We start from the raw sequence: 54,908 nt of genomic DNA on the forward strand, positions 1-54,908 counted from the left end.
GTCTTCGGTGGGCCGTACTCCTTCGGCGCATCGCACCACCGTAAGCCATTGCGATTGATGAAGATTATCCCACTCAACACCCGCCGATCATCAACCCTCGGCTTGCCATGGCTCTTCGGAAAGAACGGTCGCAGCCGCGCCATCTGTTCGTCGGTCAGCCAAAATAGATTGCTCATGATACCCCCTGAAAGTTTGGGGATTTGAATCATGCGACCAATGCGATCTCAAGCCGATTAATGGGTCCTGAGCCTAATCGCTGCGGACCACGCGGCGCGCGGGTCACCCGTGCGCGCGCGGTCATGTGGAGAGTGCGAGCGATGCCGATGACGAGCGCCGAGACGCAGGGAGCGGAGGGCCGCGCCCCCGCGGCCGACACGCGCGGGGACATGATCAACCTCTACGAGATCGTGCTCGCGCTCAGGGCGAACCTGCGCCTCGTCGCCGGCGTGGGGCTCCTCGCCTTCGTGGCGAGCCTCGCCTACGTGTTCGTGGCGACGCCGCTCTACCAGGGCCAGTCGCAGATCCTGCTCGAGAGCCGCGACAACGCCTTCACCCGTCCCGTCGAGCAGACGGGCGGCGATCCCACGGCACAGATCATCGACGAGCAGGCGGTGGCGAGCCAGGTGGCGGTGATCCGCTCGCGGGAGGTCGCGGCCGAGGCCGCGCGCCGGCTCGGCCTCGTCGGCAATCCCGAGTTCGACCCGCAGATGCGGCCCATGAACCCGCTCGCGCGGCTCGCCTCGCTCGCCGGGCTCGGCGGGGGCGGCGACGCGGCCGACGAGGACGCCGCGATCGACCGCGTGCTCGACGCCTATTACGACCGCCTCCTGGTCTACGCCGTCGGCCGCTCGCGGGTGATCGCGATCGAGTTCCAGGCGAGCGATCCGGAGCTCGCGGCGCGGGGCGCGAACGTCATCGCCGAGGTTTACCTCGAGACGCTCGAGGCCGCGAAGATCGACGCCGCGCGCATGGCCTCGACCTGGCTGTCGCAGAACATCGACCGGCTGCGCGAGCGCGTGCGCGAGGCGGAGGCCCGGGTCGAGGCCTTCCGTTCGGGCACCGGCCTCCTCGTCGGCGGCGACAACGCGACGCTCACCTCGCAGCAGCTCGGCGACCTCTCGACCCAGCTCGGCACCGCCCGCTCGACCCTCGCGGACGCGCAGGCGCGCGCCAGCCTCATCCGCGAGCTGATCGAGGCCGGCCGGGCCTTCGAGATCCCCGACGTCGCGGCCGACGAGCTGATCCGCAGCCTCATCGAGCAGCGCGTGGCGCTGCGCGCGCAGATCGCGGCCGAGAGCCGCACGCTGCTCGACCGGCACCCGCGCATCCTGGCGCTGCAGGCGCAGCTCGCCGATCTCGACGGCCAGATCCGCGGCGCCGCGGAGCGCATCGTGCGGACGCTCGAGAACGAGGCGCGCCTCGCCTCCGCCAGGGTCGAGACGCTCACCGCGGCGCTCGACCAGCAGATGCAGGTCGCCTCTCGCGCCAACGAGAACGGCGTGCAGCTGCGCGCCCTCGACCGCGAGGCCCGCGCCGAGCGCGAGCAGCTCGAGGTCTTCCTCGCCCGCTACCGCGACGCGCTCGCCCGCGATTCGGAGGAGGCGGCGCTGCCGGACGCGCGCATCGTCTCGCGCGCGGCGGAGCCGCAATCGCCGATCTGGCCGCGCAAGGGGCCGGTCGTGTTCCTGTTCACCGTCGTCGCGCTCACGCTGGTCGCGGGCGCGGTGGTGATGAAGGCGATCGTGTTCGACGTGTTCCGCCCCGCGCCCGCCGCGGCGCGGCGCGCCTCCGAGCCCGGGTTCGCCGCGCCCGTCGCCGCGACGGCGCTCGCCGGTCCCGCGCATGCGCCTGTTTCTCCCGAGCCGGGGCCTCCCGAGCCGCCCGCGCCGCGCGGCGGTGGAGGCGGCGGGCGCGAGCGGCCGGTGGCGCCCGCGCGGGAGGACGCGGAAGGCTTCGACATCGCGGCGCTCGCTGCCCGGCTCGGGCGCGTCGCCACCGCCGAGGGCAGCCGCCGCATCCTCGTCACGGCGCTCGACGCCGGCGGGCTCCCGGCGATCCTCGCGGAGCGGCTCGGCGAGACGCTCGGCTCCGGAGCACCCGCGCTCCTCGTCGAGGTCGCCGCGCCGCCGTCGTCCGAGGGCGCGCCGGCGACGAAGCCCGGCTTCTCCGATCTCGTGGCGGGCGAGGCGTCCTTCTTCGAGGCGATCGATCGCCTGGGCGCCGGGCGGCCGCACCGCGTCGGCGCAGGCACGGGCGTCGTCGATCCGCTCGCACCGGAGGAGGAGGAGGGGCTCGAGATCGCGCTCACCGCCTTCGACGAGACCTACGGCGCGACGCTCCTCGTCCTGCCCGACGCGCACGCGCCGGGCGCGCTCGCCACGCTCGCGCAGCGCGCCGACGCCGTCGTCATCGCGGCGCGGACGGGTCCTGAGGATGCGCGGCTCGTGACGCTCTACGAGGCGGCGAAGGAGGCCGGCGCGCCGGAGGTGGTCGTCGCGCTCGCGCCCGTCGAAGACGAGATCACCCGCGCCGCGTGAGGCGCCGCGCGGCCGCCAGCGCGGCCATGACCCGCGGCGAGCCCTTGGCCCACCGCTTGAGCCGGCCCGTCACCCGCGCCTGGACGGCCCAGGCGCGGCCGACGAGCGTGACGGGCACGGTCAGCTCCAGCATCTCCTCGATGCGGTCGCAGAAATGGCCCTTGTAGCGGGCCTCCCCGACGCCGAGGTCGAAGCTCTCGTATCCTTGCACCCGCAATTCCTCGACGACGGCGAGCATCAGGATGTCGCCGGGGGTCGCGCGGGCGATCTCGGGCGCCTCGTCGAAGGCGGTGAACATGCCGCTCGCGCGCACACCGTCGCAGGCCGCGCCGAACGTCGCCACGATGCGATCGCCGACGCCGAGGCGCCAGAGCGAGATCGCCGGGCCGCCCTCGCTCTCCGGGTCGCAGGCCGCGTGCAGGAAGGCGCGGGTCGCGGGGTCGGCGAACGGGTCCGGGAGGCCCTGCGCGCGCATGCGGCGTGCCTTGAAGGCGAGGAAGGCGTCGAGCGTGCGCTCCGCCTCCGCGCGGGTCGTCGCGCGCGAGACGGTCACGGCGCCCAGCGCGGCGAGGCCGCGCTCCTTCTTGCGCAGCTTCTTGCGCGTCTCCCCGCTCAGGGGCGCGGCGGGGCCGTCGGGGTCGCGGTCGGCGAAGGCGCTCCAGTAGGCGTCGCTCGCGGCGCGGCGCGCGCCCGGCAGGGCGAGGGGGTTCGGCTCGCCGGCCCAGGTCCGCGGCAGGTTGAGGAAGGCGAAGGCGTCGACGTCCAGCGCCCGCCCGATCGCGGCGAGGTGCCCGCGCACGGCGTCGGGCGCGAGGTGGGCGCGCGCCTGCGGGCAGACGAGCGGCAGGTGGAAGTTCGCGTGCTTTCCGCCCAGCGGCGCGGCGATCGTGACCGGCCCGTGCCGGCACAGGGCGAGCGGCAGCACGAGGATCGGATGTCCCGTCCGCGCCTCGTGCAGGACCGCGACGCGCACCCGCGCGCCTGGCGCGAGCGCGTGGCGCGCGAAGGCGTGCTGCCAGGCGAAGGCCTGGTAGGGCGAGGCCCGCCCGTTCGCCGCGAGCCGCTCCCAGTCCGCGCGCGCCGCCGCGAGCCCGTCGTGGACGACGAGCGTCGCCTCGGGCGCGCCGGCTCTCGCCGTCGTTTCGAGCTCGTCGAGCGCGGCGTATTTCGTGGCTGACGTCACGCGGATCTCGCCCTTCGGCCTCGGATGCACCGATCGATAACGTCGCGACTGTATACAGGGGGCGTTAAGCGCGACCTAAAAAGGGTCCGAGCACCAGTCGAAGGGGTCCTGGCCGATGCTCAAGCGGGCGATCATCTCCGCCGGTCTCTACGGCAGCGACCTCGTCCGGGCGCACGCCTGGGCGCGGTTCGCGCGCGGGCGGGGCGTGATCCTCACCTTCCACCATGTCCGCCCGCCCGCGGACGAGGGCTTCGCGCCCAACCGGCTGCTCGAGATCGCGCCCGCCTTCCTCGAGACCGTGCTCGACACGCTCGACGCGCTCGGCTTCGACATCGTGCCCCTCGACGCGGTTCCCGCGCTTCTCGCCGGGCCGGAGCCCGAGCGGCCCTTCGCGGTGCTCACCTTCGACGACGGCTACCGCGACAACCGCGACTACGCCGCTCCGATCCTCGCCGCCCGCGGGGCGCCTTGGACGCTGTTCGTCACCCGCGACTTCGCGCTGGGGCGCGGCCGCTTCTGGTGGCGCGAGCTGGAGGAGGCGGTGCGCCGGTCGCCGCGCATCCGCCACGACGGGCTCGACCTGCCCGCGCGGACCGATGCCGAGAAGGCGCGCGCCTTCGACACGCTCTACTGGCGCCTGCGCGCCGGGCCGGAGGATGCCCTGCGCTCCGCCACGCACCGCCTCGCGGAAGAGGCCGGTGTCGACGTGGCCGCGCTCGCGACCGGGGCCTGCCTCGCGCTCGACGAGATCGCCGCTCTCGCCCGCGACCCGCTGGTGACGCTCGGCGCCCACACGCTCACCCACCCGATGCTCGCCAAGCACGACGTCGAGACGGCGCGCCGCGAGATCGTCGAGAGCCGCGCCGTGCTCGCCGACGCGACGGGGCGGGAGATCCGCCACCTCGCCTACCCGGTCGGCGACCCGGGCTCCGCCGGCCCGCGCGAGTTCGCCCTCGCCCGCGAGGCGGGCTTCGAGACGGCGGTGACGACGCGCCCGGGCCACCTCTTCGCCGAGCACGCCGGGCACCTGCACGCGCTGCCGCGGGTCTCCGTCAACGGCCTCCACCAGAGCGCCGGCGCGCTGCGCGCCCTCCTGTCGGGCCTGCCGCTGCTGGCGTGGAACAGGGGCCGGCGCGTCGTCGCGCCATGAACGCAAAGGGCGGGTGACAGCGCCCGCAGGGAGCGCTAGAGACCATTTCCCGCCACCGGAGGTCTGCGTCGTGAACCGCATCTGCGTCTTCTGCGGCTCGAACCCGGGGAACGACCCGGCCTATCGCGCCGCCGCGGTCTCGCTCGGCGAGACGCTCGCCGCGCGCGGCGTCGGCCTCGTCTACGGCGGTGCGTCGGTCGGGCTGATGGCGGTCGTGGCGGACACCGTGCTCGCCCGCGGCGGGGAGGTCGTCGGCGTCATTCCGCAGATGCTCGTCGACAAGGAGATCGCGCATAGCGGCCTCACGGCCCTGCACGTCGTCGAGAGCATGCACGCGCGCAAGCGCAGGATGGCGGACCTCTCCGACGGCTTCGTCGCGCTGCCCGGAGGCGTCGGCACGCTCGAGGAGCTGTTCGAGATCTGGACCTGGGCGCAACTCGGCAGCCACGCCAAGCCGGTGGGCCTGCTCGACGTCGCGGGCTTCTACGATCTGCTCGGGCGCTTCCTCGACCACGTGGTCGCCGAGGGCTTCATGCGCGCGGCGCACCGGGACATGCTGCTGCGCGCCGAGGAGCCCGGCGCGCTGCTCGACGCCTTCGCGGCCTGGACGCCGCCCATCGTGCACAAGTGGGTCGAGCGCGCGCAGACCTGACGAGGGCGCGTCCGACGCTCAGCCGCGGAAGTCGCTCTCCTCGAGGAACGCCGCCTCCTCCGGCGTGGTCTCGCGGCCGAGGATGGCGTTGCGATGGGGAAAGCGGCCGAAGCGGGCGACGATGTCGCGGTGGTGTCGCGCCCACTTCACCCCGTCCGCGTCTCCGGACTCCTCGCTGAGCGCCACCGCGCGCTCCTGCAGGGCGAGGTCCTCCGCGTGCTGGAAGGGGAGGAAGTAGAAGCGGCACATCGGCGGCGCGACGGCCTTGTGGTGCCCGCGCTCGATCGCGCGCTCGGCGACGAGCACCGCCAGCGCGTCGGTCCGGTACACGTCCTTGGTGCCGCGGAACATGTTGCGCGGGAACTGGTCGAGCAGGATCAGGAGCGCGAGCGAGCCCTCCGGCAGGAGCTCCCACTCGTCGAGCCGGCCCGACGCCGCAGCCTGGTGCGTCGCGCCGAAGCGCGCGCGGATCTCGGCGTCGAAGGCCTCGTCCTTCGCGAACCACCTCGGCGGCCCCGCGGCCTCCCAGAAGGCGACGATCTCGCCGTACCCCACCGTCTCGCTCATGCCCGCTCTCCCGATCTCGCGATTGCGCCCGGCCGCGTCGACCGATAACACGCCCCTGGCGACACGTCGCGCGCGGCCGCGGGCATCGGCCGCGGGGTGAATTTCGCCGTGCGCTCCCTTGCGTACGGCGTCATCCCCGCTACAAGCGAGCCCGAGCGCGCAGCGATGTTGCGCGACGCGGCCGGCGGGCGCAACGAAACGCGAGCGGGCGGGGCGAGCCCCGATCGAGAGGAAGAAGGGGGCGCGCCCCCGCGTGAGAAGGGAAACGAGACCATGCGCGTCTATTACGATCGCGACGCCGACATCAACCTGATCAAGGGCAAGAAGGTCGCCGTCATCGGCTACGGCAGCCAGGGCCATGCCCATGCGCTGAACATGAAGGATTCGGGCGTCTCCGAGGTCGCGATCGGCCTGCGCGAGGGCTCCTCCTCCGCCCGCAAGGCCGAGGCCGCGGGCCTCAAGGTCATGAGCGTCGCGGACGCCGCGCGCTGGGCCGACGTCGTCATGATGCTCACGCCCGACGAGCTCCAGGCGGACATCTACGCCGAGCACCTCGACGCCAACATGAAGCAGGGCGCCGCCCTGATGTTCGCCCACGGGCTCAACGTCCACTTCAACCTGATCACCCCGCGCGCCGACCTCGACGTGCTGATGGTCGCGCCGAAGGGCCCGGGCCACACCGTGCGCTCCGAGTACGTCCGCGGCGGCGGCGTGCCCTGCCTCCTCGCCATCGCGCAGGACGCGTCGGGCAACGCCCACGATCTCGGCCTCTCCTACGCCTCCGCCGTCGGCGGCGGGCGCGCCGGCATCATCGAGACGACCTTCCAGGAGGAGTGCGAGACCGACCTGTTCGGCGAGCAGGTCGTGCTCTGCGGCGGCCTCGTCGAGCTGATCCGCGCCGGCTTCGAGACGCTGACCGAGGCGGGCTACTCCCCGGAGATGGCCTATTTCGAGTGCCTGCACGAGGTGAAGCTGATCGTCGACCTCATGTACGAGGGCGGCATCGCCAACATGAACTACTCGATCTCCAACACGGCCGAGTACGGCGAGTACGTCACCGGCCCGCGCATCATCACCCCCGAGACCAAGGCGGAGATGAAGCGCGTCCTCGACGACATCCAGACCGGCAAGTTCACCCGCGACTGGATGCTCGAGAACAAGGTCGGCCAGACCTCCTTCAAGGCGATCCGCGCCCGCAACGCCTCCCACCCGATCGAGGAAGTCGGCGCGCGCCTGCGCGAGATGATGCCCTGGATCAAGGAGAAGGCGCTCGTCGACAAGGCGAAGAACTAAGGCGAAGAGCCGAGCGCGGCTCCCCGTCGGCGGCCTTCCGGGTCGCCACGGGCCGGCAACGAGAGGCCCCCGTCGTCCGCGAGGACGGCGGGGGCCTCTCGCGTTCGGGGGGAGGAGCGGCGTCCCTCGAGGCCTCTCGCGGGCTCGGGCCGATGCCGTGCCCACGGTCGCGGGCCTCGTCGGCGAGAGCGTCGCCGCCCGACGAACGGCTGCCATGCAGCCCGCGGGGCGTGCACGCCCCGCGGGCTCGTCGTATCATGGCGGTCCATCGACTTGCCGGAGCGTGCCATGAACATCCTGTCGATCCAGTCCCACGTCGCCTACGGCCACGTCGGCAACGCCTCGGCCGTGTTCCCGATGCAGCGGCTCGGCTGCGAGGTCTGGCCGATCCACACGGTGCAGTTCTCGAACCACACCGGCTACGGCGCCTGGAAGGGCCGCGTCTTCGACGGGCCGGCGATCGAGGAGCTCGTCGACGGCATCGCCGAGCGCGGCGTGCTGCCGACCTGCGACGGGGTGCTGTCGGGCTACATGGGCTCGGCCGACATCGGCACGGCCATCCTCTCGGCGGTCGCCCGCGTGCGCGCGGCGAACCCGGACGCGCTGTATTGCTGCGACCCCGTCATCGGCGACGTCGGCCGCGGCGTCTTCGTGCGCCCGGGCATCCCCGAGTTCATGCGCGACCACGCGGTGCCCGCCGCCGACGTGGTCACCCCCAACCAGTTCGAGCTCGACGTCCTCGCGGGCCGCGAGACGCGCACGCTCGCCGACGCGAAGGCGGCGATCGCCGCGGTGCAGGCCCGTGGACCGCGCGTCGTGCTCGTCACCTCGCTGCACGTCGACGACACGCCGGACGGCTGCATCGACATGCTGGCGGGGGAGGGCGGGCGCTTCTGGCGGCTGCGCACGCCGATGCTGTCGGTCTCCGTGAACGGCGCGGGCGACGCGATCGCGGCCCTGTTCTTCGTGCACTGGGCACGCTCGGGCTCCGCCGAGACGGCGCTGGCCCAGGCGGGGGCGTCGGTGTTCGGTCTGCTGAAGCGCACCCAGGACGCGGGCTCGCGGGAGATCCTGACGGTCGCGGCGCAGGACGAGTTCGTGAACCCGACGCGCCGCTTCCCCGTCGAGCCGGCGTGACGCGGCCATGCGGCTGCGCATCGCCACGTTCAACGTCGAGAACCTCGTCTCGCGCAACGCCTACGGCCCGAAGGCGCGGCCGCAGACGGGGCCGGCGCTGTCGCTGTTCGACTTCGCCGACCCGCTGATGCGCGACCACATCCAGGCGGCCACCGCGGTCGCGCTCGAGGACGACGAGCGCCAGGCCACCGCGCTCGCCATCGCCGAGACCCGCGCCGACATCCTGTGCCTGCAGGAGGTGGACGGGCTGGGCGTGCTCGCACCCTTCGTGGCGAACTACGTGCACGCGGTCTCCGACATCCGCTACGGCCACATGCGGCTCGAGCCCGGCAACGACCCGCGCGGCATCGACGTCGCCTTCTGCGCCCGCAAGGACCTGGTCTCGGACACGAAGCAGGTGACGGCGCGTTCCTGGAAGGACGCCACCTTCGCCGATCTCGACGTCCACGACCCGGCGCTGGAGGCGATGGGCATTGAGCGGGGATCGAAGGTCTTCAATCGCGACTGCCTGGAGGTCTCCCTGGAGCTCGAAGGGAGGTCGCTGACGCTCTTCGTCTGCCATCTGAAATCGACCGGCTGGGGACCGCGGGACGCGGGCTCCGTGTTGCGTCGCGCCGAGGCGCGGGCGATCCGCGCCATCGTCGAGCGGCGCTTCGACGCGGGCTGGCGCGAGGCGCCGTGGATCGTCGCGGGCGACCTCAACGCCTCCCCGCAGGCGGTCCTGCCGGGAGGCGAGATCGTCGACGTCGCCGACACCGGCATCGAGCCGCTCGGCGAGGATTTCGCTGTCGATCCGGCGCGGGCGCTGCCCGAGGGGGAGCGCTGGACGTACTTCCATCGCGAGACGTCGGACGGGCGCGTCGCCGCCGAGCGGCACGTCCAGCTCGACGTCGTCCTGCTCTCCCCGGGGCTCGCGGCGGCGAACCCCGGAGCGCGGGTCGAGATCCTGCGCCGCGGGCTGCCCTATCGCGTCCCGCTCGATCCCGCCCATCCCGATCGCTCGATCGGCCATCTCGCGACCCGCGCCGACCGTTATCCGCGCATCGGCTGGGAGCGGCCGCGGGCGAGCGACCATTGCCCGGTCGTCGTCGAGATCGACTTGCCTCCCGCCGCCGCCTGATCCACGACGTCACCGCACGCTCACCCGACGCCCTGCGCAAGAGGTATCGCATGTCCCGCCGCTACGCCGTCCTCGACGTCTTCACCGACACCGCTCTCGAGGGCAATCCCCTCGCCGTCGTGCTCGACGCCGAGGGCCTCGACGAGGGCGCGATGCAGCGCATCGCCCGCGAGTTCAACCTCTCCGAGACGGTGTTCGTCCTGCCGCCGCAGGACGCCCGCCATCGGGCGCGGCTGCGCATCTTCACGCCCGCCCGCGAGCTGCCCTTCGCCGGCCACCCCACCGTTGGCTCGGCGGTGCTGCTCGCGCTCGAGCACGGAGACGGCGGCGCCGACGCGCAGGCCTTCGGGCTCGAGGAGCGGGTCGGCATCGTGCCGTGCGTCGCGGAGATCGACGACCCGCGCAGCGGGCGCGCGCGCTTCCGCCTGCCGAAGCTGCCGATGCCGGTGGGCGAGCACGACCCGAACCCGGCGGACTGCGCCATGGCGCTCGGCCTCGACCCCGACGACATCGGCTTCGACCGCCACGCGCCGAGCCGCCACGACGCCGGCAACGCCTTCACCTTCGTGCCGCTGCGCTCCCTCGATGCGCTCGCGCGGGTCGCGCCGGGGCCGACGTTCCCGGCGGTGTTCGGCCAGGACTCGCACGGGGCGGTCTACGCCTATGCCCGCCAGCCAGCGGGGCCGGGCCTCGCCTTCCGCGCGCGCATGCTCGCGCTCGGGCTCGGCGACGGCGTGCGGGAGGACCCCGCGACCGGCTCCGCCGCCGCCGCCTTCGCCGGCGCGCTGATGCAGCACGAGCCGATGGGCGACGGCACGCACGACATCACGATCGAGCAGGGTTTCGAGATGGGCCGCCCGAGCCTCGTCGCGCTCCAGCTCGTCGTGGAGAGCGGCGCGCTCGCCTCGGGCGAGATCGGCGGCGGCGCCGTGGTGATCGCCCGCGGCGAGCTGTTCGCATGACGGGCGCGCCCGCCGGCATCGCCGTCGCCGAGGTCGCGCGCGTCGAGGCGCGCTACGATCCCGGGGCGCGCTGGGAGCGGGCGGAGGCCGAGCGCGATGCGATCGAGGCGTACTGGGCGTCGCGGATCGCCGCGCAGCCGCGCCTGTTCAACGGCCGCGTGCTGATGGCGCGCGACGTCGCGATCGACGGCGACGTCCTGCGCGGCACCTGGTTTCCCGTCGACTACGCCACGCTGCTCTGGGCCAAGGCCAGCGGCTTCGCGCACGAGGAGGTGCTGAACGCCTTCGCGCTCGCGGCGCTGCGCGGGCGCTGCGGCGGCTTTCTCGTCGGCGAGATGGGCGGTCACACCGCCAATGCCGGGCGCCTCTACTTCCCCGGCGGCACGCCGGACATGGACGACATCCGCGCCGACGGCAGCGTCGATCTCGCCGGCTCGGCCCTGCGCGAGCTCGAGGAGGAGACCGGCATCGCGCCCGCGCGCGTCCGCGCCGACGGCTGGATGGTCGTGCGCGACGGCGGAACGATGGCGCTCCTGCGCCGGATGGAGGCGCGCGAGGACGCCGATGCGCTCGCCGCCGACGTCCGTGCGTGGCTCGCCGCCGATCCCGACCCCGAGCTCGCCGACGTGCGGGTGGTGCGCGGGCCGGGCGAGCTCGACCCGGCGCGCACCCCGCGCTTCATGGAGGTGTTTCTCGCGCGCGCCGTCGCCGCTCAGGCCGGATAGCCGTAGCGCGTCTTGACGGCGCGCAGCTGGGCGCGCGCCGCGGCGTCGTTCCCGGCCCGGCAGGTCTCGGCGGGGCCGGCGAGGTCGCGCGTGGCGTCGCGGTAGACGCTCGCCCCGACGAACCCCGTCTCGTTGTCCCGGTCGAGCAGCGCACGGAAGGAGCGGATCTCCTGCGCGCAGGCCGACGACCCGGGCAGGTCCAGGCTCGCCGCCCGCGCCGGAGGGCCGCCGGCGGTCGTGGGCGCGCCGGTCTGGGTGCAGGCGGCGAGGCCGATCGCGGCCACGCAGAGGGCGAGGACACGCAGCGGGCGGCGGATGGGTGCGGTCGGGTCTGGCACGGCGGCGGCTCTCCGGTCTGGGGGGCGAATCGGGCGACAGCCTAGCCGATCAGGATGCGGCCCGCGATCCACCTGCGCCAGCGCCCCGGCAGCCGCTGGAACAGCGCCTTCGCCGCGAGGCGCGCGCGCGGCAGGATCGCGAGCGCCGCGGCGCCGAGGACGCCGCGGGGGAGAACGTGGTCGCGCTCCTCGATCCGCCGCGCGCTCCATTGCAGCTTGTACTCGTCGGCCGGAGCGAGCAGGTCGTAGCGCGCGACCCCCGCCGCGCGGGCCTCCGCCAGCGTGCGGGCGATCAGGAGGTGGCCCGGTCCGTAGGATGCGAAAGCGGGATCGGCCGCGCCGAGATAGGAGACGAGCGTCGCGCCGCAGCGGAAGCCCGCCTCGATCGCGATCGGCGCGCCGTCGAGCGTGAGCGCGTAGACGCGCGCCGCCGGATCGCCGCCGGGACCCACGAGCGCGAGCAGGGTGTCCTCCATGCGCGGATCGGCGAAGCCGCGGCTCGCGCGCCCGCTCTCGGTGAGCCAGCTGCGCTTCCAGCCGAGCGCGACGGCGGTCAGGGCCCGTGCCGCCTCGCCGGGCTCGTGCGCGACGAAGCCGACGGCGCCCGCGGCGGCGAGCTTTGCGCCGCGCCGGCGCATGTTCTTGCGCAGGTTGCGACTCTCCGGCTCGGGCGGCGCCTGCCCGTCGAGCGCGACGAGAGGCGCTTCCCGCGCCGGGCCGCTGGCGCTGCGCGAGAGGTCGAGCAGGCGATGCACCGCCGCGTCCTCGCGCACGCGTTCGAGCCGCAGGCCCCGCACGTCGCGCCAGCGGCGCAGCTCCGCCCGCAGCGCCGCGCCGAGCGCCGCCGCGTCCGCCCAGGGATCGAGCAGCACGTCGCCGGTCTGGGCGAGCGGCGCGCCGGCGAGCTCTGCGACGGCCCCGAAGGGCGTGCGGTCGACGACGAAGGGCGCGATCGCGCGCGCGGTGCCCGCCCCGTCCCGCAGCACGAGGATGCGCAGCCGGCAGCCGGCGCTCGCGAAGCGGGCGGCCCAGACGCGCACGAAGGCGTGCGACTGGAACGGGCCGGCGCCGGCCCGCGCCCACAGCGCCTCCCACTCCGGCCGGAGGGCCTCGAGGTCCGCGACCGTCTCGACGGTCTGCGCCAGCACCGCCGCCGGGACCGGCGCCCCGGCGGCGGCGGTGACGGTGGTGACGGCGAGGGCGCCACCGAGCATGTGCGCTCCGGCCGCCATGGTCACTTGGCGATCTGGTAGGCGGGGATGTCGCGGTAGCCGAGCGCCGCCTGCGGGTCGACCCGGAAGTCGACCGTGTAGCTGCGCACGCCGCCCTTCGTCTTCGGCCGCCCGTACTTGTGCAGGGCGGCGAGCCCCATCTTGCCGTAGAGCGAGACGCCGCGGGCGTCGCGGCCCAGCGAGGCCACGCCGAGGTTCCGGCGCAGGAGGCGGTTGGCGTAGTGGACCGCGTAGCTGTTGCGGATCTCCCGCGTCCAGTGCTCCGTCGTCAGCGAGAGGTTGACGACGTCGTGGTTCTCGATGCGATGCGGCGCGTTCAGCGGCCAGGTGAGCATCTCGCCCGGCTTCAGGTCGATGATGGTGGCGTGCTCGTCGAACCAGGGCTCGTAGTGCACGTCCTCCTGCTGCTCGCCGAGGATGATCCGCTCCATCGTCTCGGGCTGCAGGAACGGGGGCGTGTTCGGGTAGACGTAGACCCGCTTCGTGCCGCGCAGCTGCCACAGCGACTGGCCGGGTACGTCGCAATGATAATAGACCCGCGCCTTGGGCGAGGAGATCAGGAAGGTGATCTGCCGCTTGAAGGTCTCGAGGCCGGGCACCCGGCCCTCGATCTCGGCGAAGATCCGGTCGAGCAGCTCGCCGTAGGCGGGGTCGATCTCCGGCAGCTTCTGCACGTGCACCCACAGGTGCCCGCGCTTCACCGCGTCGAGCACGTCGCGGCCCGAGAGGCCGTGGATGTCGCCGTCGCGCCAGGCGCGGGCGTCGTGGCCCGTCCGCGACATGGTGCAGACGTGGTAGAGGTGGCGCGGCGCCTTCTCGATCAGGCGCGCCAGCGCGTCGTCGCCGAACAGGTCGGACTGCGCCAGCGAATGGCGCAGGTGCAGCACCTCGCGGCCGAAGCCGCGGGTCGTCTCGTCGGTCCAGTCGGTGAAGATCGGGGCGTGTTCCATGGCGATACGGTCCGGATTGTTTCGGCACGAGCCGTCGGCTCTCGAGGCGCACGGAGCAGGAATCGAGCGAGGGTGGACCGGATCGGGAGGATTCGACTCGAATTCGTCCCGCCAGGGTTAACGCCGCGGTGAGCCTCGCGGGCTTGCCCCGGAGAGCGCACGGCTGTAAAAGGGGAACACCCGTCGGCCAGGTGTCGCGGATCGGACTTGGCGCGGACTTGGCGCGGATCGAACGAGGAGAGAGCCTTGGCCCCGGCCGGCTCCCACAGCTGCAGCACCATCGCCGCGCCGGCTCCCGGCGCGCGTCTGCTCGCGGCTCCCCTCGCACGTCCTCTCGCCCTCGGCCTCCTGCTCCTTATCGGCCCCTGAGGGCCGTCCGGGCGCGCGCCTGGGCCTTCAGGGGAGATCGAGACCCGAGCCGGCGCCCCTCACGAGGGCGCCGAGAGCATGTTCCCCCAGGAACCGGCACGATCCCGATAGGAAGCAGACGACCATGTCCACCGACCAGAACCGCGTCCTGATCTTCGACACCACCCTGCGCGACGGCGAGCAGTGCCCCGGCGCCACCATGACCCTCGAGGAGAAGCTCGAGATCGCCGAGCTGCTCGACGAGATGGGCGTCGACATCATCGAGGCGGGCTTTCCCATCGCGTCGATCGGCGATTTCGAGGCCGTGTCCGAGATCTCGCGCCGGGTGAAGCGGGCCGTCGTCGCCGGCCTGTCGCGCGCCGCCCCCAAGGACATCGAGCGCGCCGGCGAGGCGGTGCGCCACGCGGTGCGCCCGCGCATCCACACCTTCATCTCCACCTCGCCCGTCCACATGAAGTACAAGCTCCAGAAGGAGCCGGACGCGGTGCTGGCGCTGGTCGTCGATCAGGTCACGCGCGCCCGCAACCTCGTCGACGACGTGGAGTGGTCGGCCGAGGACGGCACGCGCACGGAGATGGACTTCCTGTGCCGCTGCGTCGAGGCGGCGATCAAGGCCGGGGCGACGACCATCAACATCCCCGACACGGTCGGCTACACCACGCCCGAGGAGTACCGCACCCTGTTCGAGACCGTACGCAGCCGCGTGCCGAACTCGGACCAGGCGATCTTCTCGGTGCATTGCCACAACGATCTCGGCATGGCGGTGGCGAACTCGCTTGCCGGCGTGAACGGCGGCGCACGGCAGATCGAGTGCACGATCAACGGCATCGGCGAGCGCGCGGGCAACGCGGCGCTGGAGGAGATCGTCATGGCGATCCGCACCCGTGCCGACGCCTTCCCCTACGAGACGGGCATCGACGCGACGATGCTGACCCGCGCCTCGAAGGTGGTGGCCACCGCGACCTCGTTCCCGGTTCAGTACAACAAGGCCATCGTCGGCCGTAATGCCTTCGCCCACGAGAGCGGCATCCACCAGGACGGGATGCTCAAGCACACCCAGACCTACGAGATCATGACGCCCGAGAGCGTGGGCGTCACCAAGACCTCGCTCGTCATGGGCAAGCATTCCGGGCGCAACGCCTTCCGCTCGAAGCTGGCGGAGCTCGGCTACAAGCTCTCCGACAACGAGCTGCAGGACGCCTTCGACCGCTTCAAGGCGCTCGCCGACCGCAAGAAGCACGTCTACGACGAGGACATCGAGGCGCTGGTCGACGAGCGGCTGGCGACGGCGCACGACCGCATCAAGCTCGTGTCGCTCTCGGTCATCGCCGGTACGCGCGGCCCGCAGCGCGCGACGATGAAGCTCGAGATCGAGGGCCGCGTCGTCACCGAGGAGGCCGACGGCAACGGGCCCGTGGACGCCGTCTTCAATGCGATCCACGCGCTCCAGCCCCACGAGGCGACGCTCGAGCTCTACCAGGTCCACGCGGTGACCGAGGGCACGGACGCGCAGGCCGAGGTGTCGGTGCGGCTCAATTCCGGCGGCCGCACGGTCACCGGCCGCGGCGCAGACCCGGACACGCTGGTCGCCTCCGCCAAGGCCTACCTCGCTGCCCTCAACAAGATCGTCGCGCGCGGCGAGGGTCTGCACGCCCAGCACGCGGCCGAGTGAGCTCGATCGCGCCGCCCGCCGCCGCGACAGGTGACGGGCGGCGCGTTCCGCGCTAGGCGGGAGGCCGAGACGAATCCTCGGAGCCTTCCGTCCATGGACACGCCGCAGATCACCTTCGACGACTTCCTGAAGGTCGACGTCCGCGTCGGCCGGATCGTCGCGGCGGAGCCGTTCCCCGAGGCGCGCAAGCCCGCCTACAAGCTCACGATCGACTTCGGGCCGGAGATCGGCACGCGCCGCTCCTCGGCGCAGATCACGCGCAACTACGCCCTCGAGGAGCTGGAGGGCCGGCTCGTGCTGGCGGTGGTGAACTTTCCGCCGCGCCAGATCGGCAAGTTCATGTCGCAGGTGCTGACGCTCGGCGTGCCGGACGCCGACGGCGAGGTCGTGCTGATCGAGCCCTCGCAGGACGTGCCGATCGGCGGCCGGCTCTACTGAGCGAGAGCCGCCCGGCCGGGGCCGGCGGCGAGCCGCTCCACGGCGGCGACGATGCGCGGCCACTCGGTGAGCGCCGCCGCCGGCAGGCGGACCTGCACATCGAGACCGCCGCGGCGGATCTCTGCGAGGCAGGGCAGGCGCACGCCCGCGGCGGCCGCGCCGTCGAGGCAGCGTGCGGCGAAGGCGCGACCCTGCGGCGGCGCCAGATGCAGCGTCTCGCCCTCGTAGGGCGAGCCACGGGCGAAGACGCGGCGGATCAGCCCGTCGCGGGTCGCCTCGGCGCCCGGCTCCAGGAACCTGTTGTAGAGCTGCGCCGGCCGTTCCGACGGCGGCGGGGCGTCGTCGGCGGGCACGAGGGTGATGCCGATCCTCGGGCCGGCGGCCGGGCTCGGCTCCGCCCCGAGCAGCGCGCGCAGCGGCGCCTCGATCGCGACCCGCTCGGTCGCGCCCGGCGTGCGCGGCTCGATCAGCCAGTCGCGCGGCAGGACGAGCGGACGATCCGCGAGCTCGAGCGCGACCATGGCGCCGGGGGAGGGGGCGTCCTGCGCGATCAGCGTGCGCGACCAGATCGCGAGTGCGAGCAGGCCCGCGCACAGGCCGAGCGCGAGGCAGGCCGCCGGCAGGCCGATGCCGCGCCAGCGGACGGGGGCGAGGGCGGGGGCTGCGGCGGCGGGTGCTGCGGGACGCATCTCGGCTCTCCTGCGGCGGGCACGACGTTAACCCTTTTCGCCATTCGTGCTTAACGAGGAGTAAAGGCTCGGGCAGGATCGCTGCGCCGGCTCGGGAGGGGCCGCGCGCCGGAGGAGCCCATGGGCCTCGATGTGAGCCTCGATCCTTGGACGGTGTCCAGCCTGAACGCGCTCGTGGTGGGCTTCGCGTTCGCGGGCCTGCTGGCGAGCGCCTTCGAGCTCGTCACGCACCGCCGGGCCAGCTTCTCGCTGCTCGAGCGCGGCGGGGTCGTGGCGCTCGCGAGCCTGCCCATGCTCGCCTTCTCCGCGCCCTTCATCATCCTGCGCAACACGCTGCGCGGTCGCCGCTTCGAGCGCCGGCCGATCCCCTTCGTGATGATCGCCACCTGCATCGCCGGATTCTGGAGCCTCGCCGCCGGTCGCGTGCTGCTGGGCGGCATCGGCTACGTCGTCGGCTGAGCGCTCGTCAGGACACCTTCGCGCGCATCTTCAGGAACCGCATCGCCCTCTCGGACGTGTCGGCCGGCAGCGTCGCGTAGCCCGTGACGTCCGCGTCGATGTTGGCCTCGAGCAGGCCGAGCCGCTGCGTCCGCAGCTCGAGCACCTTGCGGAAGGCCTCCGCGCCGAGGCCGAGCGCCTTGCAGGCGACCGCGATGCCCGACGTCTCCGGCTGCAGCAGCGCGCGCAGGGCCTGGGCGTTGGGGATTTCGGAGAAGGTCGAGATCACCTGCGCGAGGTCGAAGGCCCGGTCGTCGCGGGCGAGGATCGAGACGACGTCGTCGATCGTGCGCCGCCCGTCCTTGAGGTCGGCGATCAGCAGCTTGAGCTCCAGCCGGCGCTCGCGTGCCTCGCGCACGACGCGCTTGGGCGCCTCGCCGGAGATGATCTCCACCTGATGGCCGGCGTCGGGCTTCTGCGCCACCTGCGCGGCGATCTGGAGGACGCGACGCGCCTGCGAGACGGGCAGGTTCTCGCGCCGGCTCTCGAGGTTCTGGCGCACGGCGGCGTCGCGCCCGCCGCGCTGGACGAGCTTCTCGAAGCCGCGGTCGGAGAAGGCGGCGCCCTCGTTGCCGGAGACGGTGCGCAGCACCTGCTTGTCGCCGCGATCGACCAGGATCTCGGTGACGTTCTCGGACAGCGTCGCGCGCTCGGCGATGGCGTGGAGATGGGCCTGCGAATGCGTCACCGCGATCGCCGCGAGGTCGGCGTCGGTGAGGACGGGGGAGAGCTTGAGCACGAGCCGCGCGACGTCGGCGTCGGGATCGGCGGCGAGCGTCGTGGCGACCGCGCGCGGGAGCTGCGGCTCCGCGGCGACACGGTCCGCGTAGTCCTTGCGGTCGGGGGTGTCCATCTTCTCGAGCGAGCGGTTGGCGATGTCGGAGAAGTGCTCCTGCGCCCCTTCGCTCGGCGCCGAATCGTGCAGGAAGAGATCCGTGACCGCGTTGAGGAGTCGCCGCCGCCCCTCCGATGACGCATCCGTCGATAGGCGCGCCAGCTCGTCCAGCATCGTCGTGTACTCCCCCGGGGTGTCCTCGGAGTTCCGTCCTAGACGATCTTCTCGAATCTCCGGTTAACTCGGCCGTGGGAAGGCGCGCGGTCAGAGGCCGAGGTGACGCGCCACCTCCTCGGCGGCCGCCGTGGGCGAGGTCTCGCCGGCTCCGACGGCTCGCTCGAGCCGCGCCAGAAGGTTGCGCGTCTGCGAATCGCCCGTGAGACGGGCGCGCAGGCGCTCGTCGACGAGCGCCCACATCCACTTCACGTCCTGCCGCCGGCGCCGCTCGGCGAGAAGGCCCTTCGCCTCGTGGCGGGCGCGATGGTCGAGGATTCGCGCCCACAGGTCGTCGAGCCCCGCGCCGGACAGGCCCGAGCAGGTGACGACGGGGGGCGTCCACACGGCCGAGGCCGGGGCGAGGATGGAGAGCGCCGTGCGGTATTCCGCCGCTGCCCGGCGGGCACGCGTCGCGTTGTCCTCCTCGGCCTTGTTGACGGCGATCATGTCGGCAATCTCGAGCACACCCTTCTTGATGCCCTGGAGCTCGTCGCCGGCGCCCGGCAGCATCAGCACGAGGAAGAAGTCGGTGAGGTCCGCCACCGCCGTCTCGGATTGGCCGACGCCCACCGTCTCGACCAGGACCACGTCGAAGCCCGCGGCCTCGCACAGGAGCATTGTCTCACGCGTGCGTGCGGCCACGCCGCCGAGCGTGCCCGAGGAGGGGGAGGGGCGCACGAAGGCGTTCGGATCGACGGCGAGCCGCGCCATGCGCGTCTTGTCGCCGAGGATCGAGCCCCCGGTGCGCGAGGAGCTCGGGTCGACCGCGAGCACCGCCAGCCGATGGCCGCGCGCGGTCAGCATCGTGCCGAGCGCGTCGATCAGGGTCGACTTGCCGACGCCGGGTACGCCGGTGATTCCCACCCGCACGGCGCCGCCGGTGCGGGGCAGCAACGAATCGAGCAGGGTCGCGGCGGCGGCGCGGCGGTCGGCGCGCTTCGATTCGACGAGCGTGATCGACCGGGCGAGCGCCGCGCGGTCCCCGGCCAGGAGCTTGGCCTCCAGGCGCGCGATGTCGAGAGCGGGCTTGTCCGCGGCAGCCATGGCGCGCGTCTCCTTCGCCGCCGAACGCGGCACTGCCGCCCGAGTTAGCGCGTCGGGGGCCGGAGCGCGAGACCCGTACAGGCCGTCCTCGTGGATGAACGCCTCGCGCGCGGCATGCGCGAAACCCTTTCGGTATTCGTTCGTATTATTCACGCGTGCCGACGTCTTACTCGACTGTCTCGTCTTGCATATTGGTACTGTTTGGTTTATTCGTTATTCTATTCTCGATGCACGAAGAGCATTGTAGTGCGATGACCAACGACAAGCTGTTCAGTCCGCTCGGGATCGCCGTCCCGGGCTACGCGGGGAGCCCGCGGCTGCCCGGCGAGCAGCCGTTGGATGCCGAGGTCCGGCAGGTGCTCTCGCCCCGGCAGCCGCCGCAGGCGCTCTCGCCGCAGGGGGCCGAGCCGCCGCGCCGGGCGCCGCTCGTCGCCGATGTGCCGGTGCAGCAGGTCTTCGCGCCGCCGCAGAACGTCCCGCCGGCGACCATCGCCGCCGGCTACGGGGCCTGGTCCGCGCGCAACGCGGACGACATCACCGCGCAGTACCTCTGCAACTTCCCGCAGGAGGCTTGAGCATGGCGGCCCGCGCCCCCAGCCGCGAGATCTTCGCGCGCCTGCTCTACGTGCTCGAGGTCGGCTCCGAGGACCAGCGCAACGCCGCGAATGCGCGGCTCGCGCTCCTGCGCGACGCATTCAACACGGATAGGCGCTTCCCCTCCTCGCGCCCGGTCATGGCCGCGGTGGAGACCGAATGCTGGACCTGGTGGCACGAGATCTCGACCGAGCCCGCCGCCCACCCGCAGCGGGCGCCTGCGCTGGCCTGACCGGCCCCGCGACGGCCGCACCCTCGCCACGATCGCGGCGCAGTGAGCGCGCGTGTCCCCGCGTACCCATCGGCCGCCGCACCATGACCTCCCCGACGACTGCTCCCGAACGGCGTGCCTCGCGGCCGCAGCGCCTCGCGACGCGGATCGCCGCGCTGGGCCTCGCGCTCGCGCTCGGCGCCTGCAACCTGGCCGGCGCGTCGGCTCCGAACGCGACGGGGGCCGGGTCGCAGACCCTGCTCGTGGCGACGACGCGTGCACCCGCCGCCGACCCGGGCAAGGCGCCGTTCTTCGCGGCCGAGCGCGGGGCGGGGCTCGCCTTCGCCCAGGCCACGCTCGCGCCGCCGAGCGAGGGCGTGCTCGCCACGCTCTCGCCCTTCGACGCGCGCTGGGGCGTCGTCGGCGTCGGGCCCGTCGTGAGCGCCGAGCCGGCCGAGGCCTTCGCCCGCGCGGCGGTGGGGCGCGACGTGCTCCTCTACGTCCACGGCTATCGCGAGACCTTCGAGACGGCGGCCTCCGGCGCCGCGGAGCTCGCCGCGGGCATCGGCTTTCGCGGCGCGAGCGGGCTGTTCACCTGGCCGTCCGGCGGCGCGACGTTCGACTACGGCTACGACCGCGAGAGCGCGCTGTGGTCGCGAGACGCGCTGGAGGAGCTGATCCTCACGCTCGCGCGCAGCGGGAGCGGCGGGCGGGTGCACATCGTCGCCCATTCCATGGGCTCGCTGCTGACGCTCGAGACGCTGCGCTTCGTGCGCGACAGCGGGGGCGATGCCGCCATGGCGCGGATCGGCGCCGTGGTGCTGGCCTCGCCGGACGTCGACATCGACCTGTTCGCCCAGGGCGTGGAGCGGCTCGGGGTGGACGCGCAGCGGATCACCGTCATCTCCGCGCAGAACGACCGCGCGCTCGCGCTCTCGCGCCGCCTCGCCGGCGGCGTCGTGCGGGCGGGCGCGGCGGATCGCGAGCGGCTCGTGGGGCTCGGCGTGCGCGTGGCGGACGCCTCGGAGTTCGGCTCGGGTGTCCTCAACCACGACCTCTTCCTGCGCGATCCGGACGTGCGCGCCGTCGTCGCGCGCGCCATCGAGCGGTCGCGCTGAGCGCGGCCGCTGCCGCGTCTCAGCCGCCCGCGCGCAGCGCGTCGAGGAAGCGGCGTCCGGCCCGGCCGGTGGGCTCCTGCCCGAGCCGCGACTGCATCTCCTTGATCGCCTCGCGGGTTTTCGAGCCGATGATGCCGTCGACATCGCCGATGGCGTAGCCTCGGCGCAGCAGCTGGACCTGCACCTCGCGCCGCTCCTCGCGCGACAGCGGCGGATCGTTCGTCGGCCAGGGCGTCTGGATTCCCGGCCGGCCGGCGAGCCGGTCCGACAGGAGCGCGATGGCGAGCGCGTAGGACTCCGCCTGGTTGTAGGAGTAGATCGCGTCGAAGTTCCGGAACACGACCCAGGCCGGCCCGTTCGTGCCCGCCGGCGCGAGGATCGCCGCCTGGCCCGGCCCCGTCAGCGCGCCGCCGTCGACGCGCCGCACGCCCATGCCGGCGAAATCCGAGAGCGCCCGCTTGTTGCGCCGTCCGGTGCGGCTCTCGGGGAAGCCGGCGGGCAGCCGCACCTCGTAGCCCCAGGGCTCACCGGACTGCCAGTTCGAGCGGGCGAGATAGTTCGCCGTCGAGCCGAGCGCGTCCACCGTCGAGCCGACGATGTCGCGCCGCCCGTCGCCGTCGAAGTCGACCGCGATGCGCTGGTAGGTCGAGGGGATGAACTGCGTCTGCCCGAAGGCGCCGGCCCACGAGCCGGTGAGCTGCTCGACGGGGATCTCGCCGCGCTCCAGGATCTTCAGCGTGGCGAACAGCTCGCCGCGGAAGAAGCTCTGGCGCCGGCCGAAGCAGGAGAGGGTGGAGAGCGACTGCAGCAGCGGGCGCTTGCCCATGTTGCGGCCGTAGTTCGACTCGACGCCCCAGATCGCCGCGATCACGTGGCGATCGACGCCCCAGCGCTCCTGGGCGGCCGCGAGCGCGTTGGGGTATTGCGCCATGGCGCGCCTGCCGTCCTCGACGCGCTCCTCGTCGACGAGGCCGGCGACGTAGTCCCAGATCGGCGTGCGGAACTCCGGCTGGCGGTCGAGCAGCTCGAGCAGGCTCATGTCCGGCTGGACGCCCGCGAGCGCGCGATCGAAGGTCGCGCCGGAGACGCCCTCGCGGGCGGCCTTTCCGCGCAGATCCGCGACGCAGGAGGCGTAGCTCGCCTGTGCCGGGGCGGGGACGGACAGCGCCGCTCCGGCGGCGGCTGCGAGGGCGAGGCACGCGCGCAGCGTGCGCGGGAGGGCGCGGGAGACGGCGCGGGGGAGGGGATATCGCTTGGTCATGGCGCGAGCATGCTCGGCGATCGTGGTAAACAGATGAATAATACGGGGCGAATGGGCGCTGCGATTCGGGTGCGCGGCACGCTTGCGGTTCGCCGTGCCTGCGAGCGGCTCTCCGGCGCCTCGGCCTGCGCCGGGGCGCACGGGAGGCGGCGGTGCCCCGGCACTCTCGGCGCGGGCCTCGCCATGCGGTCCCCGAGGGCGTCGTGCATGCGCGACGCGCGGTCGAACCCCATCCATCCCGTCGCGTTCGCCCCTCTCCCAACGAGGAGGCGAGCATGCCCGACCGGACCACCGACGACGACACCGCACGCCACGCCGCGGCGCAGGCGATGGAGCGGGACGCGACGACGCCCGTCGACGACGCCGCGCGCCCGCGGCTCACGCCGCAGAACCGCGCCGATCCCGCCGCGGCCGGCGAGGACGCCACCGATCCGTCGGGCGTCGGCGCGAAGCGGGGACAGGCGGACGAGGCCGAGGGCGGGCGGTCGCCGGCGCCCGGCGCCAGCGACCTCGACGCAGTCGGCGAGGCCCTCGAGCGCCCCTCCCGCGAGGGCGGCGAGATGCATTTCGGCGCGAGGCCCGAGGAGGCCGGCCGCGAGGGCTCGGCCGATGCCGCGGTGGAGCGCGCGGCGGCGGGGTGGTCCGGCGAGCGGAAGCAGTAGATTCAGAGACACGCGAGGGGTACACGGGCGTCGGCGGCGCATCCGATGCCGCCGCACGAGGATTACCGATGCTGCTTCGCCGCTACGATCCCGCCCGCGACGCCGACGCCTGCCTCTCGATCTGGCGGGACGCGTCGCGCGCAGGGCACCCCTTCCTCGAGGAGGCGGCGCTCGAGGCCGACGCGGTGCTCGTGCGCGACGTCTACCTGCCGAAGGCCGAGATCGTCGTCGCGGAGGAGGACGGGCGGGTCGTCGGCTTCGTGGCGCTTCTCGACGCCTTCATCGGCGGCCTGTTCGTCGATCCCACGCGGCACGGGGGCGGTGTCGGTCGGGCGCTCGTGCTGGACGCCGCCTCGCGCAAGGGCGCGCTCGACGTCGAGGTCTACGAGGCGAACGCGGGTGCGCTGGCATTCTACGTGCGGCTCGGCTTCGTCGAGACGGGGCGGCGGGAGACGGACGACCAGGGGCGTGCGCATCCCGTCGTGCGGCTGCGGCGCGCGAGCTGACGCCTCACAGCCGCCGCGCGAGCCACCCGGCGAAGCTCTCCGCGAGAGCGACGGCGCGACGCCGCTCGAAGTCTGCCGACTGCCAGGGGCCGGACTGGCCGGGCGGAAGCGCGACGCGCAGCGGCTCGCGGGCGAGCACGCGGCCGCCGTCGCTCAGGGTCGCGGTGCCGGCGAGCTCGTCGGCGGCGAGCGAGCCCGCGCCCGGGATGCCGAAGCCCAGCGGCCCGTCGTCGGTCTCGCCCGAGCCGTAGCCCCGCAGCTCGAAGCGATCGAGCACGACGGTCAGCCGCGATCCGCCCGCGCCGAGCCGGCCGGCGAAGCGATCCTCCAGCGCGCGCTGCAGGCTGGCCTCGAGCAGGTCGGCGTAGTTGCCCACGCCCTTCGCCCGCAGCGGCGACGCGTCGACCCGGATCTCGCCGATCAGCACGGCGGGCTGAGCGGTGGCCGGGCCGGCGAGCACAGCGAAGGCCACGACGAGCGCCACGAGGGCATGGAGCACGACCTTCGGCAGCGCGGCGAGATGCGGGCGGGCGGTCATGACGTCTTCCTCCTGGTGTCGCCGGGCGCATGCGGGGCACGCGCGCGGCGTTCGTCGGGAGGCTCAACCCCGCACCGGGCGCGGGGTTCGGTGGCGCCGCGAAGGCGCCACCGCGATCAGCGGAACTCGACGCTCATCACCTCGTAGGACTTGCCGCCGCCGGGCGTATGGACCTCGACGGTGTCGCCCACGGTCTTGCCGATCAGGGCGCGGGCGATCGGCGAGCCGATCGACACCCGGCCGGAATGGACGTCCGCTTCCGGCTCGCCGACGATCTGGTAGGTCTTCTCCTCCTCGGTGTCCTCGTCGATGAGCTTCACGGTCGCGCCGAACTTGACGCGATCGCCGTTGAGCTTCGACGGCTCGATCACCTCGGCGCGGGAGATCAGGCTCTCGAGCTCGAGGATGCGGCCCTCGTTGTGGGACTGCGCTTCCTTGGCCGCGTGATACTCCGCGTTCTCGGAGAGGTCGCCGAGCGCGCGCGCCTCGGCGATCGCCTGGATGATCCGCTGGCGCTCGACCTGCTGACGCTGCTTGAGCTCCTCCTCGAGCTTCCTGTAGCCCGGGGCCGTGATCGGGACCTTGTCCATGTCTTGTCTCACCGACGCGAAAAAGCCAGAGCGCGGAGCGGCCTGGCCGGGCGCTCCGCGCTGAGGCGGTTGGGGATGGGGCGGGATCCGCGCGCCGGGTGTCCGGGCGCGGGGTGCGCTTCAGGCGAAATAGTCCTGCAGCGCCCGCACTTCGAGATCGCCGCCGAGATAGGCCTCGATGCCCGCCGCGGCCGCGATCGCTCCTGCGAGAGTGGTGTAGTACGGCACCTTATGCAAGAGGGCCGCCCGGCGCAGCGACCGGGAATCGGAGAGCGCCCCCGCGCCCGCGCTCGTGTTGAACACGAGGTGGACGTCGCCGTTCTTGATCGAATCGACGATGTGCGGGCGACCTTCCAGCACCTTGTTGACGCGCTTGGCCTGCACGCCCTCGGCGGCGAGGAAGCGCTGCGTCCCGGTGGTCGCGAGAATCGTGAAGCCGTGGCCGGCGAGCATGCGCACGGCCGGCAGGATTCCCGGCTTGTCCTCGTCGCGCACGGAGACGAAGACGGTGCCCGCCCTCGGCAGCATCGTGCCCGAGCCGAACTGGCTCTTCAGGAAGGCGATGCCGAAGGAGTGGTCGAGGCCGATGACCTCGCCGGTCGAGCGCATCTCCGGCCCGAGCAGCACGTCGACGCCGGGGAAGCGGGCGAAGGGGAAGACCGCCTCCTTCACCGCGATGTGCTCGCGCGGCGCCGCGCGCTCGCCGAGCCCGAAGCCGGCCAGCGGCTCGCCCGCCATGATGCGCGAGGCGATCTTGGCGATGGGCTCGCCGATCACCTTGGCGACGAAGGGCACCGTGCGCGAGGCACGCGGGTTGACCTCGAGAACGTAGATCGTGCCGTCCTTGATGGCGTACTGCACGTTCATCAGCCCGCCGACGTCCAGCGCGAGCGCGAGCGCCCTCGTCTGCCGCTCGAGCTCGGCCACGGTCTCGTCGGAGAGGGTGCGCGGCGGCAGCGAGCAGGCCGAATCGCCCGAGTGGATGCCCGCCTCCTCGATGTGCTCCATGATGCCGGCGATGAAGACGTCCTTGCCGTCGCAGACGGCGTCGACGTCGATCTCGGTCGCGTCGGTGAGGTAGCGGTCGAACAGGAGCGGGTTCTTGCCCAGCACCGTGTTGATCTGCCCCGTCTTGTCGTTGGGGTAGCGCGCCTTGACGTCGGAGGGAATCAGCGAGGGCAGGGTGCCGAGCAGGTAGTCCTCGAACTGCGCCTCGTCGCGGATGATCGCCATCGCGCGCCCGCCGAGCACGTAGGAGGGGCGCACCACGAAGGGCAGGCCGAGATCCTGGACGATCAGCCGGGACTGCTCGACGGAGTAGGCGATGCCGTTCTTGGGCTGCTTCAGGCCGAGCTTGTCGAGCAGGCGCTTGAAGCGGTCGCGGTCCTCGGCGAGGTCGATCATGTCGGGCGAGGTGCCGAGGATCGGCACGTCGGCCTCCTCGAGCGCGCGGGCGAGCTTGAGCGGCGTCTGGCCGCCGAACTGCACGATCACGCCGTGGAGCCGCCCGGCCCCGCGCTCCGTCTCGAGGATCTCGAGCACGTCCTCGGCGGTGAGCGGCTCGAAATAGAGCCGATCGGACGTGTCGTAGTCCGTCGAGACGGTCTCCGGGTTGCAGTTGATCATGATCGTCTCGTACCCGGCGTCGCCGAGCGCGAAGCAGGCGTGGCAGCAGCAATAGTCGAACTCGATGCCCTGCCCGATGCGGTTGGGCCCGCCGCCGAGAATGACGACCTTGGTCCGGTCGCTCGGCTGCGCCTCGTCGACCGGCGCGGCCCCGAAGGGCGCCTCGTAGGTCGAGTACATGTAGGCGGTGGGGGAGGCGAACTCGGCCGCGCAGGTGTCGATGCGCTTGAAGACCGGGCGCACGCCGAGCGCCCGGCGCCGCGCCGTCACCTCGCCCTCCTCGAGGTTCGCGAGGACCGCGAGGCGCGCGTCCGAGAAGCCCATCGCCTTGAGCCGGCGCAGCGCGCCGGGCGTCGTCGGCAGGCCGAGCGTGCGGACCTTCGCCTCGGTCTCGACGATGTCCTCGAGGTGCTCGAGGAACCACGGGTCGATCATGCACGAGGCGTGGACGTCCTCGATCGACGTGCCGAGCCGCAGCGCCTGGGCGACCTTGAGCAGGCGGTCGGGCGTGGGCGTGCCGAGCGCGGCCTTGATGGCGTTCTCGTCGTCGCCCTTGCCGATACCCTCGATCTCGATCTCGTCGAGGCCGGTGAGCCCGGTCTCGAGCGAGCGCAGCGCCTTCTGCAGGCTCTCGGGGAAGGAGCGGCCGATCGCCATCGCCTCGCCGACCGACTTCATCGCGGTGGTGAGCGTCGGCTCGGCGCCCGGGAACTTCTCGAAGGCGAAGCGCGGGATCTTGGTGACGACGTAGTCGATCGTCGGCTCGAAGGAGGCCGGCGTCGCGCCGCCGGTGATGTCGTTGGCGATCTCGTCGAGCGTGTAGCCCACCGCGAGCTTCGCCGCGACCTTGGCGATCGGGAAGCCCGTCGCCTTCGAGGCCAGCGCCGAGGAGCGCGAGACGCGCGGGTTCATCTCGATCACGACCATGCGCCCGTTCGCCGGGTTGATGGCGAACTGGACGTTCGACCCGCCGGTCTCGACGCCGATCTCGCGGAGCACCGCGATCGAGGCGTCGCGCATGATCTGGTATTCCTTGTCGGTGAGCGTCAGCGCCGGTGCGACCGTGATCGAATCGCCCGTGTGCACGCCCATCGGATCGATGTTCTCGATCGAGCAGATGATGATGCAGTTGTCCGCCCGATCGCGGACCACCTCCATCTCGTACTCCTTCCAGCCGAGCACGCTCTCCTCGATCAGCACCTCGCCGGTCGGCGAGGCGTCGAGCCCGCGCTCGACGATGTCGAGGAACTCCTCGCGGTTGTAGGCGATGCCGCCGCCGGTGCCGCCGAGCGTGAAGGACGGGCGGATGATGGCGGGGAGCCCGATCTCGGCCAGCGCCATCAGCGCCTCGCCGAGCGCGTACTCGATCGTGCGCTTGCGCCGCTCGATGTCGGCTGCGGCCCAGCCGCGCTCGAACTCGGCGACGAGGCGGGCCTTCTCGTCCGCAGCGATGTCCATCGCCTCGATGCGGGCAAGCTCGGCGCGGTGCTGGTCCTTGTACTTCTTCTTGAGCGCGGAGGCATTGGCGAGCCGCGAGGCGGGCGTCTCGAGCCCGATCTTCGCCATCGCCTCGCGGAAGAGCTGGCGGTCCTCGGCCTTGTCGATCGCCTCCGCCTTGGCCCCGATCATCTCCACGCCGAACTTGTCGAGCACGCCCATCTGCTGGAGCGAGAGCGCGCAGTTGAGCGCGGTCTGGCCGCCCATGGTCGGGAGCAGCGCATCGGGGCGCTCCTTCTCGATGATCCTGGCGACGATCTCGGGCGTGATCGGCTCGACGTAGGTGCGGTCCGCCAGCTCCGGATCGGTCATGATCGTCGCCGGGTTGGAGTTCACCAGGACGATCCGGTAGCCCTCCTCCTTGAGCGCCTTGACCGCCTGCGTGCCCGAATAGTCGAACTCGCAGGCTTGGCCGATGATGATCGGCCCCGCGCCGATGATGAGGATCGAGGAGATATCGGTGCGTTTGGGCATGACGGTCTCGTGCTCGAAAGGGCCGCCCGCACATCATGAAAAGAGGCCCGCGCGCGAACGCGTGAGCCTCGTGCCGAGCGGCCCGGCCGCGCGGAGCGGCCAGGATCGCGATGTGTGGGGTCTATAGACCAAGCACCTCCCGGTGGGAAGGGTCGCCGAGCCGGCGAAGCAGGGGCGTTGCAGCAGCGATGCCGGAACCGCTGCGTCGCGCGTCGCATTGGCAGGCGCGCCGCGAGGCTCTACGTTTCGCTATTGCACCGCGGGAAAGAGGGAGATGCGAGCCGATGCCGTACACGCGCTGGACCATCGTCACGGGAGCCTCGAGCGGAATCGGCGCGGAGATCGCGCGCCAGTTCTCGTCGATCGGGCACAACCTCGTCCTCGTGGCGCGCCGGCGCGAGAAGCTCGAGGCGCTCGCCGCCGAGCTGACCCGCGCGGACCGCGGCGCTGTCGAGGTGATCGAGCTCGACCTCGCGCGGCCCGAGGCCCCGGGAGAGCTGCACGCGGCGGTGGCCGAGAAGGGGCTCGTCGTCCACACGCTCGTCAACAATGCGGGCTTCGGCCTGCGCGGCGACTTCGTCGACCTCGGGCTCGAGGAGCAGATGGCGATGATCGATCTCAACGTGTCGTCGCTGACGCGGCTCTCGCGGCTGTTCCTGCCGGACCTGATCAAGCGCGGGCAGGGCGGGATCCTCAACGTCTCCTCGCTCGCGGCCTTCCAGGCGGGGCCGCACATGGCGGTGTACTACGCGACCAAGGCCTACGTGCTCTCGCTGTCGGAGGCGCTGCACGAGGAAGCCAAGCCCTTCGGCGTGACGGTCACGGCGCTGTGCCCCGGCGCGACCGAGAGCGAATTCGGCGCGCGCGCCGGCATGGAGGGCTCGCGGATGTTCCGCAGCGGGCGGATGAACGCCGCGAAGGTGGCGCGAATCGGCGTCGAGGCCTACCGCGCCGGCCATGCGGTCTCGACGCCCGGGGCGCGCAACAAGCTCGTGATGGAGCTCAACCGTTTCCTGCCCCGCGTGATCATGCGCCGCGCCGCGGGGGCGATGCAGGCGTGAGCGTCACGCCGACGCTCGGGCCGCGTCTCAGACCACCTGCAGCGTGATCGCCCCGAGCCCGGCGATGGCGGCCCGCATCGTCTCCCCGCGGGAGACCGGGCCGACGCCGTCGGGCGTGCCGGTGAAGATCACGTCGCCGGCGAACAGCTCGTTGTAGCGCGACAGGTAGGCGATCTGCTCGGCCACCGACCAGATCATGTCGGCGAGGTCGCCGGTCTGGCGCGCCACGCCGTCCACCTCGAGCCGGATCTCGCCCTTCGCGAGATGGCCGACCTGCGAGACCGGGTGGATCGGGCCGATCGGGCCGGAGAAGTCCGCGCCCTTCGCGAGCGCCCACGGGCGGCGCAGGCCCTTCGCCTCGTCCTGCAGGTCGCGCCGGGTCATGTCGAGGCCGACGGCGTAGCCGAAGACGAGATCGAGCGCCTCCTCGATCGTGACGTCGCGCCCGCCGCGGGACAGGGCGCAGACGAGCTCGACCTCGAAATGGTAGTTCTGGGTCATCTGCGGGTAGGCGTGCTCGGCGATCGCGTCCGCCGGAACGGGCTGGAGCGCGTCCGCCGGCTTCATGAAGAAGAAGGGCGGCTCGCGGTCCGGGTCGTGGCCCATCTCGCGGGCGTGGGCGGCGTAGTTGCGCCCGACGCAATAGACCCGGCGTACGGGAAAGAGCGCGCGCGTGCCGGCGACGGGAATCGCCGGCGTCTCGGGGGCGGGAAAGACGAAGGTCATCGGCGAGCCTCTCGCGTGCCGCGGGTCGGGATGTCTCGCGGCGATCTGTAGCGGACCGCCGCGTGCCGCGCCATGCCCGCGGGCGCACGTCTCACATGAGCCCGAGCCCCACGAGCGCCACGACGACGTAGCGCGCGCCTTTCGCCACGACGACGAGCGGCAGGAACACGACGAGCGGGGTGCGCATCACCCCCGCGACCACGGTGAGCGGATCCCCGACGATGGGCGTCCACGACAGGAGCAGCGAGGCGACCCCCCAGCGCCGGTAGAGCGCCTCGGTGCGCGCGTAGCGCTCGGGCGAGACGGGGAAGCGCGGGTGGTCGCGGAAGCGCAGGAGGAAGCGGCCGATCCCCCAGTTCACCAGCGAGCCGGCGACGTTGGCGACGGTCGCGACGGTCACGGCGAGCCATGCCGCCGCCTCGCCGAGCGCGAGCACGCCCACGAGCGCGGCCTCGGACGTTCCCGGCAGAAGCGTCGCCGAGGTGAAGGCGGAGAGCGCGAGTGCCGCGAGCACGGCGATGTCGCCCAAGGTGGTACGGTCCTCTCTCGTGAGGCGCCGTCCGAACCACGGATCGGCCGCTGCCGCAAGCCGGATCGACGCGCGGCGCCCGCTCTTGCGCGAATCCCTCCGATAATCTACGTATTCCGCCCCGACGGGCGGTAATTCATTGTCCGGGATGACGAAATCTCGATCGTCGCGTTGATCCGGGCGTGGATCGGTCGCGTACATCGAAGCGACGCGGCGTCATGGATGTCTCGGCCGCTCGAGGTGAATGCAGTGACTCCCACCGGGCAGACGCACGAACAACCGCTCGACACGCTCCTCGCCGGCTACGCGCGCGGTATGCTGAGCGCGCCGCTGCACACGCTCGTGGCGACGCATCTGGCCATCCGTCCCGAGAGCCGACGCTTCGTCTCCCTGCTCGAGACGGCGAGCGCGAGCGAGATCGAGCGGCTCGAGCCGGCCCCGCTGGCGGACCGGGACGCGCGGCTCGCCGCGATCTTCGCCGCGGGGGAGGAGCCGATCCGCGCGTGCGCGCCGCGCGAGGCGGGGGACGTCTATATGGGGGACGACGTCGTGCCCTATCCGCTCGCGCGCTTCCTCGGCGCGAGCCTCGCCGCCACGCCCTGGCGCACGCTGCTGCCCGGCGTGAAGGAATACCGCGTCACCGACAACGAGGACGGCGAGGCGACGCTCTACTGGATTCGCGGCGGCCGCAAGATCCCGTCGCACACCCACGAGGGCTCGGAATACACGCTGGTGCTGAAGGGCGCGTTCTCCGACATCCACGGCCACTACCGGCGCGGCGACATCGCCATCGCCGACATGGACGTCGACCACCAGCCGATGGCCGACGCCGGCCAGGACTGCTTCTGCTTCGCCGTCACCGACGCGCCGCTGAAGCTGACGGGGCCGATCGGCCGCATCGTCCAGAAGATCTTCCGGCATTGAGTTCGTCTTCATCGCGGTAGCGGGTCGACGTCGAGCCAGGAACCCCGCCCCTGATCCGCTGCGCGGATCGTCCCCGCCCCGAGGGGGCGGGAGAAGGTGCGGGTCCTCGCTCCTCCCCCATCGGGGGAGGTGGATCGGCGCGAAGCCGACGAGACGGAGCGGGTGCGCCGCAGGCGCGCCGGCTAAGCCGAAACTGGACGCGTCGAGCCGGGTGGCCCCGCCCCTGATCCGCTCCGCGGATCGTCCCCGCCCCGACGGGGCGGGAGGGATCCCCGCGCGGGATCGTCCGCGCGGGGAGTCGAGGTGTCACTCGACCAGCAGGCCGGGGGCGTGCAGGAGGACGAGCTCGTTGTCGTCCTGGACCTGCGGCCCGCGGGCGGCCGAGTAGGGGAAGTTGTTGTCGTTGCCGACCACGATGTGCTCGGCGTCGACCACGTCCACGTCCTCGATCGTCACGAACGGGAAGCCGAACACGCCCTCGACGGTGCCCTGCAGCGCGACGCCCTCGGGGTCGGCGATGTCGAGCAGGTCGATCCACGCGACCTTCTCGACCGCCTCGCCCGGCGCGCCGAAGTCGATGCGGTAGACGCGCTTGAAGCGCGCGGGCGTGCCGTAGCAGTCGGCGTGCGGGGCGCCCTCCGGGCAGATGTCGGGGCCGGTGCCCTCGCCGCCGTCGCGCTCGATCACGAGCGCGGAATCCGCGTCGATCATGTTGAAGTCGCCGATCGCATGGGAGGCGTCCTCGAGCGGGTAGAACCAGGAGCGGCCGGTCCATTCCCCCGTCCGGGTGGAGAGCTCGAGGATGCGCAGCGCGGTGCGCCCGTCGACCTGCTCCCAGGCATTCGCCTCCGCATCCCACACCGGGCCTTCGAGCAGCGGGTAGAGCACCGAGCCGTCGGGGGCGATCGCCATGCCCTCGTAGCCGCGCGAGCGGCGCACGACGAACTGCGCCGCGCCGTCCGGCGTCGCCGGCACGAGGACGTTCGGGTGGTCGGGCGAGCGCGCGACGGCGCCGTCGATCTCGGTCTCGATCACCTGCTCGACGGCGCCGGAGCGATCCAGCTTCAGGACGTAGGGCCCGAACTCGTCGCCGATCCAGAAGCCGTCCGCCACCGGCTGGATCGACTCGATGTCGAAGTCCGACCCGGTGAGGTAGCGGCTCTCCGTCGCCTCGTTGGCGATGCGGAAGGGGACGGCGCGGTTCGGGTCGGCGAGGAAGACCGTCTCGACGACCTCGATCGCGCCGGTCTCGAAGTCCGGGCGCAGGTGGTGGAGCATCAGCATGGCGTCGGGGGAGTTCGCCTTCGAGCCGAAGCCGTTGTCGGACAGCGCCCAATAGGTGCCGTCGCCCATCGAACTGATGCCCGAGAGGCCCTGCAGCGGCTGGCCCTCGATGGGAAGCGCGTAGCCGGTCGGGCGCGGCGCGCTCGACGGATGCGCGAAGGAGGTGCCGGCGATGGCGCCGAGCGTCTCGGTGCGGGCGTTGCCCGGGCCGGCGAACTTGCCGGAGACCCGCAGGTCCGCCGGCGCATCGGCGGGTGCCGCGACGACGGTGTCGGCCGGCAGGATCGCCTGGCCGACGAGCGTCGCCTCGACGCGCTCGGCGGCGCGCGCGCCGGCGGCCGTCAGGGCGAGGAGGGAAGCGGAGAGGGAGAGCGCGAGAAGAGCACGCATGGCTGGGCTCCGTGTCGTTGAGGAAACCCCCGCGCGGGCGCGGATGCGCCGCGGCGGGGTGCCTCTCGTTACGGAGCCCGCATGTCGGCCGCGTTGCGGTGCGGCGACGGTTCGATGACGGCGGCTGCCTCGTCGTTCGACGGCCCCACCGCCCGCGCCGAGGCGCGGACTCCTCCCCTCCGGGGAGGAAGCGTGGGCGCGGATGTCGGGTCCCGCCTCACGCCACCGAGAGCCCACCCCTCACGCCGCGCTCTTCTTCTCCTGCGCCACCGGGGGCAGCGCGTTCATCACGCGCGAGGCGGGGAGGGTGACGATCACCTCGGTGCCCTCGCGGGGCTTGGAGCGCAGCTGGAAGCCGCCGCCGTGGAGGTCGACGAGGCCCTTGACGATGGGGAGCCCCAGGCCCGAGCCCTGCTCCGCGGTCTTGATCGCCCAGGTGCCGCGGCCGAACGAGGACATCACGACCGGGATCTCCTCCTCCGGGATCCCGGGCCCGGTGTCCTTGATCGAGACGTATTGCCCGCCCGAGGAGGTCCAGCCCACCTTGATGACGATCTCGCCGCCCTGCGGCGTGAACTTGATCGCGTTCGAGAGCACGTTGAGCACGACCTGCCGGATGGCCCGCTCGTCCGCCCAGATCCGCGGCAGCGATTCGTCGACGAAGCTGCGGATCGTCTGGCCCTTCGCCTTGGCGCGCAGGTTCATCATGTGGGCGCAGTCGTCGATGACGTGGGCGAGCGCGATCGCCTCCTCGTTGAGCTCGTAGCGCCCGGCCTCGATGCGCGAGAGGTCGAGGATCTCGTTGATCAGGTTGAGGAGGTGCTGGCCCGACGCGTGGATGTCGGAGGAATACTCCTTGTAGGAGTCCGACGCGTGCGGACCGAACACCTCGCCCTTCATCACCTCCGAGAAGCCGAGGATGGCGTTGAGCGGGGTGCGCAGCTCGTGGGACATGGTGGCGAGGAAGCGCGACTTGGCGAGGTTCGCCTCCTCCGCGCGCCGGCGCGCCTCGTCGGAATTGGCCTTGGCCTGCTCGAGCTCCACGAAGAGCGCGTCCTTCTCCGCCCGCGACAGCAGCGTCGCGACCGCGCTGGCGTAGAGGTGGCGGGCCAGCAGCACGAAGAACACCTGCGCGGAGACGATCATCACCGCCAGCGTCAGCGCCTGCGGCGCCGCCGCTCCGAGCGTCGCGAGGCCGACCACCAGCAGCAGCGGCGCGAGACCGGCGTAGACCGCGGCGGGAATCGTCGCGGAGAGCGTGGCGATGACGGCCGTGACCATCACCGCGCAGAACAGCACGAAGATCCGCATGTCCTCGGAGGGGACCTGCGCGAGCAGCTGGATGAGGTAGGACCAGGCGGCGCCGTGGAGCATCTCGCCGCAGGCGAAGACGCGCCGCCAGACGCCCAGCGTGCGCTCGTCGTCCTCGCTCGCGCGCAGATGGTTGCGGGCGAGCACGTTCATGATCGTCATGGCGAGCAGCGTCAGCGCCAGCCAGATCAGAACGGCATGCATCGGCAGCCAGGTCGTGGCCGCGCCCGCGATGGCGGCGGCGAGCACGTAGAGCGGGATCGCCGCGCCGACGCGATACTGCGCGAACAGCCGCACGAGCTCGGTCTCGAAGGCGCGCTCCAGGCCCGACGACGAGGTGAGCTTCTCGCGCGCGGCGCGCACGTCCTGCGCGACGCGCCGGCGGTGCTTGACCTCGCCGGCGACGCTCTCCGCCTCGCGCCTGTCGTTCTGCCCCGCGATGTCCGCCATGGTCTCCGAACGCGCACCCACGGGCCGCGCGATCGATTCGCGCGCCCAATTGCGCCCAACCTGCCACCGAATCGTTAATAGCGGCCTCATGGGCCGGGTGCGGTTCGCTCCGATTCGGGACCATCCGGCGCGTCGAGCGGCAGGGCGCCGCGGCGGGCGGCGTCGAGGAGCGCGACGCGGATCGCCGAGGAGAGGTTCGCCTCCCCGCGCGCCGCGTCGATCTCGCCGACGAGGCGCTGCACGGAGACGCCGCGCGCCGCCGCGAGGTCGACGAGCGCCTCCCAGAACGGCGCCTCGAGCGAGACGCTGGTGCGGTGGCCGGCGATCGAGAGCGAGCGCTTCTCGACCGGGCCGGGCGGCGCCGTCACGGGGCCGCGTCCGGCGGGGGTTCGCCGCCGTCGCGCGCATCGGCGTCGCGACGATGGCCCTCGAGCCGTCGGCGCTCCTGCTCGTCGCGCGTGGCCTCGGCGGTACGCTGCGCCTTCGTGCGCCCGAACAGCACCCGGTTCTCCGCGGCGGTCGCCTGTGCCGTCTCGCGCGCCTTGGCCTTGCGCGCCCGGCGCAGGTTGACGATCTCGGCGCTCATCCCGCCGCTCCCCCGAGGCTCGGCCCGACCATCGTCTCGGGGCGCACCAGCGCGTCGAACTCGGCCTCCGTCACGGTGCCCGAGGCGAGCGCCTCCTCGCGCAGGGTGGTGCCGTTCGCGTGCGCGGCCTTGGCGATCTTCGCCGCGGCATCGTAGCCGATCTTCGGCGCGAGCGCCGTCACCAGCATGAGCGAGCGCTCCAGCAGGTCCGCGATGCGCTCGCGCCGCGGCTCGATGCCCACCACGCACTTGTCGGTGAAGGAGATCGCCGCGTCGGAGAGGAGGCGCACGCTCTGCAGGAAGGCGTTGGCGATCACCGGCTTGAAGACGTTGAGCTCGAGATGCCCCTGCGTGCCGGCGAGCGCGATCGTCGCGTTGTTGCCGGTCACCTGGGCGCAGACCATGGTCAGCGCCTCCGCCTGCGTCGGGTTGACCTTGCCCGGCATGATCGACGAGCCCGGCTCGTTCTCGGGGAGAGCGATCTCGCCGAGGCCGGAACGCGGGCCGGAGCCGAGCAGGCGCACGTCGTTGGCGATCTTGAACAGGGCCGCCGCCATGGCGGTCAAGGCGCCGTGGGCGAAGACGAGGCTGTCGTGGCAGGCGAGCGCCTCGAACTTGTTCGCCGCCGAGAGGAAGGGCAGGCCCGTCAGGTCGGCGATCGTCATGGCGAAGCGCTCGGCGAACTCGGGATGGGCGTTGAGCCCCGTCCCCACCGCCGTGCCGCCCTGGGCGAGGTCGAGGAGCGAGGGCAGCGTCGCCTCGATCCGCGCGATCCCGAGCTGCACCTGCGCCGCCCAGCCGCCGAACTCCTGGCCCAGCGTCACGGGCGTGGCGTCCTGCATGTGCGTGCGCCCGATCTTCACCACCTCGGCGAAGTCGTCCGCCTTGGCGGCGAGCGCGTCGTGGAGGTGCTGCAGCGCCGGGATCAGCCGGTTCGTGATCTCGAGCACGGCGGCGACGTGCATCGCGGTCGGGAACGTGTCGTTCGACGACTGCCCGCGGTTGACGTGGTCGTTCGGGTGGACCGGGTGCTTGCCGCCGCGCGGGTGCCCCAGCGCCTCGTTGGCGCGGTTGGCGATCACCTCGTTGGCGTTCATGTTCGACTGCGTGCCGGATCCGGTCTGCCAGACGACGAGCGGGAACTCGTCGTCGAGCTTGCCCTGGGCGACGTCCGCGGCGGCGTCGGCGACGGCGTCGGCGATCTCGGGGGACAGCTCGCCGAGCTCCTTGTTCGCCATGGCGGCCGCCTGCTTGACGAGGCCGAGCGCGCGCACCAGCGGGGCGGGCATGCGCTCCTCGCCGATGCGGAAGTTCTCGAGCGAGCGCTGCGTCTGCGCGCCCCAATAGCGGATTGCGGGCACGGAGATCGGCCCGAACGTGTCGGTCTCCGTGCGCGTGTCGGGGGTCGCCCCCGCGTCCTCTCGACCCATCCCAGACGACATGGCGCGGTCTCCTCTCGGCCGATCGAAGCACCACATGTAACCCGGAGAGGGCCCGCCCGGCACCCCCTACGAGCCGCCGAGCCGCCCACGGAGAGCGCATGGACGAGCCGATCCTCGCGAGAGCCCGCTTCCGCCCGCCGGCGCCGACGCCCGGGCGCGCGCCCCCCGACCTGTTCGCCTTCCTGCGCCAGGCCCGCGACAACCCGCTCGCGACCTGGACGAGGGACCATTTCGAGAAGCCCGTCGTCTACGGCAAGGGCGTGCTCGGGCGCGTGATGGTGCTGAGCGAGCCGAGCGCGATCCGCCACGTGCTCGTGGAGAATGCGCAGAACTACAGGAAGGACGCTCTGACCCGGCGCGTGCTGGCGCCGGGGCTCGGGCAGGGGCTGTTCACGGCCGAGGGCGAGGACTGGCGCGTGCTGCGCCGCACGCTCGCGCCGATGTTCTCTGCGCGCCACGTCGCCTCCTTCGGCGGGCCGATGGCGCAGGCGGCACACGTGCTCGGCCGCCGGCTGGTGCGTCGCGAGGGGCGCACGGTCGATGTCGCCGTCGAGACGACCCGGCTCACGCTCGACGTGCTCGAGCGCACGATCTTCACCCACGGCCTGAAGCAGGACCCCGACGCGCTCGGGCGCGCGATCACCCGGCTCTTCGCGGCGATCGGCCCGGTCGATCCGCTCGACGTGCTCGGCCTGCCCGAATGGCTGCCGCGGCTCGGGCGCATCCAGGCGCGCCCGGCGATCGCCTTCTTCGCCCGCGTGGTCGACGCGCTGATCGGCGGGCGCCGGGCGCTCGTCGAGAGCGGCGCGCCGGCACCGCGCGACCTGCTGACGCTGCTGCTCGAGGCCCGCGATCCGGAGACCGGGCAGGGGCTCGACGACCTCGACGTGCGCGCCAACATCGTCACCTTCATCGGCGCCGGCCACGAGACCACCGCGAACGCGCTCACCTGGGCGCTCTACCTCGTCTCGCAGGCGCCCGACGTCCGCGCCCGGCTCGAGGCGGAGGTCGATTCCGTCGCGGGAGACGAGCCGGTCGCGGCCGAGCACGCGGCCCTGCTGCCCTACACCAAGGCGGTGGTCGAGGAGACGATGCGGCTCTACCCGCCCGCCGCCTTCATGAGCCGCGAGGCCGTCGCGCAGGACCGCGTCGCCGGCATCCGGCTCCCGGCGGGGGCGATCGTGATGATCGCGCCCTGGGTGCTGCACCGCCACGCGCTCCTGTGGGACGATCCCGCCGCCTTCGACCCGAGCCGCTTCCTCGGCGAGGCCCGCGCCCGCATCGACCGCTACGCCTACCTGCCCTTCGGCGCCGGCCCGCGGGTGTGCATCGGCAACACCTTCGCGGTGCAGGAGGCGGTGCTGGCGCTGGCCGAGATCGTCCGCGTCGCCCGCCTCGACCTCGCGCCCGGCACCCGCGTCGAGCCGGTGCAGCGCGTGACGCTGCGCCCGCGCGAGGGGATGCCGATGCGGGTGAGCCGGCGGCGAGGCTGACGGACGGGCCTGCGATCGCTCACCCGGCCTCCGGCGCCCGCGCGACGGCGGCGTATGCCGTGCCGGTGTCGGCCAGCGGAGGTACGTGGGAACGATGTTGGTGTCGGCGCGTATGACCCTCCGGTTGCGGCGCGAGGGAGCAGCCCGGTGTCGAGGGAGCGGATCGCGAGGTACCTCTACGTCGGCCAGGGCGTCAGCAGCCTCGGCGACGGCGTGTGGTTCGCCATATGGGCCATCTACCTGACGGAGATCGTCGCCATCGCGCCGTCGACCCTCGGCATCGTCGTCGCCGCCTGCGGGATCGTCGGCATCCTCCTCGCCTATCCGCTCGGCGTCGCCGCGGACAGGTTCTCTCCGCGCGACATCCTCGTCCTCGTCACCCTGGTGCGCGGCGCCGCGATGATCGGCTTCAGCCTGATCGAGGGCGTGGTCGGCCTCGCCTTCGCCGCGCTCGGGTTCTTCGGCACGCAGAGCGCCGCGACGGGGGTCCGCACGGCCCTCGTCTGCGCGCTGTTCGACACGGAGCGTCAGCTCGACGTGCTCGCCCGCACCCGCGTCGTGCAGCATGTCGGGTACGCGGCGGGCGCCGGCATCGGCGCGCTGGTGCTCGCGGCGAGCGATCCGTGGGCGTTCCGGGCCGCGCTCCTCGGCAACGCCGTGAGCTTCGCGGTCCTCGCCGGCCTGACCGCCGTGCTGCCGCGAGCCCGCGGCGAAACGACGGAGCCGGGCTCGGACGCGGCCGTCCTCGAGGACGTCCCCTATGCCGCGCTGATGGCGCTGACCGCCGTGATGGCCCTGAGCTGGGCGCTGATGTCGACCGCCCTGCCGCTGTGGACCCGAAACCATACGGAAGCGCCCGTCTGGCTGGCGGCGCTCCTGTTCGGGCTGACCGCCCTCCTCACCGTGGCCTTCCAGGTGCCGGTCGTACGCCGCGTCGGCACTGTCGCGCGCGGCGCCCGCGCCGGCGTTCTCGCGGGGGTACTGCTGGCGGGAGGCTGCCTGCTGTTCCTCGCGAGCGGCCGGGTCGGCGCGGGGCCGGCGGCGATGCTCCTGATCGTGGGGACGCTCGTCGTCGTCGGGGGCGAGCTGTACTTCGTCGGCTCCCGCTGGGCGCTCTCGCTCGGCTTGATAAACCCGCGGCTCAAGGGGCGCTACCAGGGCGTCGCGGCCTCGATGGAGGCCATGATCACGGCGGTCGGGCCCGCGGTGATGACGATGGTCGTGACGGCGAGCGGCATCGGCTGGATCCTGCTCGCCGCGCTCTTCCTCGCCGCCGGCCTGGGGACGCCGCTCCTCACCCGCTGGGCGCAGGCGCAGCGATCCTTCGCCCCGGAGACCCGAGCGCCCGCCGCGGCGCGCGCACCGCGTACCCCCTGAGGCGCCGAGCCTGCGGCGAGCCCGCTCCGCGGCGCCCTACATCACCGCGATCTCCCGCTCCACCACGATCTCCTCGGGCGTCACCCGGCAGACGAAGGCGTGCGTCTCGACGCCCGCTTCCCGCGCGCGGGCCCAGGCGGCGGCGTAGGCCGGATCGATGTCGGCGGCGGGGGTGAAGCGCCGGGCGTCCATCTGCACGATGGTGACGAGCGCCGCGCGCGCGCCGTCGCGGACCATGGCGGCGAGCTCGTCGAGATGGCGGGCGGAGCGCGCGGCGATGCAGTCGGGGAACTCGGCGATCCCGTCGTCGCGCATCAGGTGGCAGTTCTTCACCTCGAGGTAGAGCGGCGGCAGGCCGTCCCCCTCGAGCAGGAAGTCGACGCGGCTGCGCGTCCCGTAGGCCACTTCCGGGCGCACGCGCGCGTAGTCCCGGAACGGCGCGAGCGCCCCCGCGGCCAGCGCCTCGGCGACGAGCCGGTTCGGCGTCGCCGTATTGACGCCCACGAGCCGCGCCGCGCCCCCGCGCATCGGCGCCGCCTCGACGATCTCCCAGGACCAGGCGAGCTTGCGCTTGGGGTTGGTGGAGGCCGACAGCCAGATCCGCGCCCCCGGCTCCGCCAGCCCCAGCATGGCGCCGGGATTGGCCACGTGCGCGGTCGCTTCCGTGCCGTCCGGCAGCACGACGTCGGCGAGAAAGCGCTTGTAGCGGCGGAGAAGGCGGGCCTCGACGAGGGGGACGGGGAAGCGCATCGGGCGGTGGTAGCGCGCGGGGGAGGGGAGGGCAACCGGAGCGCCGCCCGCGCGCCCTGCATCGTCGCCATCCGGGTCGCCCCGCCCCTCTCGCGGCCTCGCGTGCCCTTGCTCCCCGCAGCCCCCGGCGCTAAAGCCTCTGCACGAGGTGCCAAGCATGAGCGAGAGCGTCGGCGAGAGCGTCACCGCGGCGATCCTGGTGATCGGCGACGAGATCCTGTCCGGGCGGACCAAGGACAAGAACATCGGCCACATCGCCGAGTATCTCGGCGCGCTCGGCATCGACCTGCGCGAGGTGCGGGTCGTCCCGGACGTCGAGGACGAGATCGTCGCGGCCGTGAACGCGCTGCGGGCGCGCTTCGACTATCTCTTCACCACCGGCGGCATCGGCCCCACCCACGACGACATCACCGCCGACAGCGTCGCGAAGGCGCTCGGACGGGCGATCGACATCGACCCGCGCGCGGTGGCGATGATGCGCGAGCGCTACGCCGAGGGCGAGCTCAATGCCGCGCGCCTGCGCATGGCGCGCATCCCCGAGGGCGCCGAGCTGATCGAGAACCCGATCTCGAAGGCGCCGGGCTTCATGGTCGAGAACGTGATCGTCATGGCCGGCGTGCCCTCGATCATGCAGGCCATGCTCGACGCCGTCGCGCCGCGGCTGCGCACCGGAGCACGCATGTGCGTCGAGACGCTCGACGCCGGGGGGCTCGCGGAGGGCAGCTACGCCGAGGCGCTGGCGGAGCTCGCGGGCTCGCATCCCGGCGTGTCGATCGGCTCCTATCCCTCCTTCACCGGCGGGGGCTTCCGCAACCAGATCGTCCTGCGCGGGCGCGAGGCGGCGGCGGTGGAGGGCGCGGCGCGGGACGTCCGCGCGCTCCTCTCCCGGCTCACGTCGGACAACGCCCCCATCTGACCCGCATCGCCGTCGCCCGCCCGAGAGAAGGCCCGCCGCCATGACGCCTCCGACCCCCAAGGCCTTTCCCGTCTCCTGGGATCAGTTCCACCGCGACGCCCGGGCGCTGGCCTGGCGCCTCGCCGAGAGCGGCCCCTTCGAGGCCATCGTCTGCATCACCCGCGGGGGGCTCGTGCCGGCGGCGATCGTGGCCCGCGAGCTCGAGATCCGGATGATCGAGAGCGTCTGCATCGCGAGCTACCACGAGTACAAGAGCCAGGGCGGGCTCCAGGTGCTCAAGGAGATCGCGCCGGCCGTGCGTGCGCTCGGCGACGGTCAGGGCAAGGGCGTGCTCGTCATCGACGACCTCGTCGACACGGGCAAGACCGCCCGCGTGGTGCGCGACATGCTGCCCAACGCGCACTTCGCCACCGTCTACGCCAAGCCCGCCGGGCGCCCGCTCGTCGACACGTTCATCACCGAGGTGAGCCAGGACACCTGGATCTACTTCCCCTGGGATCTCGGCTACGCCTTCCAGCCCCCGATCCGCGACGGCGCGCCGGGGTGATGCGCGCAGGCGGGGGACGCCGCCGGCGTCACATCGCTCGTGACGGAACGACGGCCGCGCTTTCGCGGTTGTCGCGGCGGGGCTTCGCCATACAATTCCATCATGCCGCACACTGATCCTCTCCGCCGTCCCGATCGTCTGCGCCGGAACCTGTTCGGCGCACTCGTCGCCGCGCGCGGGCGCTTCGGGAAGACCTTCGTCATCCTGGAGGATCAGCAGCGCCAGCCGCTGACCTACCAGCGGCTCGTGCTCGGGGCCCTCCTGCTCGGCCGCAAGCTCGCCGTCGGCACGCGGCCCGGGGAGCGCGTGGCGCTGATGATGCCGAGCGTGCAGGCGGCCGCCGTGGCGCTCTTCGGGCTCAACGTGATGGGCCGCGTCGCGGCGATGCTCAACTTCACCGCCGGTGCGCGCAACCTGCGCGCCGCCTGCGAGACGGCGGCGATCTCGACGATCGTCACCTCCCGCAAGTTCATCGAGGACGGCGGGCTCGACGAGCCGCTCGCGGCCATCGCGGAGGGACGCCGGGTCGTCTACCTCGAGGACGTGCGCGCCGGCATCACCAGCCTCGACAAGATCCGCGCGCTCCTCGACGCGCTGTTTCGCGCCAAGTCCATCGCCGCGCGCGCGGGCGGGCCGGACGACCCCGCCGTGATCCTGTTCACCTCGGGGGCGGAGGGCGCGCCCAAGGCCGTGTGCCTGACGAACGCCAACGTCATCGCCAACGCCGTTCAGATCGCCGAGCACGCCGGCGACGCGCTGACGCCGGCGGACACGATTTTCTCGCCGCTGCCGATCTTCCATTCCTTCGGGCTCACGGCCGGTCTCGTGCTCGGCCTGCTCAACGGCTACAAGGTCGTGCTCTACCCGAGCCCGCTGCACTACCGCATGATTCCAAAGCTCATCGCGGGCACGAAGGCGACCTTCCTCCTCGCCACCGACACCTTCCTGCAGGGCTACGCCCGCGCGGCGGGGGAGGGCGATCTCGCGAGCCTGCGCTACGTCATCGCCGGCGCCGAGCGCATCAAGGAGGAGACGCGGCGGCTCTATGCCGGGACCGGGGCGGAGATCCTGGAGGGCTACGGCGCCACCGAGTGCGCGCCGGTCCTCGCCTGCAACCTGCCGAGCCGAAATCGCCACGGCTCGGTCGGCCCCTTCCTGCCGAGCGTCGAGTGGCGGCTCGAGCCCGTCGAGGGCATCCACCAGGCCGGGCGGCTGGTGGTGCGCGGACCCAACGTCATGGCCGGCTACCTCGCGGCCGACGGGTCCGGGCGCATCGACCGGCCGCCGGACGGCTGGTACGACACCGGCGACATCGTCTCGGTCGAGGACGGCTTCGTGACGATCCGGGGGCGCGCCAAGCGCTTCGCCAAGATCGGCGGGGAGATGATCTCGCTCGCCGCGGTGGAGACGATGGTCCAGGAGCTCTGGCCCGAGCACGACCACGTCGTCGTCGCCCTGCCGGACGCCCGCAAGGGCGAGCAGCTCGTCCTGGTCACCGACGAGCCCGACGCGGACCGCGACGCCGTCCTGGCGCATGCGCGGGAGCGGGGCTTTCCGGAGCTGTGGGCGCCGCGTGCGGTCCTCGTCGTCGCCGCGGTCCCGGTGCTGGGATCGGGCAAGATCGACCACGTCGCGACCGCCGAAATGGCCCGGTCGTTACTTCCGATGCTGTAAAATCAGGCGCGCGGCACGGCGTCCGAGTAGGCGGGAACCTCGGCGATCGAGAAGCGCGTCTCGATCCGCCGGTCCGGCGCGGTGCGCGCCCAGAACCCGCGGCCCCTGTCGAAGCCGAGGCTGGGAAACGCCGAGAGCTTGTCGAGGATGAAGGCGACGGCGTCCTCGTGGCGCCCGAACGCCTCCGGGAACGCATCGGTCTCCACCGTCCGCTCGTCCGGTCCCACGACGCGCCAGGTGACGGTGTAGGCCATGGCCACCTCCTCGATTTCCGTTGGTGTAAGGATAGCGGCTCGCGGCGTCCCGTCCAGGACGAAGTCGTCCGATGGTTTCCGATGTCTCGCGAAGTCGACGCATGCCGTTGCGTCGCGCGCGAGGTCCTCCGGCCGCGCGGCACGCTGTGCGGGCGACGGACCGCATGCCTCCACTCATGAGTGTTGGTGGAACCGTCGGGAACTCGTTAACGTCGAGCCGCCGACCCTCCTTCCCGCGATGCGATTCGATGCTCGAAGAGGACCCGCCGCACTACCACGGCCATCGCGACCGCCTGCGCGCGCGGTTCATCGAGGTGGGCGGTGATTCGCTGCCCGACTACGAGCTGCTCGAGCTCGTGCTGTTCCGCTCGATCCCGCGGCGGGACGTGAAGCCGCTCGCCAAGGAGCTGGTCCGTCGCTTCGGCGGCTTCGCGGAGGTTCTCGGCGCCTCGCGCGGGCGCCTGTCGGAGGTGGGCGGGCTCGGAGAGGCGACGATCACCGACCTGAAGATCCTCGAGGCGGCGAGCCGCCGGCTCGCCCGCGGGGCGATCGCCAAGCGCCCGGTGCTCTCGTCCTGGGCGGCGGTGCTGGAATATTGCCGAACCGCGATGGCCTTCGCCGAGCGCGAGCAGTTCCGCATCCTGTTCCTCGACAAGAAGAACGCGCTCATCGCCGACGAGGTGCAGCAATCGGGGACGGTCGACCACACGCCGGTCTACGTCCGCGAGGTCGTCAAGCGCGCGCTCGAGGTCTCGGCGACGGCGATCATCCTCGTCCACAATCACCCGTCCGGCGACCCCACGCCGTCCTCCGCCGACGTGCGCATGACCCGCGAGATCGCGGATGCCGCCCGCCCGCTCGGCGTCGTCGTGCACGACCACATCATCGTGGGCCGCGACGGGCATGCGAGCCTCAAGGGGCTCAAGCTGATCTGACCGCGGCGCGAGGCCCGCGGCCGCGCCGCCTTCAGTGGAGGCGGCGGCTCGCCAGGATGCGCACGGGCGCGGGCTGCGGGCGCATCAGCGTCCAGCCCAGGCGATCGAGCGCGATCGCGCGGCGCGCGACCTCCGCGGCACGGCCGGTAAAGCCCTCGTCGCGCAGGATGCGGGCCTGCTTGACCATGACACGGGCGAGATCGAGGAGTCGGCGAGCCTTCTGTCGGGTCTGCATCGGTGTCGTCCTTCGTTGAGCCGGCGCGCGTGGCGCACGACCCGTATTCGCGAGTGTGCACCGCAGCGCACCATCCGCCAAGCGCGATCCGTGGCCCGGACTGCCGGAAGCGACGCCGCGCCGCAGGTCCGCGGAGGCCGGGCGCGCGTAGGCGGGAGCGTGTCGGTCGGTCGGGCGAGGAGCGGCGAAGGCGTGACGGAGCAAGGGATCCCGGGTGTCGCCGTGATCGGCGCGGGGCTCGCCGGCGTGATCGCCGCGCGCGACCTCGCGGCCGCCGGGCGAGGCGTTCACATTGTCGAGAAGAGCCGCGGCGCCGGCGGGCGCATGGCCACCCGCCGGACCCGGGACGGCCTCGCCTTCGATCACGGTGCGCAGTACGTCCGCGCGCACGGCGCCGATTTCGCGGCGGAGATCGCGGCCTGGGCGGCGCGCGGCCTCGCCGCGCCCTGGGGCGAGGGGGACCGCTTCGTCGGCGTCCCGGCCATGAACGCGCCGGTGAAGGCGCTGGCCTCCGGCATGCCGCTCACGGTCGGGACGGCCGTCGCGGCGATCGAGGGCGTGCCCGGCCGCTGGGAGCTCGCCCTTGCGGACGGCGGGCGCCTCGGCCCGTTCGCGGCGGTGCTCGTGACCGCCCCCGCCCCGCAGGCGGCGGCGCTCCTCGCGCCCGTTGCGCCCGCGCTGGCCGAGGCCGCGGCCACGGCCCGCTACGCGCCCTGCCTCGCGCTGATGCTGGCCTTCGCGCCCGAGGCGCTCGCGCCGCCATGCGTCCCGGCGCAACGGCCCGACCATGCCTCGATCGCCTGGATCGCCGAGGAGGCGACGAAGCCGGGGCGCGCCGCCGGCGCCGAGCGCCGCGTCGTCGTGCACGCGACGCCGGGCTGGTCGCGTGCGCATCTGGAGGAGACGCCCGACGCCGTCGCACGTTCGCTGCTCGCGGAGGCGGCGCCGTTCCTCGCCGCCCGCGCGGCCCCGCTCCACGCGGTCGCGCACCGCTGGCGCTACGCCCTCGTCGAGGCGCCGGTCGGCCGCGCCTGCCTGTGGGACGCCGCGACCGGCCTCGGCGCGGCGGGCGATTGGTGCCTCGGCGGCCGCGTCGAGGCGGCCTACGACAGCGGCCGCGCGCTCGCCCGCGCGGTTCTCGGGGAGGGCGGCCGATGAGCGGCGACGAACGAGCCACGGCGGCGGGAGAGCCGCCGGAGCTCACGGTCTACTACGACGGCGCCTGCCCGCTCTGCCGCGCCGAGATCGGGCACTATTCCCGCTGCCGCGGCGCCGAGCGCGTCGCCTTCGTCGACGTCTCGGACACCGCCGCCGATCCGGGGCCGGACCTGCCCCGCGACGCGGCGCTCGCGCGCTTCCACGTGCGCGATGCGCAGGGGCGCCTCGTCTCGGGCGCCGCCGGCTTCGCGCGGCTCTGGGGCGTGCTGCCGGCCTGGCGCCCGGCGGCGGCGCTCGCGCGCCTGCCGGGGGTGCGCACGCTCGTGGAGCTGGCCTATCGCGGGTTCCTGCCGCTGCGGCCGTACCTGGCGCGGATGCTCGGGCGGCGTTCGTAGCGCCACGGGAGCACAGCGGCGGACGCACGCATCTCCCCCTGTGCGAGGCGGGCCGAGATCAACCCTCCATTCAGGTTTCCGATTTACGAAACGGGACATGCCCGTATCGACGGAGACCTCACGCCGTGACCGCACCGCACCCGACGAGCGAGACGCCCGAGACCCGATCCGCCACCGACGCCGCCCGGACCGCGTCTCGCGCCGGCATCCGAATTCGCATCGCCGCCGGCTTCGCGGCGCTGCTCGTGCTGGCGCTCGGCGTCGCGCTGTTCGCCGCCTGGAACGTGTCGAGCCTCACGCGTGACTTCCGCGCCTATGCCGAGGTCGTCTCCGAGAGCGAGCGGGCGCAGGCGATCAACATCGCCCTCGACGAGATCTCGCTCGCCGCGCGCGACGCGCTCGCCAGCGGCGACGAGGAGGCGCTCGCCGGCATCGCGGCGCGCAAGGCCGCGCTCGACGCCGCGATCGCCGAGGCGCTCGCCGCCACCTCCGAGCCGCACCGGCGTGCGCTCGTCGAGGACATCGCGGCCCGCTTCTCCGCCTTCTCCGAGGGGCTCGACCGACTCTTCGCCGACAGCGCCGCCCTCGACGCCGTCGTCGCCGACGTGATCGACCCCGCCGTCGCGAGCGCCATCGACATCATGAACATGGCGATCTACACGGCCTCGATCGACCAGGACACGCAGGCCTCGACCGGCCTCGCCATCGCCATGAAGGACCTCCTCACGGCGCAGGTGGCGCTCGGGCGCTACCTCTCCGGCGCGAGCGACGATCCGCGGCTCGCCACCACGAGCATCGACCTCGCCGTCGATCGTGCCGCCGGGCTCTTCGCCGGCGTCTCGCACGCGGGGCGCAAGGCACAGCTCGGCGAGGTGCTCGGGCAGATGGAGACATTCCGCGGCGGCATGGCGCAGGCGGTGGCGCTCTCGGACGCGCAGGCCGCGCTGCGCCTCGAGGTGCTCGGCGCCGCCGAGCGCGCCGTCGGCGAGGCCTCTTCCGCCATCGCCGCGGATGCCGCGCGCGAGGCGGCGGCGATCGGCGAGGGCACGTCGGCCTCGGCCGCGACGACGGTCGGCCTCACCCTGGCGACATCCGCGGGCCTCGCGGTGCTCGGCATCGCCATCGCCGTGCTCATCGGGCGCTCGATCGCGCAGCCGGTCTCGGCCATGACGGCGGCGATGAACAGGCTCGCCCACGGCGACACGGCGATCGACGTGCCCGGCCGCGACCGCCGCGACGAGATCGGCGCCATGGCCGCGGCGGTGGAGATCTTCCGCAGGAACGCCATCGAGCGCGCGCGCCTCGCCGGCGAGACGGAGGCGGAGGCGCAGGCCCGCGCCGCCCGGCAGCGCACCGTCGAGACGCTGGTCGGCGACTTCCGCGGCGAGGTCGGCACGCTCCTCGCGCGGGTCTCCGACCAGATGGAGCGCATGCGCGAGACCGCCGGCACGCTGACGGCGATCGCCGCCGAGACCGCGCGCACCACCGACGAGACGGCGACCGAGAGCCGCGAGAGCGCCCATACCGCGACCGTCGCGGCGGAGGCGGCGGCGAGCCTCGCGGCGGCGATCGACGAGATCGCCCGCACCGTGGGCGAGACGACGGAGGTCGTCTCGCGCGCGACCCGCACGGCCGACGAGACGAGCGGGCGCGTCGCCGGACTCGCCGAGGCCGCCCGGCGCATCGGCGACGTCGTCGACCTGATCCGCTCCATCGCCGAGCAGACGAACCTGCTCGCGCTCAACGCGACCATCGAGGCGGCGCGGGCGGGCGAGGCGGGCAAGGGCTTCGCCGTCGTCGCGGGCGAGGTGAAGTCGCTCGCCGACCAGACCGCCAGGGCCACCGCCGAGATCGGCCAGCAGATCGCCGGCATCCAGGCCGAGACCGGGGAGGCGGTCTCCTCGATCGAGCGCATCGCGACGATCATGAAGGAGGTCGACGTCCACACCACCGCGATTGCGGCCGCGGTGGAGGAGCAGGGCGCCTCGACGAGCGAGATCTCCCGCAACGTCGAGGCCGCGGCGCGCACCAGCGAGGCGGCGGCGCGCAATATCGGCACCGTCCAGGCCTCCACCGCCCGCGCCACCGGCTCCGCCGACGCCGTCGACGAGGCCTCCCGCGCAGCCGCCGACGAGACAAGGCGGCTGTCGCAGACGATCGACCGGTTCCTGGAGCGGGTCGCGGCGGCGTAAGGGGGTAGGGAAGGGACGGGGGGCCTGTCGTCCCGCATTGCGAAGCGAGGCCGGGACCCGGAACCACGGGTGCCCGTCGAGCTTCGCCCCGGCCGTCCACACGGGCGTCGCGAATGAGGCCTTGCCGAGCGCCCTCCAGCCGTCCGACCATGGCGCCCCCCGCCCCGGAGCCCCCATGGACGCCTACCTCCCCCAGGCCTTCGCCTTCCTCCTCGGCGCCATCCTCGCCCCGCCGCTGTTCGAGCGGCTGGGGCTCGGGACGGCGGTGGGGTATCTCGTGGCGGGGGTGGTCATCGGGCCCTCGGTGCTGGCGGTGTTCGACGATGCCGACGCGGTGATGGGGATCTCGCAGCTCGGGGTCGTGCTGCTGCTGTTCGTCATCGGGCTCGATACGCGCCTGTCGCGGCTCGCCGCGATGAAGGGGGACATGCTCGGGCTCGGCCTCGGGCAGGTCGTCGTGGCCGGCGCGGCGCTCGGCGCGATCGCCTGGGGGCTCGGTCTCGCGCCGCCCGCGGCCGGCCTCGTCGGCTTCGCCTTCGCGCTCTCGGGGACGGCCATCGCGCTGCAGATCCTGGAGAAGCGCGCTGCGCTCGCCTGTCCCTACGGGCGGCGCAGCTTCGCGGCGCTGCTGACGCAGGACGTGCTCACGGTCCCCGTGCTGGCGCTCGCGCCGATCCTGCTCGGCGCCGGCGCCACGGGCGCGAGCGCGACGGGCTCGGCCTGGGGAGACGCGGCGCTGGCGCTCGGGGTCGTCGCGGGCATCGTGCTCGCGGGGCGGTACGTGCTCGATCATCTCTTCCGGATCATCGCGTCGGCGGGGGCGCGGGAGGTGATGACGGCGGCGGCCCTCCTCGTCGTGCTCGCCGCCGCGCTCGCGGCCCGGGCGGCGGGGCTGTCGATGGCGCTCGGCGCCTTCCTCGCGGGCGTGATGCTGGCGGGCTCGTCCTACCGCCACCAGCTCCAGGCCGACGTCGAGCCCTTCCGCGGGCTGCTGCTCGCCCTGTTCTTCATGTCGGTGGGCATGCTGATCGATCTCGCCGACCTCGTGGCGCGCCTCGATCTCGTGCTCGGGCTCCTCGCGCTGTACCTCGCCGTCAAGATCGCCGCGACCGCCCTGGTCGCCCGCCTCGCCGGCTCGACCTCGCGCGAGGCGATCAAGATCGCGCTCGTGCTCAGCGCGGCGGGCGAGTTCGCCTTCGTACTCGCGCCGCTCGCGGGCGCGCTCGGCCTCGTCTCGGGGGAGGACGTCGGGCTGATGATCGCGCTCGCGGCGCTCTCCATGGTCGCCTGCCCGCCGCTCGCGGCGCTCGGCCAGCGCATCCTCGCCGCCACCGCGCCGCGGGAGCGGATGGAGGAGGATTTCGAGGGGGCGGGCGGCTCCGCCATCCTCGTCGGCTTCGGCCGTTTCGGCCAGATCGCCTCGCAGATGCTGCTCGCGGAGGGCGTCGAGACGACGCTGATCGACCGCGCGCCGGACCGCGTGCGCAACGCCGCGCGATTCGGCTTCAAGGTCTATTTCGGCGACGGCAACCGCCTCGACGTGCTGCGCGCCGCGGGCGTGGAGCAGGCGCGGCTCGTCTTCGTCTGCATCAAGGACCCGGACACCTCGCTCGCCATCTGCCGGCGGCTGAGGGAGGAATACCCGCTGCTCGCCATCTACGCGCGCGCCTACGACCGCACGCACACGATCGCGCTGGACGAGGCGGGGATCGGGCTGTCGGTGCGCGACACGTTCGAGAGCGCGGTGCGGGCGGGGCGCGAGGTGCTCGTCGAGCTCGGTGTCTCGCCCGAGCGCGCGGCGGTGGTCGAGGCCGACGTGCGCCGGCGCGACCTCGAGCGGCTGGAGGCGCAGAAGCTCGCGGGGCTCGAGGCCGGCAAGGACATCCTCCACCAGAAGACCATGCGCCCCGAGCCCCTGCGTCCGCCGTCCCGCAAGGGGCGCGCGCTCAACGAGGAGGCGCGGGCGTTCGTGGAGGAGGAGGAGGGGGGAGGAGAGCGCCCGGCGGCGGAATAGGGCACACGGCCGGCACCCGCGTCCTCCCCGCCGGGGAGGAGTCCGCGCGGAGCGCGGGCGGTGGGGCCGTTCGACATGGCGAGCGAACCGTATCGCCGCCCTCCCCACCCTCCGGCCTTCGGCCTCCGTCCTCCCCTGCGGGGAGGGGGCGGCTAGACCAGGCGGCGGCGGGCGCTGGCGGTGTGCTCCTTGACGACCGTCTCGGTCTGCGGGTCGACCTCGCGCAGGAGGACGTCGTAGCCCCAGAGATCCGCGAGGTGCTGGAGCGTGCGGCGGGTGTCGCTCTCCTCGAGCCCGACGCGGTTGAGCATCGCGTGCTGGAGGATCAGCCGCCGGTCCCCGGCGAGGTCGACGTCGACGATCTGGATGTCGGGATCGGTGTGGGCCACGTCGTACTGCATGGCGAGGGCGCGGCGCAGCTTGCGATAGCCGCGCTCGTCGTGGATGGCGCGCACCTCGAGGTCGGGCTCGTCCTCGTCGTCGACGACGTGGAACATCTTGAGCTTGCGCATCAGGTGCGGCGACAGGAACTGCAGGATGAAGCTCTCGTCGCGGTAGTTCGCCCAGACGTCGCGCAGCACCGCCATGTGGTCGCCCCGGCCGGCGATGTCGGGGAACCACTCCCGGTCCTCGTCGGTGGGAGTCTCGCAGATGCGCTCGATGTCCTGCATCATGGCGAAGCCGAGGGCGTAGGGATTGATGCCGCCGTAATGCGGCTCGTCGAACTGCGGCTGGTAGACCACGTTCGTGTGCGAGCGCAGGAACTCCAGCATCGCCCCGTCGGAGATCCGCCCGGTCTCGTGCAGCCGGTTCATGATCTTGTAGTGGACGTAGGTGGCGCAGCCCTCGTTCATGACCTTGGTCTGGCCCTGCGGATAGAAGTACTGCGCGATCAGCCGCACGATGCGCAGCGCCTCGCGCTGCCAGGGGGCGAGCTTCGGGGCGGTCTTCTCCAGGAAGTAGAGGATGTTCTCCTGCGGCAGCTGCAGCAGCGCGTGCCGGCGCAGCAGCTCCGCGTCGTCCGGCGTGCCCTTGTCCTTGGTGGGCACCGTGCGCCACAGGTCGTTGTACATCCGCTCCTCGTGGAGCCGGCGCTCGCGCTCGCGCTTCTCCTCCGTGCGCAGGTCGGGGCGGACCTTGCGCGGATAGCGGTGCACCGCCTGGCTCATCAGCGCGTGGGCGGCGTCGAGCATCATCTCGACGGGCCCGTGGCCGTAGCGCTCCTCGCAATCCGAGATGAAGCCCTTGGCGAACTCGAGATAGTCGAGAATACCGTCCGCGTCGGTCCACTGCTTGAACAGGTAGTTGTTCTTGAAGAAGTGGTTGTGGCCGAAGGCGGCGTGGGCGATGACGAGCGTCTGCATCGTCGCCGTGTTCTCCTCCATGATGTAGGAGATGCACGGGTTGGAGTTGATGACGATCTCGTAGGCCAGCCCCCGCATGCCCTTGCGATAGCTCGCCTCGTGCGCGGCGAAGTGCTTGCCGAAGGACCAGTGCTTGTAGAACAGCGGCATCCCGATCGAGGAATAGGCGTCGAGCATCTGCTCGGCGGTGATCACCTCGACCTGGTTCGGATAGACGTCGAGCCCCAGCTCGTTCAGCGCCACGTCCTCGCAGGCGTCGAAGACGCGCTGGATGGTGTCGAAGTCCCAGTCCGCGCCCTCGAAGAGGAGGCCGTCGGGCAGGCGGCCGCGGCGCGGCGTGGGCTTGCGGGTCGTCGTGTCGGCCAGGCTCATCCGCGTGTCTCTCTCACATGTCCGCCGGTCGCGCTCGTCCCCCGGAATGCCTCAGGCCGTCGCCCGCTCGCTCTTCTTGGCGAAGAGCTCGCGGAAGACGGGGTAGATGTCGCGGCGGTGGCGCACCTTGCGCATGGCGATCTGCGCGCCGCCGGTGCGGGCGAGGTCGTAGGTGCGCCACAGGTCGCTCTGCCTGTAGCCGAAGCCCATCGGGCTGTCGTCCTCGCGCCCCACTTCCAGATAGGCGAAGTACTGGCAGGCCGGCAGGATCTCCTCGGTGAGGAGCGCCGACGTCTTGGCGTTGTCGGAGGAGGTGTTGTCGCCGTCCGAGGCCTGGGCGGCGTAGATGTTCCAGTCCTCCGGCCGGTAGCGCCCACGCATGACCCGGATCATCTCCTCGAGCGCCGTCGAGACCACCGTGCCGCCGGTCTCGGGGGAGTAGAAGAACGTCTCCTCGTCCACCTCCGACGCCTCGTGCGTGTGGCGGATGAAGACGATCTCGACGTGCTTGTAGCGGCGCTTGAGGAAGAGGTAGAGCAGGGTGAAGAAGCGCTTGGCCAGGTCCTTCATGTGCTCCGTCATCGAGCCGGAGACGTCCATGAGGCAGAACATCACCGCCTGGGCTACCGGCCGCGGCGTCGATTCCGACCGGCGGTAGCGCAGGTCGATCGGGTCGATCCAGGGGATCGCCCGGGTGCGCTTGCGCATGCGCGCCAGCTCCTCGCGGGCCTCCTCGAGCCGGATCGGGTCGTCGCGCGTGCGCTCGAGCTCGGCGATCTCCGCCTCGAGCGCCGCGATCGCGTCCGGCCGCGGCCGCCGCAGCGCGATGCGCCGCGAGAGCGAGTTGCGCATGGTGCGCGTCAGCGCGAGATTCGCCGGCGAGCCGGTCACCGAGAAGCCGGCGCGCCGCCAGCTCAGCTGCTCGGTCGTCGCGAGCTTGCGCTTGGCGAGATCGGGCAGCTCCAGGTCCTCGAGGAACAGGTCGACGAACTCCTCGTGCGTGAGCGCGAAGCGGAAGTCGTCCTCGCCCTCGCCGCCGGGCGAGCCCTGGGAGCCGCCGCCCCCGCCGCCGCGGGGCGGGCGGGGGATGCGCTCGCCCTCGACGTAGTCCTTGTTGCCCGGCAGCAGATAGTCCCGCACCCCGCCCTCGGAGGAGCGCCGCAGCCGCGGCTCGCGCACCCCGTCGAGCGGGATCGAGACCTCGCCACCGGCCTCCAGGTCCTTGATCGAGCGCTCCTTGGACGAGTCGCGCACGGCGCGCTTCACCAACGCCTTCGCCCGGCGCAGGAAGCGCTGTCGGTTCGCGAGGCTCTTGCCGCCCGGGTTCAGGCGACGGTCGACGATATGCATCAAGGCGCCTCTTTCGCGCGGGCTCGCCTCAGCCCGCCTGCTTCACGCGCATGTACCACTCTACCAGACGTCGTACCTGCCGCTCGGTATAGCCCCGCTCGGTCATCCGGTCGACGAAATCGGAGTGCTTCTTCTCGGTGTCGGAGTCCTTCTTCGAGCCGAAGCTGATCACCGGCAGGAGCTCCTCCACCTGCGAGAACATCCGCCGCTCGATCACCTCGCGGATCTTCTCGTAGGAGGTCCAGGACGGGTTCTTGCCGCCGTGGCTCGCCCGCGCCCGCAGCGAGAACTTGACGACCTCGTTGCGGAAGTCCTTCGGGTTGGCGATGCCGGCCGGCTTCTCGATCTTCGTCAGCTCCTGGTTCAGCAGCTCGCGGTTGAGCAGCTGGCCGGTGTCGGGGTCCTTGAAGTCCTGGTCCTCGATCCACGCGTCCGCATAGTCCACGTAGCGGTCGAACAGGTTCTGGCCGTAGTCGTGGTAGCTCTCGAGATAGG

Annotated in this window: 54 protein-coding genes (1 of these 54 running past the window's edge); 28 read left to right on the top strand and 26 right to left on the bottom strand. The window is 72.6% G+C overall.

The features are described from left to right. Positions 1 to 176: transposase (locus G407_RS31260; protein WP_156917585.1), on the bottom strand; the 176-nt coding region annotated here is incomplete at its 3' end. Positions 177 to 317: 141 nt separating this feature from the next. Between G407_RS31260 and G407_RS28420 the strand changes: the two genes are divergently transcribed. Further along, on the top strand, positions 318 to 2,537 hold the full coding sequence (locus G407_RS28420) for a GumC family protein (RefSeq protein ID WP_052341522.1): 2,220 nt from the start codon (positions 318 to 320) through the stop codon (positions 2,535 to 2,537). Here the strand turns inward: G407_RS28420 and G407_RS32375 are convergent. Continuing rightward, positions 2,521 to 3,720: a GNAT family N-acetyltransferase gene (locus G407_RS32375; RefSeq protein WP_043540119.1), complete on the bottom strand. Its 1,200-nt coding sequence runs from the start codon at positions 3,718 to 3,720 to the stop codon at positions 2,521 to 2,523. The genes G407_RS28420 and G407_RS32375 overlap by 17 nt on opposite strands. Positions 3,721 to 3,835: 115 nt before the next feature. Here G407_RS32375 and G407_RS0117560 point away from each other — a divergent pair, with 115 nt between their 5' ends. Continuing rightward, complete coding sequence (locus G407_RS0117560; protein ID WP_029031875.1) at positions 3,836 to 4,870, top strand: polysaccharide deacetylase family protein; 1,035 nt, start codon at positions 3,836 to 3,838, stop codon at positions 4,868 to 4,870. Between the two features lie 70 nt (positions 4,871 to 4,940). Further along, a complete protein-coding gene (locus tag G407_RS0117565) occupies positions 4,941 to 5,522 on the top strand; it encodes an LOG family protein (protein ID WP_029031876.1) in 582 nt (193 codons plus the stop codon). Positions 5,523 to 5,540: 18 nt separating this feature from the next. Here the strand turns inward: G407_RS0117565 and G407_RS0117570 are convergent, their stop codons facing one another. Beyond that, positions 5,541 to 6,089, bottom strand: a complete 549-nt coding sequence (locus G407_RS0117570; RefSeq protein ID WP_029031877.1) for a DUF924 family protein — start codon at positions 6,087 to 6,089, stop codon at positions 5,541 to 5,543. 273 nt (positions 6,090 to 6,362) lie between these two features. Between G407_RS0117570 and ilvC the strand changes: the two genes are divergently transcribed. From ilvC to G407_RS0117595, 5 genes are all read left to right on the top strand, one after another. After that, positions 6,363 to 7,382: a ketol-acid reductoisomerase gene (gene ilvC, locus G407_RS0117575; RefSeq protein ID WP_029031878.1), complete on the top strand. Its 1,020-nt coding sequence runs from the start codon at positions 6,363 to 6,365 to the stop codon at positions 7,380 to 7,382. A 288-nt stretch (positions 7,383 to 7,670) separates the two neighbouring features. After that, on the top strand, positions 7,671 to 8,519 hold the full coding sequence (gene pdxY, locus G407_RS0117580; protein ID WP_029031879.1) for a pyridoxal kinase PdxY: 849 nt from the start codon (positions 7,671 to 7,673) through the stop codon (positions 8,517 to 8,519). A gap of 7 nt (positions 8,520 to 8,526) precedes the next feature. After that, on the top strand, positions 8,527 to 9,639 hold the full coding sequence (locus tag G407_RS0117585; protein WP_029031880.1) for an endonuclease/exonuclease/phosphatase family protein: 1,113 nt from the start codon (positions 8,527 to 8,529) through the stop codon (positions 9,637 to 9,639). 50 nt (positions 9,640 to 9,689) lie between these two features. Then, positions 9,690 to 10,601, top strand: coding sequence for a PhzF family phenazine biosynthesis protein (locus G407_RS0117590; RefSeq protein ID WP_029031881.1), 912 nt, complete (start codon positions 9,690 to 9,692; stop codon positions 10,599 to 10,601). After that, positions 10,598 to 11,326, top strand: a complete 729-nt coding sequence (locus tag G407_RS0117595) for an NUDIX hydrolase (protein ID WP_029031882.1) — start codon at positions 10,598 to 10,600, stop codon at positions 11,324 to 11,326. Before G407_RS0117590 ends, G407_RS0117595 begins: the two co-directional genes overlap by 4 nt. On the opposite strand, the gene G407_RS0117600 is transcribed toward G407_RS0117595, so the two are convergent. Genes G407_RS0117600 through G407_RS0117615 form a run of 3 tightly spaced genes read right to left on the bottom strand, consistent with a single transcriptional unit; the run spans position 11,314 to position 13,846 of the window. Then, complete coding sequence (locus G407_RS0117600) at positions 11,314 to 11,664, bottom strand: hypothetical protein (protein ID WP_052341524.1); 351 nt, start codon at positions 11,662 to 11,664, stop codon at positions 11,314 to 11,316. The two genes, G407_RS0117595 and G407_RS0117600, sit on opposite strands and share 13 nt — an antisense overlap. 41 nt (positions 11,665 to 11,705) lie before the next feature. Further along, positions 11,706 to 12,878, bottom strand: coding sequence for a GNAT family N-acetyltransferase (locus tag G407_RS30670; protein ID WP_169728804.1), 1,173 nt, complete (start codon positions 12,876 to 12,878; stop codon positions 11,706 to 11,708). Between the two features lie 20 nt (positions 12,879 to 12,898). After that, a complete protein-coding gene (locus G407_RS0117615) occupies positions 12,899 to 13,846 on the bottom strand; it encodes a hypothetical protein (RefSeq protein ID WP_029031885.1) in 948 nt (315 codons plus the stop codon). A gap of 493 nt (positions 13,847 to 14,339) precedes the next feature. Here G407_RS0117615 and G407_RS0117620 point away from each other — a divergent pair, with 493 nt between their 5' ends. Next, entirely contained in the window at positions 14,340 to 15,887 is a 1,548-nt protein-coding gene (locus tag G407_RS0117620) for a 2-isopropylmalate synthase (RefSeq protein ID WP_029031886.1), read from the top strand. Positions 15,888 to 15,980: 93 nt separating this feature from the next. Continuing rightward, the gene (locus G407_RS0117625) at positions 15,981 to 16,325 is read left to right on the top strand and encodes a tRNA-binding protein (RefSeq protein WP_029031887.1); all 345 of its coding nucleotides are present in this window, start codon (positions 15,981 to 15,983) and stop codon (positions 16,323 to 16,325) included. Here G407_RS0117625 and G407_RS30675 read toward each other — a convergent pair. Then, the gene (locus G407_RS30675; RefSeq protein ID WP_052341526.1) at positions 16,319 to 17,014 is read right to left on the bottom strand and encodes a hypothetical protein; all 696 of its coding nucleotides are present in this window, start codon (positions 17,012 to 17,014) and stop codon (positions 16,319 to 16,321) included. The genes G407_RS0117625 and G407_RS30675 overlap by 7 nt on opposite strands. Positions 17,015 to 17,146: 132 nt before the next feature. Here G407_RS30675 and G407_RS0117635 point away from each other — a divergent pair, with 132 nt between their 5' ends. Further along, positions 17,147 to 17,473: a DUF6949 family protein gene (locus G407_RS0117635; RefSeq protein ID WP_029031888.1), complete on the top strand. Its 327-nt coding sequence runs from the start codon at positions 17,147 to 17,149 to the stop codon at positions 17,471 to 17,473. A 7-nt stretch (positions 17,474 to 17,480) separates the two neighbouring features. Here the strand turns inward: G407_RS0117635 and G407_RS28440 are convergent, their stop codons facing one another. Both G407_RS28440 and meaB read right to left on the bottom strand, forming a co-directional pair. Beyond that, a complete protein-coding gene (locus G407_RS28440) occupies positions 17,481 to 18,521 on the bottom strand; it encodes a DUF2336 domain-containing protein (RefSeq protein WP_043540116.1) in 1,041 nt (346 codons plus the stop codon). A gap of 90 nt (positions 18,522 to 18,611) precedes the next feature. Continuing rightward, positions 18,612 to 19,607, bottom strand: coding sequence for a methylmalonyl Co-A mutase-associated GTPase MeaB (gene meaB, locus G407_RS0117645; protein ID WP_029031889.1), 996 nt, complete (start codon positions 19,605 to 19,607; stop codon positions 18,612 to 18,614). A gap of 251 nt (positions 19,608 to 19,858) precedes the next feature. Here meaB and G407_RS0117650 point away from each other — a divergent pair, with 251 nt between their 5' ends. From G407_RS0117650 to G407_RS0117660, 3 genes are all read left to right on the top strand, one after another. Then, complete coding sequence (locus tag G407_RS0117650; RefSeq protein WP_029031890.1) at positions 19,859 to 20,182, top strand: hypothetical protein; 324 nt, start codon at positions 19,859 to 19,861, stop codon at positions 20,180 to 20,182. Between the two features lie 2 nt (positions 20,183 to 20,184). Beyond that, positions 20,185 to 20,433 (top strand): hypothetical protein, encoded by a 249-nt coding sequence (locus tag G407_RS0117655; protein WP_029031891.1) that lies wholly within the window; start codon positions 20,185 to 20,187, stop codon positions 20,431 to 20,433. A gap of 83 nt (positions 20,434 to 20,516) precedes the next feature. Continuing rightward, positions 20,517 to 21,530, top strand: coding sequence for an alpha/beta hydrolase (locus G407_RS0117660; protein ID WP_029031892.1), 1,014 nt, complete (start codon positions 20,517 to 20,519; stop codon positions 21,528 to 21,530). 19 nt (positions 21,531 to 21,549) lie between these two features. On the opposite strand, the gene G407_RS0117665 is transcribed toward G407_RS0117660, so the two are convergent. After that, positions 21,550 to 22,791, bottom strand: coding sequence for a lytic murein transglycosylase (locus tag G407_RS0117665; protein ID WP_029031893.1), 1,242 nt, complete (start codon positions 22,789 to 22,791; stop codon positions 21,550 to 21,552). Positions 22,792 to 23,066: 275 nt separating this feature from the next. Here G407_RS0117665 and G407_RS28445 point away from each other — a divergent pair, with 275 nt between their 5' ends. Continuing rightward, positions 23,067 to 23,453 (top strand): hypothetical protein, encoded by a 387-nt coding sequence (locus tag G407_RS28445; RefSeq protein WP_043540117.1) that lies wholly within the window; start codon positions 23,067 to 23,069, stop codon positions 23,451 to 23,453. A 68-nt stretch (positions 23,454 to 23,521) separates the two neighbouring features. Then, the gene (locus G407_RS0117675) at positions 23,522 to 23,959 is read left to right on the top strand and encodes a GNAT family N-acetyltransferase (RefSeq protein ID WP_029031894.1); all 438 of its coding nucleotides are present in this window, start codon (positions 23,522 to 23,524) and stop codon (positions 23,957 to 23,959) included. A 4-nt stretch (positions 23,960 to 23,963) separates the two neighbouring features. Here the strand turns inward: G407_RS0117675 and G407_RS0117680 are convergent, their stop codons facing one another. The 3 genes from G407_RS0117680 to carB all read right to left on the bottom strand — a co-directional run bounded on the left by G407_RS0117680 (position 23,964) and on the right by carB (position 28,684). Further along, positions 23,964 to 24,497: a hypothetical protein gene (locus tag G407_RS0117680; RefSeq protein ID WP_052341527.1), complete on the bottom strand. Its 534-nt coding sequence runs from the start codon at positions 24,495 to 24,497 to the stop codon at positions 23,964 to 23,966. Between the two features lie 116 nt (positions 24,498 to 24,613). Further along, a complete protein-coding gene (gene greA / locus G407_RS0117685) occupies positions 24,614 to 25,087 on the bottom strand; it encodes a transcription elongation factor GreA (RefSeq protein WP_029031896.1) in 474 nt (157 codons plus the stop codon). A 120-nt stretch (positions 25,088 to 25,207) separates the two neighbouring features. Next, positions 25,208 to 28,684 (bottom strand): carbamoyl-phosphate synthase large subunit, encoded by a 3,477-nt coding sequence (gene carB / locus G407_RS0117690; protein ID WP_029031897.1) that lies wholly within the window; start codon positions 28,682 to 28,684, stop codon positions 25,208 to 25,210. A 284-nt stretch (positions 28,685 to 28,968) separates the two neighbouring features. On the opposite strand from carB, the gene G407_RS0117695 reads away from it, so the two are divergent. Further along, complete coding sequence (locus G407_RS0117695) at positions 28,969 to 29,745, top strand: SDR family NAD(P)-dependent oxidoreductase (protein ID WP_029031898.1); 777 nt, start codon at positions 28,969 to 28,971, stop codon at positions 29,743 to 29,745. A 27-nt stretch (positions 29,746 to 29,772) separates the two neighbouring features. Here G407_RS0117695 and G407_RS0117700 read toward each other — a convergent pair whose 3' ends face one another. Both G407_RS0117700 and G407_RS0117705 read right to left on the bottom strand, forming a co-directional pair. Next, positions 29,773 to 30,471 (bottom strand): fumarylacetoacetate hydrolase family protein, encoded by a 699-nt coding sequence (locus G407_RS0117700; RefSeq protein ID WP_029031899.1) that lies wholly within the window; start codon positions 30,469 to 30,471, stop codon positions 29,773 to 29,775. 91 nt (positions 30,472 to 30,562) lie between these two features. Further along, entirely contained in the window at positions 30,563 to 31,000 is a 438-nt protein-coding gene (locus G407_RS0117705) for a YqaA family protein (protein WP_029031900.1), read from the bottom strand. Positions 31,001 to 31,249: 249 nt separating this feature from the next. Between G407_RS0117705 and G407_RS0117710 the strand changes: the two genes are divergently transcribed. Then, positions 31,250 to 31,924 (top strand): ChrR family anti-sigma-E factor, encoded by a 675-nt coding sequence (locus G407_RS0117710; protein ID WP_029031901.1) that lies wholly within the window; start codon positions 31,250 to 31,252, stop codon positions 31,922 to 31,924. A 306-nt stretch (positions 31,925 to 32,230) separates the two neighbouring features. Here G407_RS0117710 and G407_RS0117715 read toward each other — a convergent pair whose 3' ends face one another. The 5 genes from G407_RS0117715 to fumC form a co-directional block, all read right to left on the bottom strand. Next, positions 32,231 to 33,598 carry an esterase-like activity of phytase family protein gene (locus G407_RS0117715; protein WP_029031902.1) on the bottom strand — a complete coding sequence of 456 codons (1,368 nt, stop codon included), beginning with the start codon at positions 33,596 to 33,598 and terminating at the stop codon, positions 32,231 to 32,233. Between the two features lie 240 nt (positions 33,599 to 33,838). Continuing rightward, positions 33,839 to 35,359 carry a sensor histidine kinase gene (locus G407_RS0117720; protein ID WP_029031903.1) on the bottom strand — a complete coding sequence of 507 codons (1,521 nt, stop codon included), beginning with the start codon at positions 35,357 to 35,359 and terminating at the stop codon, positions 33,839 to 33,841. An 86-nt stretch (positions 35,360 to 35,445) separates the two neighbouring features. Next, positions 35,446 to 35,727 carry a ribbon-helix-helix domain-containing protein gene (locus tag G407_RS0117725; RefSeq protein ID WP_029031904.1) on the bottom strand — a complete coding sequence of 94 codons (282 nt, stop codon included), beginning with the start codon at positions 35,725 to 35,727 and terminating at the stop codon, positions 35,446 to 35,448. Beyond that, the gene (locus tag G407_RS0117730; protein ID WP_029031905.1) at positions 35,724 to 35,945 is read right to left on the bottom strand and encodes a DUF4169 family protein; all 222 of its coding nucleotides are present in this window, start codon (positions 35,943 to 35,945) and stop codon (positions 35,724 to 35,726) included. The genes G407_RS0117725 and G407_RS0117730 overlap by 4 nt, the downstream gene beginning before the upstream one ends. Further along, a complete protein-coding gene (gene fumC / locus G407_RS0117735; protein WP_245259120.1) occupies positions 35,942 to 37,387 on the bottom strand; it encodes a class II fumarate hydratase in 1,446 nt (481 codons plus the stop codon). The genes G407_RS0117730 and fumC overlap by 4 nt, the downstream gene beginning before the upstream one ends. Before the next feature lie 98 nt (positions 37,388 to 37,485). On the opposite strand from fumC, the gene G407_RS0117740 reads away from it, so the two are divergent. After that, a complete protein-coding gene (locus tag G407_RS0117740; protein WP_029031907.1) occupies positions 37,486 to 38,880 on the top strand; it encodes a cytochrome P450 in 1,395 nt (464 codons plus the stop codon). Positions 38,881 to 39,027: 147 nt separating this feature from the next. Continuing rightward, positions 39,028 to 40,257, top strand: a complete 1,230-nt coding sequence (locus G407_RS28450) for an MFS transporter (RefSeq protein ID WP_052341529.1) — start codon at positions 39,028 to 39,030, stop codon at positions 40,255 to 40,257. Positions 40,258 to 40,293: 36 nt separating this feature from the next. Here the strand turns inward: G407_RS28450 and sfsA are convergent, their stop codons facing one another. Then, positions 40,294 to 41,007, bottom strand: a complete 714-nt coding sequence (sfsA, locus tag G407_RS0117750; RefSeq protein ID WP_029031908.1) for a DNA/RNA nuclease SfsA — start codon at positions 41,005 to 41,007, stop codon at positions 40,294 to 40,296. Positions 41,008 to 41,164: 157 nt separating this feature from the next. Between sfsA and G407_RS0117755 the strand changes: the two genes are divergently transcribed. The 3 genes from G407_RS0117755 (at position 41,165) to G407_RS28455 (ending at position 44,144) form a co-directional block, all read left to right on the top strand. Continuing rightward, entirely contained in the window at positions 41,165 to 41,923 is a 759-nt protein-coding gene (locus G407_RS0117755) for a competence/damage-inducible protein A (RefSeq protein ID WP_029031909.1), read from the top strand. Positions 41,924 to 41,963: 40 nt separating this feature from the next. Next, complete coding sequence (gene gpt, locus G407_RS0117760) at positions 41,964 to 42,470, top strand: xanthine phosphoribosyltransferase (protein WP_029031910.1); 507 nt, start codon at positions 41,964 to 41,966, stop codon at positions 42,468 to 42,470. Positions 42,471 to 42,572: 102 nt separating this feature from the next. Further along, positions 42,573 to 44,144, top strand: a complete 1,572-nt coding sequence (locus tag G407_RS28455; protein ID WP_052341530.1) for an AMP-binding protein — start codon at positions 42,573 to 42,575, stop codon at positions 44,142 to 44,144. Between the two features lie 2 nt (positions 44,145 to 44,146). On the opposite strand, the gene G407_RS0117770 is transcribed toward G407_RS28455, so the two are convergent. Further along, positions 44,147 to 44,398: a hypothetical protein gene (locus G407_RS0117770; protein WP_029031911.1), complete on the bottom strand. Its 252-nt coding sequence runs from the start codon at positions 44,396 to 44,398 to the stop codon at positions 44,147 to 44,149. 248 nt (positions 44,399 to 44,646) lie between these two features. Between G407_RS0117770 and radC the strand changes: the two genes are divergently transcribed. Further along, positions 44,647 to 45,333, top strand: a complete 687-nt coding sequence (gene radC / locus G407_RS0117775; protein WP_029031912.1) for a RadC family protein — start codon at positions 44,647 to 44,649, stop codon at positions 45,331 to 45,333. A gap of 31 nt (positions 45,334 to 45,364) precedes the next feature. Here the strand turns inward: radC and G407_RS0117780 are convergent, their stop codons facing one another. Next, the gene (locus G407_RS0117780; RefSeq protein ID WP_029031913.1) at positions 45,365 to 45,568 is read right to left on the bottom strand and encodes a hypothetical protein; all 204 of its coding nucleotides are present in this window, start codon (positions 45,566 to 45,568) and stop codon (positions 45,365 to 45,367) included. A gap of 192 nt (positions 45,569 to 45,760) precedes the next feature. On the opposite strand from G407_RS0117780, the gene G407_RS0117785 reads away from it, so the two are divergent. The 4 genes from G407_RS0117785 (at position 45,761) to G407_RS0117800 (ending at position 51,327) form a co-directional block, all read left to right on the top strand. Continuing rightward, positions 45,761 to 46,726 carry an NAD(P)/FAD-dependent oxidoreductase gene (locus tag G407_RS0117785; protein WP_029031914.1) on the top strand — a complete coding sequence of 322 codons (966 nt, stop codon included), beginning with the start codon at positions 45,761 to 45,763 and terminating at the stop codon, positions 46,724 to 46,726. Then, a complete protein-coding gene (locus tag G407_RS0117790; protein WP_029031915.1) occupies positions 46,723 to 47,121 on the top strand; it encodes a thiol-disulfide oxidoreductase DCC family protein in 399 nt (132 codons plus the stop codon). The genes G407_RS0117785 and G407_RS0117790 overlap by 4 nt, the downstream gene beginning before the upstream one ends. A gap of 125 nt (positions 47,122 to 47,246) precedes the next feature. Beyond that, positions 47,247 to 49,313: a methyl-accepting chemotaxis protein gene (locus tag G407_RS0117795; RefSeq protein ID WP_029031916.1), complete on the top strand. Its 2,067-nt coding sequence runs from the start codon at positions 47,247 to 47,249 to the stop codon at positions 49,311 to 49,313. Between the two features lie 175 nt (positions 49,314 to 49,488). Beyond that, entirely contained in the window at positions 49,489 to 51,327 is a 1,839-nt protein-coding gene (locus G407_RS0117800; RefSeq protein WP_029031917.1) for a cation:proton antiporter domain-containing protein, read from the top strand. A 152-nt stretch (positions 51,328 to 51,479) separates the two neighbouring features. Here the strand turns inward: G407_RS0117800 and G407_RS0117805 are convergent, their stop codons facing one another. The 3 genes in view from G407_RS0117805 to G407_RS0117815 are tightly spaced (at most 51 nt apart) and all read right to left on the bottom strand, a layout consistent with a single transcriptional unit that may run on beyond the window. Beyond that, on the bottom strand, positions 51,480 to 53,063 hold the full coding sequence (locus tag G407_RS0117805) for a SpoVR family protein (protein ID WP_029031918.1): 1,584 nt from the start codon (positions 53,061 to 53,063) through the stop codon (positions 51,480 to 51,482). Positions 53,064 to 53,114: 51 nt separating this feature from the next. Then, positions 53,115 to 54,413 (bottom strand): YeaH/YhbH family protein, encoded by a 1,299-nt coding sequence (locus G407_RS0117810; RefSeq protein ID WP_029031919.1) that lies wholly within the window; start codon positions 54,411 to 54,413, stop codon positions 53,115 to 53,117. Positions 54,414 to 54,441: 28 nt separating this feature from the next. Beyond that, positions 54,442 to 54,908, bottom strand: the final stretch of a protein-coding gene (locus tag G407_RS0117815; RefSeq protein WP_029031920.1) for a PrkA family serine protein kinase. It continues 1,480 nt past the right edge of the window; the window shows 467 of its 1,947 coding nt (coding positions 1,481-1,947); its start codon lies off the right edge, out of view; it ends in the stop codon at positions 54,442 to 54,444.

This window comes from Salinarimonas rosea DSM 21201, assembly GCF_000429045.1.
Classification (GTDB): Bacteria; Pseudomonadota; Alphaproteobacteria; order Rhizobiales; family Beijerinckiaceae; genus Salinarimonas; species Salinarimonas rosea.

Excerpts from the sequence above, each read along its gene's own strand:
- G407_RS0117620 (WP_029031886.1), top strand. The coding sequence starts at position 14,340 with ATGTCCACCGACCAGAACCGCGTCCTGATCTTCGACACCACCCTGCGC.
- G407_RS0117780 (WP_029031913.1), bottom strand. The coding sequence starts at position 45,568 with ATGCAGACCCGACAGAAGGCTCGCCGACTCCTCGATCTCGCCCGTGTC.
- G407_RS0117700 (WP_029031899.1), bottom strand. The coding sequence starts at position 30,471 with ATGACCTTCGTCTTTCCCGCCCCCGAGACGCCGGCGATTCCCGTCGCC.
- G407_RS0117770 (WP_029031911.1), bottom strand. The coding sequence starts at position 44,398 with ATGGCCTACACCGTCACCTGGCGCGTCGTGGGACCGGACGAGCGGACG.
- fumC (WP_245259120.1), bottom strand. The coding sequence starts at position 37,387 with ATGTCGTCTGGGATGGGTCGAGAGGACGCGGGGGCGACCCCCGACACG.
- G407_RS0117665 (WP_029031893.1), bottom strand. The coding sequence starts at position 22,791 with ATGACCAAGCGATATCCCCTCCCCCGCGCCGTCTCCCGCGCCCTCCCG.
- G407_RS0117800 (WP_029031917.1), top strand. The coding sequence starts at position 49,489 with ATGGACGCCTACCTCCCCCAGGCCTTCGCCTTCCTCCTCGGCGCCATC.
- gpt (WP_029031910.1), top strand. The coding sequence starts at position 41,964 with ATGACGCCTCCGACCCCCAAGGCCTTTCCCGTCTCCTGGGATCAGTTC.
- G407_RS0117675 (WP_029031894.1), top strand. The coding sequence starts at position 23,522 with ATGCTGCTTCGCCGCTACGATCCCGCCCGCGACGCCGACGCCTGCCTC.
- pdxY (WP_029031879.1), top strand. The coding sequence starts at position 7,671 with ATGAACATCCTGTCGATCCAGTCCCACGTCGCCTACGGCCACGTCGGC.
- G407_RS0117585 (WP_029031880.1), top strand. The coding sequence starts at position 8,527 with ATGCGGCTGCGCATCGCCACGTTCAACGTCGAGAACCTCGTCTCGCGC.
- G407_RS0117805 (WP_029031918.1), bottom strand. The coding sequence starts at position 53,063 with ATGAGCCTGGCCGACACGACGACCCGCAAGCCCACGCCGCGCCGCGGC.
- ilvC (WP_029031878.1), top strand. The coding sequence starts at position 6,363 with ATGCGCGTCTATTACGATCGCGACGCCGACATCAACCTGATCAAGGGC.
- G407_RS0117810 (WP_029031919.1), bottom strand. The coding sequence starts at position 54,413 with ATGCATATCGTCGACCGTCGCCTGAACCCGGGCGGCAAGAGCCTCGCG.
- G407_RS0117655 (WP_029031891.1), top strand. The coding sequence starts at position 20,185 with ATGGCGGCCCGCGCCCCCAGCCGCGAGATCTTCGCGCGCCTGCTCTAC.
- G407_RS0117680 (WP_052341527.1), bottom strand. The coding sequence starts at position 24,497 with ATGACCGCCCGCCCGCATCTCGCCGCGCTGCCGAAGGTCGTGCTCCAT.
- meaB (WP_029031889.1), bottom strand. The coding sequence starts at position 19,607 with ATGGCTGCCGCGGACAAGCCCGCTCTCGACATCGCGCGCCTGGAGGCC.
- greA (WP_029031896.1), bottom strand. The coding sequence starts at position 25,087 with ATGGACAAGGTCCCGATCACGGCCCCGGGCTACAGGAAGCTCGAGGAG.
- G407_RS0117715 (WP_029031902.1), bottom strand. The coding sequence starts at position 33,598 with ATGCGTGCTCTTCTCGCGCTCTCCCTCTCCGCTTCCCTCCTCGCCCTG.
- radC (WP_029031912.1), top strand. The coding sequence starts at position 44,647 with ATGCTCGAAGAGGACCCGCCGCACTACCACGGCCATCGCGACCGCCTG.
- G407_RS28455 (WP_052341530.1), top strand. The coding sequence starts at position 42,573 with ATGCCGCACACTGATCCTCTCCGCCGTCCCGATCGTCTGCGCCGGAAC.
- G407_RS0117615 (WP_029031885.1), bottom strand. The coding sequence starts at position 13,846 with ATGGAACACGCCCCGATCTTCACCGACTGGACCGACGAGACGACCCGC.
- G407_RS0117560 (WP_029031875.1), top strand. The coding sequence starts at position 3,836 with ATGCTCAAGCGGGCGATCATCTCCGCCGGTCTCTACGGCAGCGACCTC.
- G407_RS0117660 (WP_029031892.1), top strand. The coding sequence starts at position 20,517 with ATGACCTCCCCGACGACTGCTCCCGAACGGCGTGCCTCGCGGCCGCAG.
- G407_RS0117650 (WP_029031890.1), top strand. The coding sequence starts at position 19,859 with ATGACCAACGACAAGCTGTTCAGTCCGCTCGGGATCGCCGTCCCGGGC.
- G407_RS28445 (WP_043540117.1), top strand. The coding sequence starts at position 23,067 with ATGCCCGACCGGACCACCGACGACGACACCGCACGCCACGCCGCGGCG.
- G407_RS28440 (WP_043540116.1), bottom strand. The coding sequence starts at position 18,521 with ATGCTGGACGAGCTGGCGCGCCTATCGACGGATGCGTCATCGGAGGGG.
- G407_RS30670 (WP_169728804.1), bottom strand. The coding sequence starts at position 12,878 with ATGCTCGGTGGCGCCCTCGCCGTCACCACCGTCACCGCCGCCGCCGGG.
- carB (WP_029031897.1), bottom strand. The coding sequence starts at position 28,684 with ATGCCCAAACGCACCGATATCTCCTCGATCCTCATCATCGGCGCGGGG.
- G407_RS0117720 (WP_029031903.1), bottom strand. The coding sequence starts at position 35,359 with ATGGCGGACATCGCGGGGCAGAACGACAGGCGCGAGGCGGAGAGCGTC.
- G407_RS0117570 (WP_029031877.1), bottom strand. The coding sequence starts at position 6,089 with ATGAGCGAGACGGTGGGGTACGGCGAGATCGTCGCCTTCTGGGAGGCC.
- G407_RS0117590 (WP_029031881.1), top strand. The coding sequence starts at position 9,690 with ATGTCCCGCCGCTACGCCGTCCTCGACGTCTTCACCGACACCGCTCTC.
- G407_RS0117695 (WP_029031898.1), top strand. The coding sequence starts at position 28,969 with ATGCCGTACACGCGCTGGACCATCGTCACGGGAGCCTCGAGCGGAATC.
- G407_RS0117625 (WP_029031887.1), top strand. The coding sequence starts at position 15,981 with ATGGACACGCCGCAGATCACCTTCGACGACTTCCTGAAGGTCGACGTC.
- G407_RS0117740 (WP_029031907.1), top strand. The coding sequence starts at position 37,486 with ATGGACGAGCCGATCCTCGCGAGAGCCCGCTTCCGCCCGCCGGCGCCG.
- G407_RS30675 (WP_052341526.1), bottom strand. The coding sequence starts at position 17,014 with ATGCGTCCCGCAGCACCCGCCGCCGCAGCCCCCGCCCTCGCCCCCGTC.
- sfsA (WP_029031908.1), bottom strand. The coding sequence starts at position 41,007 with ATGCGCTTCCCCGTCCCCCTCGTCGAGGCCCGCCTTCTCCGCCGCTAC.
- G407_RS0117595 (WP_029031882.1), top strand. The coding sequence starts at position 10,598 with ATGACGGGCGCGCCCGCCGGCATCGCCGTCGCCGAGGTCGCGCGCGTC.
- G407_RS0117755 (WP_029031909.1), top strand. The coding sequence starts at position 41,165 with ATGAGCGAGAGCGTCGGCGAGAGCGTCACCGCGGCGATCCTGGTGATC.
- G407_RS0117730 (WP_029031905.1), bottom strand. The coding sequence starts at position 35,945 with ATGAGCGCCGAGATCGTCAACCTGCGCCGGGCGCGCAAGGCCAAGGCG.
- G407_RS28420 (WP_052341522.1), top strand. The coding sequence starts at position 318 with ATGCCGATGACGAGCGCCGAGACGCAGGGAGCGGAGGGCCGCGCCCCC.
- G407_RS0117790 (WP_029031915.1), top strand. The coding sequence starts at position 46,723 with ATGAGCGGCGACGAACGAGCCACGGCGGCGGGAGAGCCGCCGGAGCTC.